41 protein-coding genes, 1 tRNA gene and 1 riboswitch are annotated in these 46666 nt (G+C 66.4%); of the genes, 29 read left to right on the top strand and 13 right to left on the bottom strand.

Going from position 1 to position 46666, the window contains the following annotated elements:
- A partial coding sequence (locus tag G0Q01_RS15175; RefSeq protein ID WP_164213603.1) for a DEAD/DEAH box helicase occupies nt 1-1194 on the bottom strand: 1194 nt, incomplete at its 3' end.
- A gap of 435 nt (nt 1195-1629) precedes the next feature.
- Here G0Q01_RS15175 and G0Q01_RS15170 point away from each other — a divergent pair.
- Nucleotides 1630-1836 carry a cold-shock protein gene (locus G0Q01_RS15170; RefSeq protein ID WP_095884218.1) on the top strand — a complete coding sequence of 69 codons (207 nt, stop codon included), beginning with the start codon at nt 1630-1632 and terminating at the stop codon, nt 1834-1836.
- Nucleotides 1837-1967: 131 nt separating this feature from the next.
- Here G0Q01_RS15170 and G0Q01_RS15165 read toward each other — a convergent pair whose 3' ends face one another.
- Both G0Q01_RS15165 and G0Q01_RS15160 read right to left on the bottom strand, forming a co-directional pair.
- A complete protein-coding gene (locus tag G0Q01_RS15165; RefSeq protein ID WP_370457289.1) occupies nt 1968-4766 on the bottom strand; it encodes a [protein-PII] uridylyltransferase in 2799 nt (932 codons plus the stop codon).
- Nucleotides 4726-5916 carry a penicillin-binding protein activator gene (locus tag G0Q01_RS15160; protein ID WP_164196600.1) on the bottom strand — a complete coding sequence of 397 codons (1191 nt, stop codon included), beginning with the start codon at nt 5914-5916 and terminating at the stop codon, nt 4726-4728. Before G0Q01_RS15160 ends, G0Q01_RS15165 begins: the two co-directional genes overlap by 41 nt.
- 90 nt (nt 5917-6006) lie before the next feature.
- Here G0Q01_RS15160 and rsmI point away from each other — a divergent pair, with 90 nt between their 5' ends.
- From rsmI to G0Q01_RS15140, 4 genes are all read left to right on the top strand, one after another.
- Complete coding sequence (gene rsmI, locus G0Q01_RS15155) at nt 6007-6870, top strand: 16S rRNA (cytidine(1402)-2'-O)-methyltransferase (protein ID WP_164196601.1); 864 nt, start codon at nt 6007-6009, stop codon at nt 6868-6870.
- A 71-nt stretch (nt 6871-6941) separates the two neighbouring features.
- On the top strand, nt 6942-7466 hold the full coding sequence (locus G0Q01_RS15150) for a YraN family protein (protein ID WP_370526755.1): 525 nt from the start codon (nt 6942-6944) through the stop codon (nt 7464-7466).
- An 81-nt stretch (nt 7467-7547) separates the two neighbouring features.
- Complete coding sequence (gshB, locus tag G0Q01_RS15145) at nt 7548-8483, top strand: glutathione synthase (protein ID WP_164213602.1); 936 nt, start codon at nt 7548-7550, stop codon at nt 8481-8483.
- Nucleotides 8484-8504: 21 nt separating this feature from the next.
- The gene (locus tag G0Q01_RS15140; RefSeq protein WP_164196604.1) at nt 8505-9404 is read left to right on the top strand and encodes an alpha/beta hydrolase; all 900 of its coding nucleotides are present in this window, start codon (nt 8505-8507) and stop codon (nt 9402-9404) included.
- Here the strand turns inward: G0Q01_RS15140 and G0Q01_RS15135 are convergent.
- Entirely contained in the window at nt 9374-10888 is a 1515-nt protein-coding gene (locus G0Q01_RS15135) for a YifB family Mg chelatase-like AAA ATPase (RefSeq protein ID WP_164196605.1), read from the bottom strand. The two genes, G0Q01_RS15140 and G0Q01_RS15135, sit on opposite strands and share 31 nt — an antisense overlap.
- A gap of 398 nt (nt 10889-11286) precedes the next feature.
- Between G0Q01_RS15135 and G0Q01_RS15130 the strand changes: the two genes are divergently transcribed.
- The 8 genes from G0Q01_RS15130 to G0Q01_RS15095 all read left to right on the top strand — a co-directional run bounded on the left by G0Q01_RS15130 (nt 11287) and on the right by G0Q01_RS15095 (nt 19799).
- Nucleotides 11287-12168 (top strand): RNA polymerase factor sigma-32, encoded by an 882-nt coding sequence (locus G0Q01_RS15130; RefSeq protein ID WP_108967022.1) that lies wholly within the window; start codon nt 11287-11289, stop codon nt 12166-12168.
- Nucleotides 12165-12995: a ChaN family lipoprotein gene (locus tag G0Q01_RS15125; RefSeq protein ID WP_164213601.1), complete on the top strand. Its 831-nt coding sequence runs from the start codon at nt 12165-12167 to the stop codon at nt 12993-12995. Before G0Q01_RS15130 ends, G0Q01_RS15125 begins: the two co-directional genes overlap by 4 nt.
- Before the next feature lie 109 nt (nt 12996-13104).
- Nucleotides 13105-14301, top strand: a complete 1197-nt coding sequence (gene coaBC / locus G0Q01_RS15120) for a bifunctional phosphopantothenoylcysteine decarboxylase/phosphopantothenate--cysteine ligase CoaBC (RefSeq protein ID WP_164196624.1) — start codon at nt 13105-13107, stop codon at nt 14299-14301.
- Nucleotides 14302-14425: 124 nt separating this feature from the next.
- Nucleotides 14426-14863, top strand: a complete 438-nt coding sequence (gene dut, locus G0Q01_RS15115; protein WP_164196625.1) for a dUTP diphosphatase — start codon at nt 14426-14428, stop codon at nt 14861-14863.
- Nucleotides 14863-15918 (top strand): molybdopterin-synthase adenylyltransferase MoeB, encoded by a 1056-nt coding sequence (locus G0Q01_RS15110; protein WP_164196607.1) that lies wholly within the window; start codon nt 14863-14865, stop codon nt 15916-15918. Before dut ends, G0Q01_RS15110 begins: the two co-directional genes overlap by 1 nt.
- An 88-nt stretch (nt 15919-16006) precedes the next feature.
- Nucleotides 16007-16801, top strand: a complete 795-nt coding sequence (locus tag G0Q01_RS15105) for a transporter substrate-binding domain-containing protein (protein WP_164196608.1) — start codon at nt 16007-16009, stop codon at nt 16799-16801.
- Nucleotides 16802-16829: 28 nt separating this feature from the next.
- Complete coding sequence (locus tag G0Q01_RS15100; protein WP_164196609.1) at nt 16830-17615, top strand: amino acid ABC transporter permease; 786 nt, start codon at nt 16830-16832, stop codon at nt 17613-17615.
- Nucleotides 17616-17777: 162 nt separating this feature from the next.
- Nucleotides 17778-19799 (top strand): M3 family metallopeptidase, encoded by a 2022-nt coding sequence (locus G0Q01_RS15095; RefSeq protein WP_164213600.1) that lies wholly within the window; start codon nt 17778-17780, stop codon nt 19797-19799.
- Between the two features lie 17 nt (nt 19800-19816).
- On the opposite strand, the gene G0Q01_RS15090 is transcribed toward G0Q01_RS15095, so the two are convergent.
- The gene (locus G0Q01_RS15090; protein WP_164196611.1) at nt 19817-20806 is read right to left on the bottom strand and encodes a TraB/GumN family protein; all 990 of its coding nucleotides are present in this window, start codon (nt 20804-20806) and stop codon (nt 19817-19819) included.
- Nucleotides 20807-20891: 85 nt separating this feature from the next.
- On the opposite strand from G0Q01_RS15090, the gene G0Q01_RS15085 reads away from it, so the two are divergent.
- Nucleotides 20892-21566 (top strand): DUF2161 domain-containing phosphodiesterase, encoded by a 675-nt coding sequence (locus tag G0Q01_RS15085; RefSeq protein ID WP_164196626.1) that lies wholly within the window; start codon nt 20892-20894, stop codon nt 21564-21566.
- A gap of 16 nt (nt 21567-21582) precedes the next feature.
- Here the strand turns inward: G0Q01_RS15085 and G0Q01_RS15080 are convergent, their stop codons facing one another.
- Nucleotides 21583-22545 carry a DMT family transporter gene (locus tag G0Q01_RS15080; protein WP_235940170.1) on the bottom strand — a complete coding sequence of 321 codons (963 nt, stop codon included), beginning with the start codon at nt 22543-22545 and terminating at the stop codon, nt 21583-21585.
- A gap of 301 nt (nt 22546-22846) precedes the next feature.
- Between G0Q01_RS15080 and G0Q01_RS15075 the strand changes: the two genes are divergently transcribed.
- From G0Q01_RS15075 to G0Q01_RS15050, 6 genes are all read left to right on the top strand, one after another.
- Nucleotides 22847-23140, top strand: a complete 294-nt coding sequence (locus G0Q01_RS15075; protein ID WP_108967009.1) for a co-chaperone GroES — start codon at nt 22847-22849, stop codon at nt 23138-23140.
- A gap of 71 nt (nt 23141-23211) precedes the next feature.
- Complete coding sequence (gene groL, locus G0Q01_RS15070) at nt 23212-24858, top strand: chaperonin GroEL (protein ID WP_108967007.1); 1647 nt, start codon at nt 23212-23214, stop codon at nt 24856-24858.
- A gap of 172 nt (nt 24859-25030) precedes the next feature.
- Complete coding sequence (locus tag G0Q01_RS15065; protein ID WP_164196612.1) at nt 25031-25636, top strand: glutathione S-transferase; 606 nt, start codon at nt 25031-25033, stop codon at nt 25634-25636.
- A gap of 99 nt (nt 25637-25735) precedes the next feature.
- Nucleotides 25736-26422 carry a phosphatidylserine decarboxylase gene (locus tag G0Q01_RS15060; RefSeq protein ID WP_164196613.1) on the top strand — a complete coding sequence of 229 codons (687 nt, stop codon included), beginning with the start codon at nt 25736-25738 and terminating at the stop codon, nt 26420-26422.
- Entirely contained in the window at nt 26415-27173 is a 759-nt protein-coding gene (pssA, locus tag G0Q01_RS15055; protein ID WP_108967002.1) for a CDP-diacylglycerol--serine O-phosphatidyltransferase, read from the top strand. The genes G0Q01_RS15060 and pssA overlap by 8 nt, the downstream gene beginning before the upstream one ends.
- A gap of 11 nt (nt 27174-27184) precedes the next feature.
- On the top strand, nt 27185-27475 hold the full coding sequence (locus G0Q01_RS15050) for an alkylphosphonate utilization protein (protein ID WP_108967000.1): 291 nt from the start codon (nt 27185-27187) through the stop codon (nt 27473-27475).
- A 72-nt stretch (nt 27476-27547) separates the two neighbouring features.
- Here G0Q01_RS15050 and G0Q01_RS15045 read toward each other — a convergent pair whose 3' ends face one another.
- Nucleotides 27548-28210: an outer membrane protein gene (locus G0Q01_RS15045; RefSeq protein WP_108966998.1), complete on the bottom strand. Its 663-nt coding sequence runs from the start codon at nt 28208-28210 to the stop codon at nt 27548-27550.
- Nucleotides 28211-28451: 241 nt separating this feature from the next.
- Here G0Q01_RS15045 and petA point away from each other — a divergent pair, with 241 nt between their 5' ends.
- The 3 genes from petA to G0Q01_RS15030 are packed head-to-tail and all read left to right on the top strand — an operon-like array spanning nt 28452 to nt 31189.
- Nucleotides 28452-29027 carry a ubiquinol-cytochrome c reductase iron-sulfur subunit gene (gene petA / locus G0Q01_RS15040; RefSeq protein WP_108966996.1) on the top strand — a complete coding sequence of 192 codons (576 nt, stop codon included), beginning with the start codon at nt 28452-28454 and terminating at the stop codon, nt 29025-29027.
- A gap of 12 nt (nt 29028-29039) precedes the next feature.
- Entirely contained in the window at nt 29040-30383 is a 1344-nt protein-coding gene (gene petB, locus G0Q01_RS15035) for a cytochrome b (RefSeq protein ID WP_108966994.1), read from the top strand.
- Between the two features lie 17 nt (nt 30384-30400).
- Complete coding sequence (locus G0Q01_RS15030; protein ID WP_164196614.1) at nt 30401-31189, top strand: cytochrome c1; 789 nt, start codon at nt 30401-30403, stop codon at nt 31187-31189.
- 88 nt (nt 31190-31277) lie between these two features.
- Here G0Q01_RS15030 and G0Q01_RS15025 read toward each other — a convergent pair whose 3' ends face one another.
- Genes G0Q01_RS15025 through G0Q01_RS15015 form a run of 3 tightly spaced genes read right to left on the bottom strand, consistent with a single transcriptional unit; the run spans nt 31278 to nt 34448 of the window.
- Entirely contained in the window at nt 31278-31976 is a 699-nt protein-coding gene (locus G0Q01_RS15025; RefSeq protein WP_164196615.1) for an ATP-binding cassette domain-containing protein, read from the bottom strand.
- Nucleotides 31963-33492, bottom strand: coding sequence for a thiamine/thiamine pyrophosphate ABC transporter permease ThiP (locus G0Q01_RS15020; RefSeq protein ID WP_164213599.1), 1530 nt, complete (start codon nt 33490-33492; stop codon nt 31963-31965). The genes G0Q01_RS15025 and G0Q01_RS15020 overlap by 14 nt, the downstream gene beginning before the upstream one ends.
- Nucleotides 33468-34448: a thiamine ABC transporter substrate binding subunit gene (locus G0Q01_RS15015; protein ID WP_164196617.1), complete on the bottom strand. Its 981-nt coding sequence runs from the start codon at nt 34446-34448 to the stop codon at nt 33468-33470. Before G0Q01_RS15015 ends, G0Q01_RS15020 begins: the two co-directional genes overlap by 25 nt.
- A 51-nt stretch (nt 34449-34499) precedes the next feature.
- Nucleotides 34500-34608, bottom strand: a riboswitch (TPP riboswitch).
- A 193-nt stretch (nt 34609-34801) separates the two neighbouring features.
- Between G0Q01_RS15015 and aroC the strand changes: the two genes are divergently transcribed.
- On the top strand, nt 34802-35902 hold the full coding sequence (gene aroC / locus G0Q01_RS15010) for a chorismate synthase (RefSeq protein ID WP_164196618.1): 1101 nt from the start codon (nt 34802-34804) through the stop codon (nt 35900-35902).
- 147 nt (nt 35903-36049) lie between these two features.
- Here aroC and G0Q01_RS15005 read toward each other — a convergent pair whose 3' ends face one another.
- Nucleotides 36050-37927 (bottom strand): methyl-accepting chemotaxis protein, encoded by a 1878-nt coding sequence (locus tag G0Q01_RS15005; protein WP_164196619.1) that lies wholly within the window; start codon nt 37925-37927, stop codon nt 36050-36052.
- Between the two features lie 207 nt (nt 37928-38134).
- Nucleotides 38135-41563 carry a bifunctional proline dehydrogenase/L-glutamate gamma-semialdehyde dehydrogenase PutA gene (putA, locus tag G0Q01_RS15000; protein ID WP_164196620.1) on the bottom strand — a complete coding sequence of 1143 codons (3429 nt, stop codon included), beginning with the start codon at nt 41561-41563 and terminating at the stop codon, nt 38135-38137.
- Nucleotides 41564-41668: 105 nt separating this feature from the next.
- Here putA and G0Q01_RS14995 point away from each other — a divergent pair, with 105 nt between their 5' ends.
- From G0Q01_RS14995 to G0Q01_RS14975, 5 genes are all read left to right on the top strand, one after another.
- Nucleotides 41669-42148, top strand: a complete 480-nt coding sequence (locus tag G0Q01_RS14995) for an Lrp/AsnC family transcriptional regulator (RefSeq protein ID WP_108967785.1) — start codon at nt 41669-41671, stop codon at nt 42146-42148.
- A gap of 53 nt (nt 42149-42201) precedes the next feature.
- Entirely contained in the window at nt 42202-42846 is a 645-nt protein-coding gene (locus G0Q01_RS14990; RefSeq protein WP_164196621.1) for an META domain-containing protein, read from the top strand.
- A gap of 47 nt (nt 42847-42893) precedes the next feature.
- A tRNA-Leu gene (locus tag G0Q01_RS14985) sits at nt 42894-42977 on the top strand.
- Between the two features lie 62 nt (nt 42978-43039).
- The gene (locus G0Q01_RS14980) at nt 43040-44215 is read left to right on the top strand and encodes a DUF6538 domain-containing protein (protein WP_164196622.1); all 1176 of its coding nucleotides are present in this window, start codon (nt 43040-43042) and stop codon (nt 44213-44215) included.
- Nucleotides 44216-44303: 88 nt separating this feature from the next.
- Nucleotides 44304-45422 (top strand): NUMOD3 domain-containing DNA-binding protein, encoded by a 1119-nt coding sequence (locus G0Q01_RS14975; protein ID WP_164213598.1) that lies wholly within the window; start codon nt 44304-44306, stop codon nt 45420-45422.
- Between the two features lie 653 nt (nt 45423-46075).
- Here G0Q01_RS14975 and G0Q01_RS14970 read toward each other — a convergent pair.
- Nucleotides 46076-46666: hypothetical protein (locus G0Q01_RS14970; protein WP_164191198.1), on the bottom strand; the 591-nt coding region annotated here is incomplete at its 5' end.

Here is a 46666-nt window from a genome sequence, read left to right as displayed (position 1 = left end):
CCCGGGCTTGCCGCCCCCGGGGCGGCCACGACCGCCGCCGCCGCCGCGCTGGGCGCGGGCGGGCTCGGCCGGGCGTTCGCCGTAGAGCGTTTCGATCTGCTGGCCGATCAGCTTTTCGATGCCACGCAGGTCGGCCATCTCCTCGACCCCGCAGAAGCTGACGGCGCGGCCGTCACGCCCGGCACGGGCGGTGCGGCCGATGCGGTGGACGTAGTTGTCCGCCACGTTCGGCAGGTCGAAGTTGTAGACGTGGCGCACGTCGGGAATGTCGATGCCGCGCGCGGCGACGTCGGTGGCCACCAGCACGCGCATCTCGCCCTTGCGGAACGCATCGAGCGCGCGGTTGCGCTGGCCCTGGCTCTTGTTGCCGTGGATCGCGCCGACGGCGAAACCGGCCTGGTCGAGCTTGCGCGACAGCTTCTCGGCGCCGTGCTTGGTGCGGCAGAAGACCAGCGCCAGCTCGTCGCGGTGATCGTCAAGAAGACCGGTCAGGGTCTCGATCCGCTTTGGCGTTTCGACGAAGACCACCGATTGCTCGATCTTGTCGGCGGTCTTGCCCGGAGGCGCGACCTGGATGCGCACCGGATCGTTCAGGTAGGCGCTGGCGATCTCGTTCATCTGCTTGGGCATGGTGGCTGAGAAGAGCAGCGTCTGGCGCTTGGCCGGCAGGTCACGGGCGATGCGGCGCAGCGCGTGGATGAAGCCGAGGTCGAGCATCTGGTCGGCCTCGTCGAGGACGAAATGCGTCACCTGGTCGAGCTTCAGCGCGCCGCGATCCATCAGGTCGATGAGACGGCCGGGGGTGGCGATCAGCAGGTGCGTGCCCTTTTCGAGCTTGCGCGACTGCACGTTGATCGAGTTGCCGCCGACCACCAGCGTCAGGCGCAAGTGCGCGCCGGTGAGCACCGACGAGAGCGTGTCGTGGATCTGCGCGGCGAGCTCGCGGGTCGGGGCGAGAATCAGCGCCTGCGCCGATTTCGGCGCGCAGCGGGTCTGGCTGGCGAGCAGCGCATCGGCGATCGGCAGGCCGAAGGCAAAGGTCTTGCCGGTGCCGGTCTGCGCAAGGCCCATCACGTCGCGACCGGCGAGGGCCTCGGGGATGGCCTGGGTCTGGATGGGGGTCGGCTGAGTGAGATTCTGCTCGGCAAGGCGAGCCAGAAGGGTGGGGCGGAGCCCCAGCGTGTCGAATGTCATGAAAATCCTTTCGGGGAGGGCCAAGAGGGCCGTCGCCGGATGTGCGCCTTCGCGCGGGAGGAGATGTGCAGCGGGCTGCGATTGGCGCGCGGGCCGGATTGCCCGAATGCCGTAATCGCAAGAACTCCTTCGCGAGGCCGGACCCATGGAAGGGTGCCAACGGCGGGAAATCTGGCATCGCAGGCGCGGGGCGGTTGGCCCCGGGCTGGTAAGGAACCGGCGATCACGCGGGGTAAATGGGGGAAAATGGCCGGAAAGTCAATGCAGGGCGTGTGAAATGGCCTGACACAGGATCATCGCTTGTAATTCCGGGTTGGAGGGGGCATTTAGGTCGGGCTACTGAATTTCGATTCTGATTCCTCCACGGCTCAGCTTTCGACTTTGAGCCGCCAGGTCGCTGCGCTTTGTGGGCGACACAGATAGAGGAATACAATCATGGCAACTGGTACCGTCAAGTGGTTCAACACCACCAAAGGTTTCGGCTTCATCGCACCCGATGGTGGCTCGAAAGACGTTTTCGTGCACATCTCGGCTGTTGAGCGTTCGGGCCTGACCGGCCTCGCCGACAACCAGAAAGTGTCGTTCGACATCGAAGCAGGCCGTGACGGCCGCGAGTCGGCGATCAACCTGGAACTGGTGTAAGCCAATCCGGATGGGGCCAAGGCCCCGCCAAGAGATACGGAAGAGCGGACCCTCGGGTCCGCTTTTTTCGTTTTCAGAGGTCTGTCCGCCCGGCGGTCTGTCGGCCCGGCGACGTCGCTCCGGGCCGAGCCTCACACCCCCGCCCGCTGCGCCCCTGCCGCGATGGCCTCGCGCAGCTTGCGTTCCAGCATCTTCTGCTTGGAAGGGGTGAAGTACTTCAGCCCGAACATGTCCTTCACGTAGAAGGTGTCGACCACCTGCTCGCCGTAGGTCGCGATGACCGCAGAGACGATGTAGACATGGCTTTCCGACAGGGTGCGCGTCAGGTCGTAGAGCAGCCCCGGACGGTCGCGCGTATCAACCTCGATGATCGTGTAGATGTCCGAGCCCTCGTTGTCGAAGCTGATCGACGTGGGCACCTTGAAGGCCTGTTCGCGCTTTTTCAGCTTGCCGCGCTGCTCCATGGCCTCGCGCGGGCGGACTTCTCCCATCAGCGTCTTGCGGATCATCTCGCGCAGGCGGGGCAGGCGGGCCTCTTCGTAGGGCGAGCCGTCGGCATCCTGGATCCAGAAGGCGGCGGTGGCATAACCGTCCTTGGAGGTGAAGGTGCGCGCGTCCACCACGTTGGCGCCGACCAGCGAGAGCGCCCCGGCGAGCCGGGCGAAGATTCCCGGGTGATCCTGCAGCGCAAAGCAGGCGCGGGTGGCATCCCGGTCCTCGTCGGGGTGGATGTCGATCTTGATCTCGTCATCCTTGATCTCGCGCAGCAGCTTGGCGAAGACCTCGTGGGCGGTGACGTGCAGCCCCTGCCAGTAGGATTCGTAGTGCCGCCCGGTCTCGGTGCGCAGCGCCTTGGCGTCCCAGTCCGAGAGGGCCTCTCGCAGGGCTTTCTTGGCCTCGTTGCCACGGTTCTCGCGGTTGAGCGCCTCCATCCCGTCCTCGAGGCCGCGGCGGGTCTGTCGGTAGAGCGCACGCAGCAGCGCCGCCTTCCAGTTGTTCCACACGTCCGGGCCGACGCCGCGGATGTCGCAGACGGTGAGTACGGTGAGCAGGTCGAGCCGCTCGCGGGTCTGCACCGCCTTGGCAAAATCGCGCACGGTGCGCGGATCGGCGATGTCGCGCTTCTGCGCCATGTCGGACATCAGCAGGTGGTAGCGCACCAGCCATTCGACCGTCGCGCTCTCCTGCTTGCTGAGGCCGAGGCGGGGCGCCACCTTGCGGGCGATCTGAGCGCCGAGCACGGCGTGGTCCTCGTCGCGGCCCTTGCCGATGTCATGCAGCAGGAGCGCGGTGTAGAGCACCTTTCGGTTCACCCCCTCGCGCAGGATTTCCGAGGCGACGGGCAGGTCCTCGGTCAGGTCGCCATGCTCGATCTGCGACAGGTTGCCGATGCACTGGATGGTGTGCTCGTCCACCGTGTAGCTGTGGTACATGTTGAACTGCATCATCGCCACGATCGGCTCGAACTCGGGGATGAAGGCGGCGAGCACGCCAAGCTCGTTCATCCGGCGCAGCGAGCGCTCGGGATTGCCGTGCTTGAGCAGCAGGTCCATGAAGATGCGCTGCGCCTCGCGGTCATTGCGCATATCCTCGTCGATCAGGTGCAGGTTGGCCTTCACCAGCCGCATTGCGTCGGGGTGCAGCAGCAGGCCGGTGCGCAGCCCTTCCTCGAAGAAGCGCAGCAGGTTGATCTTGTCGGACAGGAAGGCGATCGGATCGACGATGGCGAGGCGGTTGTGCACCACCTCGTATCCGTCTTTCACGTTCGGCCCGCGCTTGAACATGCGCAGCAGCAGCGGCGCGTCCTTCTGCTGCTCGGCCTCGAGCGAGGTGAGGAAGATGCGGGTGAGATCGCCCGTCGAGGTGGCGTGGCGGAAGTAGTCCTGCATGAACCATTCCACCGCCCGCCGGCCGCCGCGGTCGCTGTAGCCCATGCGGTCGGCCACCTCGACCTGCATGTCGAAGGTCAGCTGCTCGACCGCGCGTCCTGCGGCGAGATGCATGTGACAGCGGGTGGCCCAGAGGAATTCCTCGGCGCGGTAGAAGGTGCGGTATTCCTCGGGGCGGAACACTCCGAGCCGCACCAGGTCTTCTGTGTCGTCGGTGTGATGAACGTACTTCGTGATCCAGTAGAGCGATTGCAGGTCGCGCAGCCCGCCCTTGCCCTCCTTGACGTTGGGTTCGACCACGTAGCGCAGCCCGTGCTTGCGGTGCCGGTCCGAGCGTTCCTCGAGCTTGGCCGCGACGAAGGCCCGCTCGGTGCCCTTGAAGAGGTCGTTCCAGAGCTTGTCCTCGAGCTCGTCCGCGAGCGGCTTGTGGCCGGTGAGGTAGCGGTGCTCGAGCATGGCGGTGCGGATGGTGAAATCCTCGGCGCCGAGCCGCAGGCAGTCCTTAACCGTGCGCGAGGCGTGGCCGACCTTCAGCTTCAGATCCCAGAGCATGTAGAGCATCGACTCGATGACGCTCTCCGCCCAGGCGGTGATCTTGTGCGGGGTCAGGAACAGCAGGTCGACATCGGAGAAGGGCGCCATCTCGCCGCGCCCGTAGCCTCCCACCGCGAGCACCGAAAGCCGCTCTCCCTTGGTCGGAGTGGGATTGCGGTGCAGGTGCCGCGTGGCGACGTCGAAACAGATGCGCACCAGCCCGTCGGTCACCCAGGTGTAGGCGTGGGTGACCGGAAAGGCGTTGTGGGGCTGGCGGGCGAATTCCCGGGCGATGGTCTCGCGGCTCTGCCTCGCTGCCTCCGAGAGGATTTTGACCACCGTGGAGCGGACAGCGCTTTCGCCGCCCTCCTCGGGGAGAGCGGCGAAAACCTGGGTGCGCAGACCCGCGATGTCGAAGATTTCAAGCGCCGGGGCGATCAGGTCGTCCGGCAGGAACTCGGACGTCTCAGAAACCGGCACCTGAGAAACTGGAGGGGGCAGGGTCAAGGATCGTTACCTGGTTATTCTGAATGGTGGCGACGGCCAGACCACGCTCGTTGGTGCCGTCCGACTTCAGCCTGAATACACCGCCGGTGCCTTGGAAACCAGCAGCTTGCGTCAGTGCGCGGCCCGTGAGGGCATCACTGCGGCCCTGCGCGACCAGGGCGCCGATGGCGGCAACCCCGTCGAAGGCGAGACCGGCCAGCGGGTGCGGCTCGGCCCCGTAAGACCCCCTGTAGCGGGCGTTGAAGTTCCGCTGCATCGCCTGGTCGGGCATGGTGAACCATGCCCCCTGCGCGCCGGGATAGGAGAAGAGCTGCGGCGCCACGTCCCAACGGGTCAGGCCGATGTACTGGGTCACCGCCGGGTTCACGCCGTTCTCGGGCATGAGCTGCAGCAGCAGGGGCATGGCGGCATTGGTGGCGTCGGAGGTGATGAAGACCGACTGCGCGCCGCTGCTGCCGACGATGTTGCCCATCGACTGCGCGGTGCGGGTCACCCCCTCGACGCTGAGCTCGTAGGGCTGCTCTGCGACCACCGAGACGCCGTTGCGCGCGGCGGCTTGGCTGATCGCGGTGCGGCCGAATTCGCCCGGCACGTCCTGCGAGTAGAGCACGGCAACCGAAGTGATGCCGCGGCGGGTGCCGAAGCCCATCAGGCGGTCGGCGGTGTTGTTGAACGTCGGGCCGAGGATGAAGAGATTGCCCCCGGCGATCGAGGCATTGTTGGAGAAGGCGAGCACGTTGACGCCCTCATCGGCCACGACCTTGGAGGCCTCGACCGCTTCCTCGCCGCGCAGCGGACCGAGGATGATCCGTGCGCCCTCGTCGACGGCGCGCTGGGCCTGGGCCGCGGCCTGGGCGGGCTGGCCGGCGGTGTCATAGACCGCGAGGTCGATCTGCGCGTTTCCGAGATCGGCGATCGCGAGCCGCGCGGCATTCTCCAGATCGCGCGCCACGGCGGCGGCCGACGGATCGGACTGCGGCACCAGCAGCGCCACGCGGACGGTCTGGCCGGGATCGATGCTCGGACCGCCGCTGCCGGCGGAGCCGAGATCGGTCATGGTCGAGACATCGCAGGCGGCAAGCAGGGCGGCGGTGGCAAACATGGCGACCGGGCGCAGCGCCTTGCGGGCGCGGGCGAAAAGGGCGAACATTGGTGGCGGGCTCCCTCGTTGACGCCCAAGCGGTTCTTCCGCACGAGCATTTGGGAGCAATCATAGTACAGCGGGGGATCGGGTCCAGTGATGAATCCCGAAAGAAGCGGTTTGGTGCCAGGGCTCTACCTGGTATCCACGCCTATCGGAAACGCGCGCGACATCACGCTGCGGGCGATCGACGTGCTGCGCGGCGCCGACGTGCTGGCGGCGGAAGACACGCGCAGTCTCAAGCGGTTGATGGAAATCCTCGGCATCCCGCTCGGCGAGCGTCCTTGCCTCGCCTACCACGATCACAACGGTGCCAAGATGCGGCCGCGGCTGATGGCGCTCCTGGCGGAGGGCAAATCCGTCGCCTATGCCTCGGAAGCCGGCACGCCGATGATCTCGGATCCGGGCTTCGATCTTGCCCGGGCGGCGCGCGAGGAGGGGCACGCGGTGACCGCGGCGCCCGGCGTCTCGGCGGTGATCACCGCGCTGACCCTGGCCGGGCTGCCGACCGACCGTTTCCTCTTTGCGGGCTTTCTGCCCAACGCCAAGGGGGCACGCCGCACCGCGCTGTCGGCGCTGAGGCAGGAGGCGGCGACCCTGGCCTTCTACGAGTCGCCCAAGCGGCTGGGCGCAATGCTGGCCGATGCGGCGACCACGCTCGGCGGAGAGCGCCGCGCGGCGGTCTGCCGGGAATTGACCAAACGTTTCGAGGAAGTGCGCGAAGGCACGTTGGACGAGCTGGCCTCGATATACGCCGAGACGCCGCCGAAGGGCGAGATCGTGGTGCTGATCGGCAAGGGACATTCGGAGAAAATTAGCGACTCTGAGCTAGAAGAGGACGTGTTGGCGGCACTGGGCGAGATGTCGGTTCGAGACGCTGCCGACTACGTGGCGCAGGCCAATGGGATTGCCCGGCGCCCGGTTTACCAGCTCGCGCTCAAGCTCGCGAAAGAGCGCGGCTGAACGGGAAAGGCCGCCGCGTTGCCGGGGGCTCAAGCTTGCTCCCGCGGGCTGCAGGTGATGCGCAGCGAAGCGTGGAACGGGGGCTGGCAACGGCGTCTGGGAATGGCGCTTGGGAACGGCGTCTGGAAAGGGACAGCATGTCGGTACATCCGTCGCAGATGGCGTTTGACTTTGACCGCTCGGCCCCCGTGGCGGCACCCCCGCCGCGGCGACCTGCGGTGGAGGACCGGTTCAGGCGGCGGTCGCGCGGCGAAATGAGCTACTTTGCCGGTCTCGCCGCCGAGGAGGCAATTGCACGCGATTACGAGCGGCGCGGTTACCCGCTTTTGCGCCGTCGCTGGCGGGGGAGATCGGGCGAGATCGACCTGATCTTCCGGGATGGGACTGGCTTTGTCTTCGTCGAGGTGAAGGCCAGCAGGAGTTTCGACCAGGCCCTGGAGCATCTGCATTGCCGGCAGATCCGCAGGCTTCAGAAGAGCGCGGAGGAATTTGTCGGCACACAGCCGCTCGGCGCGCTCAGCGAGATGCGCTTCGACGTGGCCCTGATGGATCGCCACGGGATGATCCGGGTGATCGAGATGGCTTTCGGCCCATAGGCTTCGCGCGGGGCCAGCCCTGCCATTGCGCCTCGCGCGCCGCTGCGCCATGTATGGCGAAAGCCAAGCGCGGAGACCGACATGAAGATCGCCTTTCAGATGGACCCGATCGGGTCCGTGAACATCGACGCCGACAGCACTTTCCGCCTTGCCGAGGAAGCGCAGGCACGAGGGCACGAGCTGTTCTACTACGGGCCCGATGATCTAGCCTATGAGGAGGGGCGGGTGACCGCGCGCGGTCACTGGATGTCCGTGCAGCGGGTGGCGGAACAGCCGGCTGTGCTTGGGCCGCGCACGGTCGTGGACCTGGCCGAGATCGACGTGGTCTGGCTGCGGCAGGATCCGCCCTTCGACATGCATTATATCACCACCACCCATCTTCTTGACCGGATCGCGCCGGGCACGCTGGTGGTCAACGACCCCTTCTGGGTGCGCAACTCGCCCGAAAAACTGCTGGTGCTGAACTTCCCCGAGCTGACGCCGCCGACGACCATCGCGCGCGATCTCGAGACGATCAAGGCGTTCAAGGCCAAGCATGGCGACGTGATCCTCAAGCCGCTCTACGGCAACGGTGGTGCGGGGGTGTTCCGGCTGGACCAGAACGACCGCAACCTCAGCTCGCTGCACGAGCTTTTCACCGGCTTCTCGCGCGAGCCGCTGATCGTGCAGAAGTACCTGCCCGCGGTGAGCAAGGGCGACAAGCGGGTGATCCTTGTTAACGGCGAGCCGGTGGGCGCGATCAACCGCGTGCCGGCCGCGGGGGAGGTGCGCTCGAACATGCATGTCGGCGGTCGTCCGGAAAAGGTTGCGCTGACCGAGCGCGACCGCGAGATCTGCGCCACCATCGGTCCTGTGCTGAAAGAGAAGGGGCAGATTTTCGTCGGCATCGACGTGATCGGCGACTGGCTGACCGAGATCAACGTGACCTCGCCGACCGGCATCCAAGAGCTGGAGCGTTTCGACGGGGTCAACGTTGCGGCGCAAATCTGGAAGGCGATCGAGGCCAAGCGGGCCTGAGCCCGGTCCGGGCGGCGCGGGATGAGCTGGCAGCTGACCGCGCTCAATGCCGGGCTGCGGCTGCTGGCCAAGCCGCGGCTCGCGCGCACGCCCGGGCCCGAGGAAGCGGCGCGCGATCTCGACCAGCACGCGCCGCTCTTCATGCGCCAGCCGCGCCATCTTCTGCACTTGCGGCGGCCCGGCGGGCTGCACTGGATCAGTGCCGGGCCCTGCACGCCGCGGCAGGCGATTTTCTACCTGCACGGAGGCGGCTATATCTCGGGCAGCCCGCGCACCCACCAGGGGGTGATGGCGCGGCTCTCGCGCCTGTCGGGGGTCGAGGTTTGCGCGCCGGACTACCCCTTGGCGCAGGAGGCGCCCTTTCCGGCCGCCATCGAGGCTGCGGGGGCCGCCTGGGAGCGGCTCTGCGGGCTCGGCTATGCGCCGGGGCAGGTGGTGCTTGCCGGCGATTCGGCCGGCGGCGGGCTGGCGCTGTCTCTGCTGGCGCAGCTCTGTGCGCGCGGCGAGGCGCCGGCGGGGGCGGTGGTCTTCTCGCCCTGGACCGACCTTGCCATGCGCGGCGAGAGCCTGCGCCGCAACGCGCGCGCCGACCCCTTTTTGCCGGTGGGACGCATCCGGGAGCTTGTGGAGATCGTGGCAGGCGGCGCGTGCCGCGATGACCCGCGCCTCTCGCCGTTCTATGCCGACTTCCCGGGCTGTCCGCCTGTCCGCCTGTGCTGGGGAGAGAGCGAGATACTCTGCGACGACGGCCTGCGCATGGCGGCGCGCCTGCGGGAGGCGGGGGCCCGGGTGGAGGTCGAGACACACCCACTGGCGCCGCACGCCTGGCCGGTCTTCGATGGCTGGATCCCCGAGGCGCGGGCGACGCTGCGCCGGGCCGCGCGCTTCATTCAGGAGGTTCTGGGCGACACCAGCCGGTAGCTCAGGGCCTCGGCCACCTGCGGGCGGCGCACCTCCTCCTCTCCGGCGAGATCGGCGAGGGTGCGGGCCACCCGCAACACCCGGTGATAGCCGCGCATCGACAGGCCGAAGCGGTCGGCGGCGCGCAGCAGCAAGGCGCGGCTCTCGGCATCCGGCGCGGCGATCTCGTCCAGCCGCCGCCCGTCGACATCGGCGTTGGTGCGCAGGCCCGGGTGGCCCGCGTAGCGCGCCGCCTGCCGCGCCCGCGCGGCGGCAACCCGAAGCGCGACCGAGGCGCTGTCCTCGCCCGAGGGCTGCAGCGACATCTCCTCGAGCGGCACGGGCGGCACTTCGAGGCGCAGGTCGAAGCGGTCCATGAGCGGGCCGGAGATGCGCCCGAGGTAGTCCTCGGCGCAGGTGGGGGCGCGCGAGCAGGCGCGCGCGGGATCCCCGGCCATGCCGCACTTGCAAGGGTTCGCTGCGGCGACCAGCAGGAAGCGGCAGGGGTAGGTGACATGGGCGTTGGCGCGGCTGACAGTGATCTCGCCACTTTCGAGCGGTTGGCGCAGGCTGTCGAGCACGTTGCGGGGAAACTCCGGCAGCTCGTCCATGAAGAGGATGCCGTTGTGCGCGAGGCTGATCTGCCCGGGCCGAGCGCTGCGCCCGCCGCCGGTGAGCGCCGCCATCGAGGCAGTGTGATGCGGCTGCTGGAACGGGCGGGCCATCGACAGCCGCCCCTCGGCCAGCTCGCCGGCCAGAGAGCGGATCATCGCCGTCTCCAGCGCCTCGGACGCCCCGAGCGGCGGCATGAGGCTGGGCAGGCGGCGGGCGAGCATCGACTTGCCGGTGCCGGGCGGGCCGGTGAAGAGCAGGTGGTGCCGCCCCGCCGCGGCGATTTCCAGCGCGCGCTTTGCGCGTTCCTGCCCGGTGACGTCGCAGAGATCCGGCCCCTGCGGTGCGCGCTCCGCCGGGCCGGGCCGGGCAGGCTCGAGCGGTCCGGCGCCGGTGAAGTGGCGGATCGTCTCGGTGAGGTTGCGGGCGGCGAGGACACGGCAGGCCGCGACCCAGGCGGCCTCGGGGCCGCAGTCCGCGGGACAGAGCAGGCTGCGCGACTCGGCGGCCGCGGTGAGTGCGGCGGGCAGGGCTCCGGGGACGGCGACCAATGCGCCTTCGAGCGTCAATTCGCCGAGCGCGACGGTTTCGGCCACGGCATCCGCCGGGATCACCTCGAGCGCGGCCAGAAGGCCGAGCGCGATGGGCAGGTCGAAATGCGACCCCTCCTTGGGCAGGTCGGCCGGCGAGAGATTCACCGTGATGCGTTTCGAAGGCAGGGCGATGGCCAGCGCCTGCAGCGCTGCCCGGATGCGCTCGCGCGCCTCCGAGACCGCCTTGTCCGGCAGGCCGACCACGGCGAAGCCGGGTACGCCGGGAGTGACGGCGCATTGCACCTCGACAAGGCGCGCGTCGACTCCGTCAAAAGCGACCGTATAGGCGCAGGCCCCCATCCTCCGCGATCCCTTTCCAGACGGTGTACGCCAGGATGGCGGCAAGGAGCTTGATGAACGGTTAACCGCTGAGTGGGATACTGCCGATACATAGAAATTTTTTCGTGGCCCCCTAAATCAAGATCAAGGTGCCGGCGACGTCGCGAAAGAGCGCTGCGGACAATTTCTGATGTGCAATTGAAAACAGCGACTTGAGGTACATAAATGCGCGGGTGTGTTGCTCGTGTTTCGCGGTGGAGCCTCGTTGAGGAGGGTTCATTCGGTCGCCCGGACCGCCTTTGTTGGGGCGCGGATCTCCGCTTGCGCAAATTTCTCGGAAACCAAATTGCGTGACGCGTCGTTACTATATCAAAGAGTAACGAGGCCGGCGCGCCCGGCCCAGGCAACGGGGGCCTTGCATGGCTTTGGATTCAACTTTCAATGATCAGACCCTCTCGCGCCGGGCGATGAAGGCGGAACTGCTCGATGCTGAGACCGAGTTGCGTTTGGCCTATGCCTGGCGTGACCAGCGCGACGAGCAGGCCCTGCACCGGCTCATCACGGCTTACATGCGGCTGGCAATTTCCATGGCCGCCAAGTTCAAGCGCTATGGAGCGCCGATGAACGATCTCGTTCAGGAGGCGGGTCTTGGCCTGATGAAGGCGGCGGACAAGTTCGACCCCGACAGGGGCGTGCGCTTTTCGACCTACGCGGTGTGGTGGATCAAGGCCTCGATCCAGGATTACGTTATGCGCAACTGGTCGATGGTGCGCACCGGCTCTACCTCTTCCCAGAAATCGCTGTTCTTCAACATGCGCCGCGTGCAGGCCCGGCTCGAGCGCGAAGCCTCGTCCCGGGGCGAGGTGCTGAACCGCAACACGCTCCGCGAGATGATTGCCACCGAGATCGGTGTTCCCCTGCATGACGTAGAGATGATGGAAGGCCGGCTCTCGGGATCGGACTACTCGCTCAATGCCACGCAGAGCGCCGACGAGGACGGCCGCGAGTGGATTGACACGCTGGAGGACGAGGGCGAGCAGAGCTCGATGCTCGTGGAAGGCAAGCTCGACAATGCCCAGCTGCGCGAATGGCTGGTCAACGCGATGACCTCGCTCAATGATCGCGAAAGGTTCATCGTCCGCGAGCGCAAGCTGCGCGACGAGACCCGGACGCTGGAAAGCCTCGGTCAGGAGCTGGGTCTGTCCAAGGAGCGCGTGCGTCAGCTCGAGGCGGCGGCCTTTGCCAAAATGCGCAAGTCGCTTGAAGCGCAGTCTACCGAGGTGCAACACTTCCTCGCATGATGCGAGCCCTTGCACTGACCCTGATCTCTCTGGCTGCGCCCTCTCTCGCGCAGCAAAATCCTGTCTCTCCGCAGGATGGCACATCCGCCCTCATGGGGGCGGATGTGGTGTTTCTTGGCGAGATCCATGACAACCCCGCCCACCACGCGCGGCAGGCCCAGTTGGTGGCCCAAATAAAGCCCGTGGCCCTGGTCTTCGAGATGCTCTCGCCCGAGCAGGCGGCTCTGGTGACGCCCGAGCTGGTCAGCGACGAGGCGGCGCTCGAGGCGACGCTCGGCTGGAACGACAGTGGTTGGCCGGATTTCTCGATGTACTACCCGATCTTCGCGGCGGCGTCCGAGGCCATGGTCTTCGGCGCAGAACTGCCGCGAGATGAGGCGCGGGCGCTCGGAGAGGGCGATCTGGGCAAGGTCTTCGGCCCCAGCGCCGGTTTTTACGGGCTCGACGAGCCGCTGGATCGCGAAGAGGACGCCGCGCGCCAGCAGCTGCAGATGTCGGCGCATTGCAATGCTCTGCCGCTTGAGATGCTGCCGACCATGGTGGGCATCCAGCGCCTGCGCGACGCGCGACTCGCCGAGACCGCGCTCGAGGCCTATGCCGATCTGGGCGGGCCGGTGGTGGTGATTACCGGAAACGGCCACGCGCGCAGGGACTGGGGTGCCCCGGCGCTGCTCGCACGGGCGGCGGGCGAGGTCTCGGTGGCCGCGCTCGGGCAGGGCGAGACCGGGCAGGGGGCGCCCGAGGGCAGCTTCGATCTGGTCGAGCACAGCGCTCCTGCCGAACGCGACGATCCCTGCGAAGACTTCCAGATGCCCCAGAGCAACTGACCCGCCTTGCCACGACGTGGCGGGGCGGATTGAGTTTTCCCGGCGCGGCCTCTAACACTTGGGGCCGAAGGCGGGGCAGGCGGCCCCGATGGGCGAAGGGCGTGGCACCATGCTTTCCGGCAAACGGATACTTCTGATCATCGGCGGCGGCATCGCGGCCTACAAGTCGCTGGAGCTGATCCGGCGCCTGCGCGAACGCGGCGCCGCAGTGACGCCGGTGATGACCCGCGCGGCCGAGGAGTTCGTCACCCCGCTCTCGGTCTCGGCACTGGCGGGCGAGGAGGTCCACCGCGATCTTTTCGACCTGACGAAAGAGGCCGAGATGGGCCACATCCAGCTCAGCCGTGTCGCCGATCTGGTGGTGGTCTCCCCGGCGACGGCGGACCTCATGGCGAAGATGGCGCAGGGGTTTGCGGGGGATCTCGCTTCGACGCTGCTTCTGGCCACCGACACGCCGGTGCTGATCGCCCCCGCGATGAACGTGCGCATGTGGCAGCACCCTGCCACGCAGCGGAACCTAGCGACCTTGCAAGACGACGGTGTGCGCGTGGTCGGCCCGAACGACGGCGACATGGCCTGCGGCGAGTTCGGCCCGGGGCGACTGGCCGAACCGATGGAAATCCTCGCGGCGATCGAGGCGGCGCTGGCGGAGGGGCACTTGAAAGGGCGGCGGGTGCTGGTCACCTCGGGCCCGACGCATGAGCCGATCGACCCGGTGCGCTACATCGCCAACCGCTCCTCGGGCGCTCAGGGCACGGCGATCGCCGAGGCGCTGCGCGATCTCGGGGCGGAGGTGGTCTTTGTCACCGGCCCCGCCGAGGCGCCGCGCCCCACCGGGGTCGAGGTGATCGAGGTCGAGACCGCCCGCGAGATGCGCGCCGCGGTGCTTGCTGCCCTGCCTGTGGAGGCGGCGGTCTTCGCCGCGGCGGTCGCCGACTGGCGGATGGCCGCGGAGAATGGCTCGAAAATCAAGAAACAGGCCGGCAAGCTGCCGGTTCTGGAATTTGCCGAGAACCCCGACATCCTCGCCGAGGTCTCGCGGATGGCCGAGGGGCGGCCCGGCCTCGTCGTGGGCTTTGCCGCCGAGACCGACGACGTGCTCGCCAATGCGACCGCCAAGCGGGCGCGCAAGGGCTGCGACTGGATCGTCGCCAACGATGTGTCCCCGGCGACCGGCATCATGGGCGGCAGCGAGAACGCGGTGGTGCTGATCTCGGAGGGCGGGTCTGAAGAGTGGCCTCGCATGGGCAAACGGGCGGTCGCCGCGCAGCTGGCAGAGCGGATCGCCGCGGCACTTGGCAGCTGAACCGGGCGCGGCACCGCAAGCGCGGGCCGGACAAGAGTTTTTGTAGAATGACGAAAGGGGCGGGGCCGCGTAGGGCCGCCGCGCTGCGACAAGGAAAGGACGAGCCGTGGTTTCTGTGGCGATGATGTGGGACGAAGGGGCGGACCGGGAGCTGGGGCTGCCGCATTACGCGAGCGCCGGGGCGGCGGGGGCGGACCTGCGGGCGAATTTCCCCGACCGGGGCTCGGTCGAGTTGGCGCCGGGCGCGCGGGCGCTGATCCCCACCGGGCTGCGCATGGCGATCCCCGAGGGGTACGAGGTGCAGATCCGGCCGCGCTCGGGGCTGGCGCTCAAGCACGGCATCACCCTGCCGAACACGCCCGGCACCATCGATTCCGACTACCGCGGCCCGCTCGGGGTGATCGTGATGAACGCCGGGCAGGAGAGCTTTACCGTCGCCCATGGCGAGCGCATCGCGCAGATGATCGTCGCCCCGGTCGTGCAGAGCGCCTTCGAGCTGGTGGAGAGCCTGCCCGAGACGGTGCGCGGCGCGGGGGGCTTTGGTTCGACGGGCACGCGCTGATGCTGCTGGTTCTGGGTCTCGGCGCGGCGATCTGGGGGCTCGGGCATTTGCTCGGCGCGTCCAAGACAGCGCGGCTTTACATGCTGGGGCTGCTCTACGTGATCGTGCTGATGATCCAGGTGGCGCTGCCTGAAGGGCACGGGCTGCGGCAGGTCACCGGCGGCAGCCCGGCGCTGTGGCTGATCCTCGGCGGCTTCGTGGCGCTGGGGCTGGTCTATGCGCTGGTGCTGCGCCGGGTGAAGGCGCGGGCGCAGGCGGGTGAGGCGGCGCGGGCCGCCGAGGTGCCCTCGGGGCCCGGCCGCATGTCCGACAGTGAGCTCGAGCGCTATGCCCGGCACATTGTCCTGCGCGAGCTGGGCGGGCCGGGGCAGAAGAAGCTGCGGGGCGCAAAGGTGCTGGTGGTCGGCGCGGGCGGACTTGGCGCGCCGGCGCTGCAGTATCTCGCGGCGGCGGGGGTCGGGACCCTCGGGGTGATCGACGACGACGTGGTCGAGAACGCCAACCTGCAGCGGCAGGTGATCCACACCGACGCCCGCATCGGCATGGCCAAGGTGTTTTCGGCGCAGGCCGCCATGGAGGCGCAGAACCCCTATGTGACGGTCAAACCCTATCACCGCCGCATGGCGCCCGAGATCGCCGAAGAGCTCATCGCAGAGTATGACGTGATCCTCGACGGCACTGACGACACCGACACCCGCTACCTCGTCAACCGCGTGGCAGTGGCGCAGGGCAAGCCGCTGGTCTCGGGCGCGCTGAGCCAGTGGGAGGGGCAGGTCTCGGTCTTCGATCCGGCGCGGGGCACGCCCTGCTACCAATGCCTCTTTCCCGTGGCCGCCGCGCCGGGCATGGCCCCGAGCTGCGCACAGGCGGGGGTGCTTGGCCCGTTGCCCGGCGTCGTCGGCGCGATGATGGCGGTGGAGGCGGTGAAGGTGATCGCCGGGGCCGGCCAGCCGCTGCTCGGCGAGATGCTGATCTACGACGCGCTCTGGGGCGAGACCCGCAAGATCACCCTCAAGCGCAAGGAAGACTGTCCGGTCTGCGGCGCTGCCGCCTGACCCAGCGGCGCGCCGCGAGTCGCGATCTTGCCAAGTCACCGCTGCTCGCCATACTGGCGCCACAACAAGATTCCGGAGAGGTTCCCTGATGTTCAAGCCCCTAGCTGCCCCGGCGGTTGCCGCCGCGCTGCTCGCCGCCACCCCGCTTCTGGCGCAGGATCTGCCCGATCTGCAGGGGCGTGAGGTGGTGGTCGCCACCGAGAACGCCTACCCGCCGCTGCAGTTCGTCGATCCCAAGAGCGGCGAGGCGATCGGCTGGGAGTATGACGCCATGGCCGAGATTGCCGAGCGCCTGAACATGACCGTCTCCTACGAGAACATCTCCTGGGACGCGATGATCCCGGCGGTGAGCGAGGGGCAGTTCGACTTGGGCATGACCGGCATCACGATCCGCGAGGACCGCGCCGAGGTCGTCGATTTTTCCGAACCCTACATGCGCTCGGAAATGGTCATGCTGGTGCGCGGCGACGAGGAGCGTTTCGACGATGCCGCCTCTTTCGCCGCCGACGAAGACCTTCTGATGGGCGCCCAGCCGGGCACCACGCCCTTTTACGTGGGCGTTTACGACGTGCTGGATGGCAACGAGCAGACCCCGCGCATCACCCTTTTCGAGACCTTCGGAGCCAGCGTGCAGGCGCTGCGCACGGGAGACGTCGACCTCGTGCTGACCGATGGCACCGCGGGTGAGGGCTACGTGGCCTCCTCGGAGGGCGCGCTGAAGATCGTCGGCGAGAAGCTGGGCTCGGAAGACTTCGGTTTCATCTTCCCCAAGGGCTCGGACCTCGTGGCGCCGATCAACGCGGCGATCGCGGCAATGTCCGCGGACGGCACGCTGGACGCGCTGAACAAGACATGGTTCCTCGACTACAAGATGGGCGAATGAGCCTTCCGAAACCTTCTGCCGGGACCGCATGAAACCGCAGAGCAAGAAAGACTTCCCCTGGTGGCTCGTTGCCACCGGGGTGCTCGGGCTCATGGCCTATGGCGCGGTGCTCACCGACGAGGTGCAGGCGCAGGTGCTGCGCACGCTGCTCAAGGGCGTGCAGATCACCGTCTTCGTGACGCTGGTGGGTTTCGTGCTGGCCTCGGTGATCGGCATGGGTGTGGCGCTCATGTCGCTCTCGCGCAGCCTGATCCTGCGGCAGATCGCGCGGTTCTATACCGAGATCCTGCGCGGCATCCCGATCCTCGTGCTGCTGCTCTACGTCGCCTTCGTGCTGGCGCCGGGCATGGTAGCTGGCTGGAACTGGCTGGCCGGGTACCTCGGGATCGACCCCTTGCGGGTGCGGGACTTTTCGCTGCTCTGGCGTGCGATCCTGGCGCTGACCATCGGTTACTCGGCCTTCATCGCCGAGGTCTTCCGTGCCGGGCTGCTGTCGGTCGATGAGGGGCAGATCGAGGCGGCCGAGGCGCTGGGGCTCAGCCGCTCGCAGGTGTTCCGGCTGGTTGTCCTGCCGCAGGCGATCCGCACCATCCTGCCGCCGCTCGGCAACGACTTCGTCGCCATGGTGAAGGACAGCTCGCTGGTCTCGGTGCTCGGCGTGCTCGATGTCACCCAGCTCGGCAAGGTCACAGCGGCAGGGAACTTCCGCTACTTCGAGACCTACAACGTCGTGGCGCTCATATATCTGACGATGACAATCACCCTCTCGCTGCTCTTGCGGCGGCTCGAAGCGCGGCTTCGCGACAAGCCCTGACAGCGGCCCGGATGGCCGGGGTTGGGGACTCCGCGGAAGACATTTGGGCCTGGGAAGGTGGCCGGGCGCGGCGCGGCTTGCGCGGGGGCCCGAAGAAGCGCTGCCGGTGGGATTGCGGGCGCCGCGGGGGCGACCTACCTTGCCTGCAAAAGGAGTCCGCATATGACCAACCCGCTTCTCGCCGATTGGGATACCCCCTTCGGCCTCGCGCCGTTCGACCGCATTTCCGACGCTGATTTCGCCCCAGCCTTCGCGCAGGCGTTGGCGGCGCATCTTGCCGAGATCGAGGCGATTGCAGACAATCCCGAAGCGCCGAGCTTTGCCAATACCGTCGAGGCGATGGAGGGCGCGGGCGAGGCGCTCGACAAGGTTCTCTCGGTGTTCTTCTCGGTGGCGGGCGCGGACAGCAACGAGGCGCGGCAGGCCCTGCAGCGCGAGTTTTCGCCCAAGCTCGCGGCGCACAGTTCGGCGATCTACTCCAACGAGACGCTGTTTGCCCGGGTGCGCGATCTCTGGGAACGGCGCGATGCGCTTGGTCTCTCGGACGAGGAGGCGCGCGTGTTGATGCTGACCCACCGCGGCTTCGTGCGGGCCGGTGCCGCGCTGACCGGCGAAGAGGCCGAGCGCATGAAGGCGGTGAAATCGCGGCTGGCGGTGCTCGGGACGCAGTTCACCCAGAACCTGCTGAAGGACGAGGCTGACTGGGTCATGCCGCTCGCCGAGGCGGACCTCGAGGGGCTGCCCGACTTTGTCGTCGACGGCGCCCGCTCGGCGGGAGAGGCCGGAGGCCACGATGGTCCGGTGATCACCCTTTCGCGTTCGCTGATCGTGCCCTTCCTGCAGTTCTCGCCCCGGCGCGACCTGCGAGAGAAAGCCTGGCGCGCCTGGACGGCGCGCGGCGAGAACGGCGGCGAGACCGACAACCGCGGCATCGCGGCGGAAATTCTCGGGCTGCGCGAAGAGCGGGCCGCGCTGCTCGGCTACCCGGATTTCGCCAGCTACAAGCTCGAGACCGAGATGGCCGGCACGCCAGAACGGGTGCGCGAGCTGCTGATGCAGGTCTGGGCGCCGGCCCGTGCCGCTGCCATGGCCGACCAGGCTCAGATGGAGGAGATGCTGCGCGCGGACGGGATCAACGACGATTTCCGCGCGTGGGATTGGCGCTACTACGCCGAGAAGCGGCGCAAGGCGCTGCACGATCTCGATGAGGCCGAGCTGAAGCCCTACCTGCAGCTGGAGCGGATGATCGAGGCGGCCTTCGCCTGCTCCCACCGGCTTTTCGGCCTTGAGTTCCGCGAGTTGGATCAACCGCTCTATCACCCCGATTGCCGTGCCTGGGAGGTGACGCGGGGCGGCAAGCACGTGGCAGTCTTCATCGGTGACTACTTTGCCCGCGCGTCCAAGCGCTCCGGCGCCTGGTGCTCGGCGATGCAATCGCAGGCCAAGCGCCCCGTCGCAAAGGCTCCCATCGTGATCAACGTCTGCAACTTCGCCAAGCCGCCCAAGGGCAAACCGGCGCTGCTGTCCTACGACGACGCGCGCACGCTCTTCCACGAGTTCGGCCACGCGCTGCACCAGATGCTTTCGGATGTGGAGTTCGGCTCGGTCTCGGGCACTTCGGTGGCACGCGACTTCGTGGAACTGCCGAGCCAGCTCTACGAGCATTGGCTCGAGGTGCCCGAGGTGCTGGCCGAGTTCGCCACCCATGCGGAGACCGGCGCGGCGATGCCGAAGGATCTGCTGGACAAGGTGCTTGCGGCGGCAACCTTCGACATGGGCTTCCAGACGGTGGAATACGTGGCCTCGGCGCTGGTCGATCTGGAGTTCCACAGCGGCCTGTCCAGCGACGATCCCATGGCGAAACAGGCCGAGGTGCTGGCCGAGATCGGCATGCCCTCGGCGATCCCCATGCGCCACGCCACGCCGCATTTCGCCCATGTGTTCGCGGGGGACGGCTATTCCTCGGGGTACTACAGCTACATGTGGTCCGAGGTGATGGATGCCGACGCCTTCGCCGCCTTCGAGGAGGCGGGCGGGGCCTTCGATCCGGCCACCGCGTCAAGGCTCGAGGAATTCATCCTCTCGAAAGGCGGCTCGGTCGAGGCCGAGGAGCTCTACACCGGCTTCCGGGGTCGCATGCCGGGCGTCGAGGCGCTGCTGAAGGGGCGCGGGCTGGCGGCCTGACCGCTCGGCCCGACCGCTTAAAACGTTTCGCGGGTGAGGGTGTACCCCTCGTCCGCGAGCAGTTTCAGGATACCATCGGTGCCACTCAGATGGGCGGCGCCGAAGGCGGCGACCACGGGGGCCTCGGTTTCTGCCGAGGCCTGCATCAGCACCGGGATCCACGCCTTGTTGCGGGCGGTGAGGAGCTGCGCCTCGGTTTCTTCCATCATCGCGTCGACCTCCGCGGGTGCCTCGGGCAGCGCGCGCCGGGCGATCAGCCGCGAGATCACCCAGGTGTCGGCATGGGCTTCTTCGAAATAGGCGTCGAAGAGCGTGGCGAACTGGTCCTCGGCGGTATCGGTGTCGAGCACCCCGGTGCGCAGCATCTCGAGTTGGTCCTCGATCGGCTCGGCGTTGAACAGGCGGAAGACCGTATCGAAGGGCTCGAGCGCGCGGGTCGGCACCTCCGCGTCGTCGGCGATATCCTGCAGCTTCATGTCGAGCCCGCTCTTGCCCTTGAGTTGCGCCATGGCGCAGGGCGGGGTGGCGAGCATCATCGATAGGTACCAGGGCTGGAACTTGGCGGCCATGACGGCGGGAATGCCCCGGTCCCGCGCCGCGCTCGCCAGCGCCTGCCAGGCGGCCTCGGGCAGCAGTTCGGGCAGGGTGGGCCCCGAGAGGGTGAGCATCGTCGGGTCCTCGGCAAGCGCCTTCTGCAGGTGCTTTTCCTCGGCGCGGGTCATCTCGAGCAACAGCAGGCCGGCGTTTTCCACCAGCGGTGTCAGCCGGGCGACGGGTCCATCCAGCCGCGCGTCGCCGAGATGCATGGTGCCGACGATGTGGAGGACCTTGCCATCCTTCTCGGCGCGCCAGCGGTTGCCCTCGGGGTAGGGGATCCCGGCCAGCATCCGGCTCCGCTCGGCCTGTTCCGCCGGGGTGAGCGCGGGGCGCAGGTCGCTGCCTTCGCAGGCGGCGTGCAGCGCGGCGGGCAGGAGCAGGAAAAGCGATACGAGGAACGGGCGGACCATGAAGACAACCTGACTGGGAGGAGTATTCGCCTCAGGCTAGGGCAGTGGCTTGCCAGCGACAAGCCGCGGGGCGATGGTGGCGGCCATGTTGCGGGAAAGTGAACTCTATGCGCCGGTCAAGGCGCTTCTTCAGGCGCAGTGCTACGAGGTGAAGGGCGAGGTGGGCGCGGCCGACCTCGTGGCGGTGCGCGGTCAGGAAGAGCCGGTCATCGTCGAGCTGAAGTTGAAGATTTCGCTGGCGCTCTTCCACCAGGCGCTGGCGCGGTTGCGGGTCTCGGATCTTGTCTACATCGCCGTGCCGAAACCCGCCGGACGCATGGCGCGGCGGGCGCTGAAGGACAACCTGGTCATGTGCCGGCGCCTGGGACTCGGATTCATCACCGTCAAGGACGGGCGGGCCGAGGTGCAGTGCGATCCCGGCCCCTATGCGCCGCGCAAGAGCAAGCCGGGGCAGGCCAAGCTGCTGCGTGAATTCCGGCGGATCACCGGCGATCCGAACGATGGCGGCGCGACCCGGCATGGCATCGTCACCGGCTATCGGCAGGATGCCCTGCGCTGCGCCGCTTTCCTCGCGGAGGCGGGCGAGAGCAGGGGGCGCGACGTGGCGGCGGCCACCGGGGTGAAGGTGGCAACGCGGCTCATGGCGGACAACCACTACGGCTGGTTCGCCCGCGTCCGCGTGGGGGTCTATGCGCTGACCGATGCAGGGCGCGCGGGGTTGGTACACTGGGCCGGCAGCTGGGAGGAGCAGGCGGCCTAGTCGTGCCGGGCGCTCTTCAAGCCTGCCGAGGCGCCGCCTTGACCTCGGCCTGCGCTGTCGCCCGTCGGGCGCGCTTTGCCGCGACCCGCTCGCGGTAGAGCGTGTAGAACCCCGAGGCGATGATGATCCCACAGCCCACGAAGGTCCAGACATCGGGCAGGTCCGAGAACACGAGAAAGCCGTAGAGCGTGCTCCAGATGATCATCGTGTACTGCACCGGGGCCATGACCACGGCCTGTCCCACGTCGAGCCCGCGGATGATCAGGAATTCGCCCATGCCCGCCGCCGCCGCGATGGCAAGGCACATGGCCATGACCTCGAGGCTGGGCGGCGTCTCCCAGACGAAGATCAGCGGCACCGAGCACAGCAGGAACGAGGTCAGCGAGGTATAGGTCACCGTGGTGGCGATGCTGTCGGCGCCGCTCAGGTAGCGCGACAGCAGCTGACGCGCGGCGAAGCACAGCGCCGCGACGAAGGCGAAGGCGATGGCGGGGTGGAAGACCCCCATCCCCGGCCGGATCACCACCAGCATCCCGATGAAACCGCACAGGACCGCGGCCCAGCGGCGCGGGCCCACCGGCTCTTTCAGCAAGAGCGCGCCGAAGACGGTCACGAGGAACGGCGCTGTGAAGGTGACCGCCGTCGCATCCGCGAGCCCGACGTAGCGCAGCGACATGACGAAGCAGCCCGCCGAGGCGAGCGCGATGACGCCGCGGCTTATCTGCAGCAGAGGATGCGGCGTGCGCAGAACATGGCCGCCGCGCAGTGCCAGCAGGACCAGCACCCCGATGAACAGCCCCGACTGGCGGAACCAGATCACCTGGATCAGCGGCAGGTGCTCGGTCAGCAGCTTGGCCAGCATGTCGGTGATGCCGAAGCCGAAGAAGCCGAGCGCCATGAAAAGAAAGCCGCGCGTATTGTCATGCGTCGGCGTCTGCCGCGCGGAAGGCGCCGAAAGCGGCGCGTAGGGGATGGCCATGGGTATTTCCGAGTCTGTGATCTCAGGCACGTCACCACATTCGGCGGAGAGATGCCATGCTTCTCTGGGTCGGGGTTGTATCCGCCGGGTGCACTGCACATCTGGCGGGCACAGGTCTGCGGTCCTTGCCGGGATGTCATGAAATTTTCTCGGAGAGGACTGTTGACTCAAAACACGGGCCTGCCTAGCTATGCGTCGTTAGCACTCCACAAGGGTGAGTGCTAACGGCCCTCGATCCCGACGGAGTTCGGGTATCAGCGGGGGCCTACAGGGACAACCTTTGAGCTATGGAGACTCGAAGATGGCATTCAAACCGCTTCACGACCGCGTCCTCGTTCGTCGCGTTGAGAGCGACGAAAAGACCAAGGGCGGTCTGATCATCCCCGACAGCGCGAAAGAAAAGCCCGCCGAGGGCCAGATCGTTGCCTGCGGCGAAGGCGCCCGCAAGGACAGCGGCGAGCTGATCGCAATGGCCGTCAAGGCCGGCGACCGCGTTCTGTTCGGCAAATGGTCGGGCACCGAAGTGACGATCGACGGCGAAGAGCTGCTGATCATGAAGGAATCGGACATCCTCGGCATCACCGAGGCGGCCTGATCTTCTGATCGCCCGGGGGCCTCGGGCCCCGCTACGCCAGACATTCATTCAAATTTCAGGAGTACTTGCAGATGGCTGCCAAGGACGTGAAATTCAACACCGATGCCCGCACCCGCATGCTCAAGGGCGTCAACATCCTCGCCGACGCGGTGAAGGTGACCCTCGGCCCGAAAGGCCGCAACGTCGTGCTCGACAAGTCGTTCGGCGCGCCGCGCATCACCAAGGACGGTGTCTCTGTCGCCAAGGAAATCGAACTGGAAGACAAGTTCGAGAACATGGGCGCGCAGATGGTGAAGGAAGTCGCTTCCCGCACCAACGACGAAGCCGGTGACGGCACCACCACCGCGACCGTTCTCGCTCAGGCGATCGTCAAAGAGGGCATGAAGGCCGTTGCGGCCGGCATGAACCCGATGGACCTGAAGCGCGGCATCGACATGGCAACCGCCAAGGTCGTCGAAGCGATCAAGGCAGCTGCACGCCCGGTCAACGACAGCAACGAAGTTGCTCAGGTCGGCACCATCTCGGCCAACGGCGAAGCCGAAATCGGCCGTCAGATCGCGGACGCGATGCAGAAGGTCGGCAACGAGGGTGTCATCACCGTCGAAGAGAACAAGGGCCTCGAGACCGAGACCACCGTCGTCGAAGGCATGCAGTTCGACCGTGGCTACCTGTCGCCCTACTTCGTGACCAACGCCGACAAGATGATTGCAGAGCTCGACGACTGCATGGTCTTGCTGCACGAGAAGAAGCTCTCGTCGCTGCAGCCGCTGGTCCCGCTGCTCGAGCAGGTCATCCAGTCGCAGAAGCCGCTGCTGATCATCGCTGAAGACGTCGAAGGCGAAGCACTGGCGACCCTCGTGGTCAACAAGCTGCGCGGCGGCCTGAAGATCGCAGCCGTGAAGGCACCGGGCTTCGGCGATCGCCGCAAGGCCATGCTGCAGGACATCGCGATCCTGACCGGCGGCCAGGTGATCTCGGAAGATCTGGGCATGAAGCTCGAGAATGTCACCATGGACATGCTCGGCACCGCCAAGACCATCAACATCACCAAGGACGAGACCACCATCGTCGACGGTCACGGCGACAAGGCCGAGATCGAGGCACGCGTGGCCCAGATCCGTACGCAGATCGAGGAAACCACCTCGGACTACGACCGCGAGAAGCTGCAGGAACGTGTTGCCAAGCTGGCAGGCGGCGTTGCCGTCATCCGCGTCGGCGGCATGACCGAGGTTGAAGTGAAAGAGCGCAAGGACCGTGTGGACGACGCTCTGAACGCAACCCGCGCAGCCGTGCAGGAAGGCATCGTCGTCGGCGGCGGCACCGCTCTGGTGCAGGGCGCAAAGACCCTCGAGGGTCTGACCGGCGCGAACTCCGACCAGAACGCCGGCATCGCCATCGTGCGCAAGGCTCTGGAAGCTCCGCTTCGCCAGATCGCCGAGAACGCAGGCGTGGACGGCTCGGTCGTCGCAGGCAAGGTGCGTGAATCGGATGACCTGAAGTTCGGCTACAACGCGCAGACCGACGAATATGGCGACATGTTCAAGTTCGGCGTGATCGACCCCGCAAAGGTCGTGCGTACCGCACTGGAAGACGCAGCTTCGGTTGCAGGCCTGCTGATCACCACCGAAGCGATGGTGGCCGACAAGCCGCAGAAAGACGCGCCGGCCGGCGGCATGCCCGACATGGGCGGCATGGGCGGCATGGGCGGCATGATGTAATCTGCCGGTCCATACGGACGTCTGCCTTCGGGCAGCAGGCGGGGGGCTTCGGCCCCCCGTTTTGCGTTTGCGCGGTGCATGTGCCGGTAAGGCTGCCGTGACCGCGCGTCTGTTTTCCTTCGCCGCTCCGCGCGCTAGGCTCTGCTGCGACAACCGTGCAAGGAGCCACGTGATGAAACTGCTGCAGGCCGGACCCTCCCCCTTTGTCCGCAAGGTGCTTGTCACCCTGCACGAGACGGGCCAGTTCGATCAGGTCGAACAGGTGATGGTCGAAGCCTCGCCCGTCACCCCCGATCCGGCGCTGATCGCCGCGAACCCGGTGGGCAAGATCCCGGCGCTCGTGCGTCCGGACGGGCCGACGCTCTACGACAGCCGGGTGATCTGCCGCTTCCTCGACGCGCGCGCCGGCGGCGGGCTCTATCCCGAGAGCCGCATCTGGGACACGCTGGTGCTCGAGGCCACGGCCGACGGGATCATGGATGCCGCCGTGCTGATCGTCTACGAAGAGCGCTTCCGCGCCCGCGAGATGGTCTCGATGGAGTGGATCGAGGGCCAATGGGGCAAGGTCGCGCGCGCGCTCGACGCGCTCGAGACGCGCTGGATGAGCCACCTCGCCGGGCGCATGGACATCGGGCATATCGCCGTGGCCTGCGCGCTTGGATACCTCGACTTCCGCCATGACGCGCGCAAGTGGCGGGTTGGACGCCCGGCGCTCACCGCGTGGTACGACGGTTTTGCCAAGCGCGAGTCGATGGTGGCCACCGACCCCACGTCCTGAGCGGCTTTGCCCCGGCGCGGCCGCAAAACCCTTGCACGCAGGGCCGCTTCGGCTTAGCTGCCTGCACCCGAGAATTCCAAGCCCAGAAGGAACTTCCCCATGCGGATGCGCGACACCTTCATCAAGCCGATGCACCCCGAGGGGCGCAAGTTCGTCGGCATCTTCGCCGCGATCACCCTGGTGCTGTTCCTGATCTGGGATCCCCTGGGCTGGATCGGTGTCGGCCTGACCGTCTGGTGCTACTACTTCTTCCGCGACCCCGAGCGCGTGGTGCCGCAGCGCCCCGGCCTGCTGGTCTCGCCCGCCGACGGCGTGGTCTCGCTGATCGAGCCCGCCGTGCCGCCCGCCGAGCTGGGGATGCCGGACGTCCCGATGACCCGCGTGTCGGTCTTCATGTCGGTGTTCAACTGCCACGTGAACCGCACCCCGGTGACCGGCGAGATCGTTTCGGTCGCCTATCGCCCCGGCAAGTTCTTCAACGCCTCGCTCGACAAGGCCTCGGTGGACAACGAGCGCAACGCGCTGCGCATCCGCCTCGAGGACGGGCGCGAGATCGCCGTGGTGCAGATCGCGGGCCTCGTGGCGCGCCGCATCATGTGGTGGGTCAAGGAGGGCGACTGGCTCAACCGCGGCGATCGCTTCGGCCTGATCCGCTTCGGGTCGCGTCTCGATGTCTACCTGCCTGAGGGGGTGGAGCCTCTGGTTGCCATCGGCCAGACCATGGTCGCGGGCGAGAGCATCATTGCCAACCTGACGCCTGATCTCGGGAGCCCGCTGAATGAATGACGAGCAGCCGATCGAGGATCCGAAGGCCCGCGCCGCCGAGAAGGTGACGCTGATCCAGCTCCTGCCCAACGTGCTGACCGTTGTGGCCATCTGCGCCGGACTGACAGCGATCCGCTTCGGACTGCAGGGCTCCTACGAGCTGGCGGTGCAGCTGATCCTGCTGGCGGCGGTGCTCGACGGGCTCGACGGCCGCCTTGCCCGCGCGCTGAAGTCCGAGAGCGGCATGGGCGCCGAGCTCGACAGCCTCGCGGACTTCCTGAACTTCGGCGTCGCCCCGGGACTGCTGATCTACAACTGGGCGCTCGAGGACAGCCGCAACTTTGGCTGGATCGCGGTGCTGGTCTTCGCCGTCTGCGCGGTGGTGCGTCTGGCTCGCTTCAACGTCATGCGCAAGTCCGAGGACAAGGCGCATGACAACGCCTATTTCACCGGCGTGCCGTCGCCTGCGGGCGCTCTGCTGGCGATGCTGCCGATGTACCTCAGCTTCGGGCTCGGGGCCGGGCCGCTGTTCCCGGACCTCGTGCTGGCCGCCTGGCTGGTGCTGTCGGGGCTCGCGATGATCAGCCGCATCCCGACATGGTCGTTCAAGACCACCCGCATCTCGCGGCAGAACGTGAAATACGTGCTGGTCGGGGTCGCCTTTGTCGGCGCCGCCGTACTGACCTACGCCTGGATCAGCCTTGCGCTGGTCTGCGTCGCCTATGTGGCGGCGGTGATCATCATGCTGCCGCGCAAGCGGCGCACGAGTTGAGGAGAGCCGCTATGTCGGACGAGGAATGGGTTTACGACGAGGCAAGCGGCGAGTGGAAGCCCGCCTCGGACGTCGCCGCAGAGGCCGTGATCGAGGTGCGCGACGCGGCAGGGACCCTGCTCGCCGACGGTGACCAGGTCGTGCTGGTCAAGGACCTCAAGGTGAAGGGCGCAGGGCAGACGCTGAAGCAGGGCACGGTGATCCGCTCGATCCGGCTGACCGACAACCCCGAGGAGATCGATTGCCGGCATGACACCATCAAGGGTCTCGTGCTGCGCACCGAGTTCGTCAAGAAGCGCTGACGCCCGAGCGGTGGTGGCAAAAGAAAAGCGCTCCCCGAGGGGAGCGCTTTGTCGTTCCGGACGGTCCGCGGCTCAGAATTTCATCGAGACGCCGACGTTCAGCGCGTTGGTCTTGATGTCGGTTTCCAGCGTGCCGCCCTCGTCGAGATCGGCCTCGTTCCACGAGTAGGTGAACTGGTATTCGCCGTAGACCGACCAGGTGTCGTTGATCGGGTAGCTCACGCCGGCCAGAAGCCGCGCCGCCGGGCCGGTGTACTGGTACTCGAAGGTGTCATCGGAGCCATCGGTGGTGGCCACCTCGACGTGCGGCACCGCGATGCCGAGACCGGCGCCGACGAATGGCGTCAGCTTGCCCCAATGCTCGGGCCAGCGCTGCATGGCGTTCACGGTCAGGATGTTGATCCCGTCGGTGAATTCCAGCGTCTCGAAACCGGCATCGTCGCGATCGTCCTCGTTGGCGTAGACCTTGGCGTGGGTGAACTCGAGCGCCCAGCCGAAGGTGGCGCTCTGCCACCATGTGCCGCGGATACCCCAGTAGGGCGGCATCTCGAAGGACTTGCCTTCCCAGCCGATGAGCTCGTCAAAGCTGTCGCCGGTGCCGGGCATGTCGCCCGAGATGCGGCTGTGCGGGGCGGTCTGCCAGCCGGTGTAGACCGATGCTTCGAAATCCTGCGCGAAGGCGGGGGCGGCAAGCCCGGTGGCAATCAGCGCGGTTGGCAGAATCAGGGCTCTCATGGCCGTGGCTCCCTCGGGTAAAGTTCGTTAAAGGATTTGCGTCTTAACTGCCTAATATCTTCCGTCTGCACCGCGTTTCAACCGCGACACATCGGCACTCCCTTCAATGTAGCTGTTATGTTTGCTTTACGGACGTAGGGTGGGTCGGTAATACAACGAACGGAAATGCTGCGTTCCTGCGCGGCTTTATCTGCGTGTCGGCCGGCCGCGAACCCGGCCAATGAGGAATGGAGAAGACCCCGTGTCACAAGCAGAAGATCACGAAGGCACCCGAAGAGATTTTCTCTTCTACGCCACCGGCGGTGCCGGCGTAGTCGCCACTGGCGCGGCCGTCTGGCCGCTGGTCAACCAGATGAACCCGTCGGCCGACGTCCGGGCCCTGAGCACCATTCGAGTTGACGTGTCCGGAGTGGAGACCGGCACCCAGCTCACGGTGAAATGGCTGGGCAAGCCGGTGTTCATTCGCCGCCGGACCGAAGCGGAAATCGAGGAAGCCCGCGCGGTCACCATGGACCAGCTCGTCGATACCGAGGCCCGGAACGAAAATGTCGCGGCAGGTGCCGACGCCACCGACCAGAACCGCACCCTCGACGAGGCCGGCGAATGGCTGGTGATGATGGGCGTTTGTACGCATCTGGGCTGCGTGCCTCTGGGCAATGCCGGTGACTTCACTGCGGGCGGCGTGGGGGGCTGGTTCTGCCCCTGTCACGGGTCGCACTACGACACCGCAGGCCGCATCCGCAAGGGTCCGGCGCCGCAGAACCTTCACGTTCCCGTGGCTTCCTTCGTGGAAGAAACCACGGTCCTGCTGGGATAAGGGGAGGCGTCCATGGCTGGTATTCCGCACGACCACTACGAACCGAAGACAGGCGGCGAGCGCTGGGTGCACAAGCGCCTGCCGATCGTCGGTCTTCTCTATGACACCATCATGATCCCCACGCCCAAGAACCTGAATTGGATGTGGATCTGGGGGATCGTTCTGACCTTCTGCCTCGCGCTGCAGATCATCACCGGCATCGTCCTGGTGATGCACTACACGCCGCATGTCGACCTGGCCTTCGCCTCGGTCGAGCACATCATGCGCGACGTGAACGGCGGCTTCATGCTGCGCTACCTGCACGCCAACGGCGCCTCGCTGTTCTTCGTGGCAGTCTACGCGCATATCTTCCGCGGGCTCTACTACGGCTCGTACAAGGCCCCGCGCGAGATCACCTGGATCATCGGCATGCTGATCTACCTCGCGATGATGGGCACCGCCTTCATGGGCTACGTGCTTCCCTGGGGGCAGATGTCCTTCTGGGGTGCGACGGTGATCACCGGCCTGTTCGGCGCGATTCCCTTCATCGGCGAGCCGATCCAGACCTGGCTCCTCGGCGGGCCGGCGGTGGACAATGCCACGCTGAACCGCTTCTTCTCGCTGCACTACCTGCTGCCCTTCGTGATCGCGGCCCTCGTCGCCGTGCACATCTGGGCCTTCCACACCACGGGCAACAACAACCCCACCGGTGTTGAAGTGCGCCGCACCTCGAAGGCCGACGCCGAGAAGGATACCGTTCCGTTCTGGCCCTACTACGTGATCAAGGATCTCTTCGCCCTGGCGGTGATCCTGGCCGTGTTCTTCGCCATCGTCGGCTTCATGCCGAACTACCTCGGCCACCCCGACAACTACATCGAGGCGAACCCGCTGGCGACGCCGGCGCACATCGTGCCCGAATGGTACTTCCTGCCGTTCTACGCGATCCTGCGCGCCTTTACCTCGGAAGTCTGGGTGGTGCAGATTGCATCCTTCCTGACCGGCGGCATCGTCGACGCGAAGTTCTTCGGCGTGCTGGCGATGTTCGGCGCGATCATCGCCATGGCGCTGGCGCCCTGGCTCGACACCTCCTCGGTGCGCTCGGGCAAGTACCGTCCGCAGTTCAAGTGGTGGTTCTGGCTGCTGGTGATCGACTTTATCGCGCTGATGTGGCTCGGTGCCATGCCGGCCGAAGAACCCTACGCCAGCTTCTCGCTGATCGGCGCGGCCTACTGGTTCGGCTACTTCTTCGTCATCCTGCCGCTGCTCGGCGTGATCGAGAAGCCGCTGCCGACCCCCGCGACCATCGAGGAAGACTTCGAGGCGCATTACGGCACGTCCTCGGACAAGGGCGCGACCGCGTCGCACCCGGCCGAGTAAGAAAGGACTTGAGGACCATGTTCAAGAAACTCACCCTTTCCGCCGTCGCGGCCCTGGGTCTCTTCACCGGCGGCGCCTTCGCTGCCGGCGAGGGGGGCCATGTCGAAGACTATGACTTCTCCTTCGAGGGTCCCTTCGGGGCCTACGACCAGGCGCAGCTTCAGCGCGGCCTGCAGATCTTCACCGAGGTCTGCTCGGCCTGCCACGGCCTGAAGTTCGTGCCGCTGCGCACCCTTGGTGACGAAGGCGGCCCCGGCCTGCCCGAGGACCAGGTGCGCGCCTATGCGGCGCAGAACTTCGAGGTCTACGACGACGAGCTCGAGGATTTCCGGCCGGCGATCCCGACCGACCACTTCCCCGAGAACACCGGCGTCGGCGCGCCCGACCTGTCGCTGATGGCCAAGGCGCGTGCGGGCTTCCATGGCCCCTACGGCACCGGCCTGTCGCAGCTTTTCAACGGTATGGGCGGCGCGGAGTACATCGCCTCGATCCTCACCGGCTACACCGGCGAGACCAAGGTCGAAGCGGGCACCACCTTCTATGAAAACCATGCCTTCTCGACCGGCTGGATCGCCATGGCCCCGCCGCTCGCGGGCGAGGACGTGGAATTCGCCGACGGGCACTCGAACGAGCTGCACCACGAGGCACAGGATGTGGCGGCCTTCCTTATGTGGACCGCCGAGCCGAAGATGATGGCGCGCAAGCACGCGGGCTTCGTCGGGGTTCTGTTCCTGACGCTGCTGTCGGTGCTGCTGTACCTGACCAACAAGCGCATCTGGCGCCCGATCAAGCACAAGCCGGAGTGAGCCTCGGCTGACGCGAAACAGAAGGCCCCGCCGTTTGGCGGGGCCTTTTGATTCGGAATCGCTGCCAAGCCACCCGGCTCGGGCTGCACTACTGGCCCAGATAGGCCCGCAGCGCCTCCGGAGGGGCGTCGAACAGCGCCTGCGTCTCGACCGGGGGATGGGCGACACCCTCGGCGACCAGCACCGTTTCCTCGGCAAAGCGCCGGGCGTCCTGCGGGTCGTGGCTGACCAGCAGCACCAGCGCGCCGAGTTCGCCGGCCACCTCCTGCACCAGATCGAGCATCTGCACCTTCAGCGCCGGTCCCAGCGCGGCAAAGGGCTCGTCGAGGGCGAGGATGGGCCGGGCCTGCAACAGAACCCGCGCCAGCGCGGCCCGGCTCTGCTGCCCGCCCGAGAGCGCGCCCGGCTTGCGTTCCGAGAGGCCGCCGAGGCCCACGCGCTCCAGCGCCGACTCGAGCTTGCGCGCCTCCTCCGTCGTCAGCCGCCCGCCGCCGGGGCGCAGGGCCAGGCCAAGGTTCCGGGCAAGGTTCAGGTGCGGGAAGAGGTTGTTCTCCTGAAAAAGCATCGCCACGGGGCGCCGGTCGGGCGGGGTGGCGGTGATGTCCTGCCCCCGCCAGAGCAGGCGACCGTACTTTGTCGCAAGGAACCCTGCGATCAGGTCGAGCAAAGTCGATTTGCCCGCGCCAGAGGGGCCGATGATCGCCACCCGGCGCCCGGGCGCGAGAGAGAAGTTCGCCGAGAGGCTGTAGTCGCCCTCGGTGAAGCGCAGATTTTCAAGCGTCAGCATTGGCGCGGCCTCCCCGGTCGCAGAGCCAGAAGGCCCCGAAGCTGAAGATCAGCAGGAGCAGCGCCGCCCCCGCCGCTGCCTCCATCTGGTAGGAGCCCATCAGCCGGTAGACCTGCAGGGGCAGGGTCGCCCGCTCGGGGTCGGCAAAAAGCGCGATGACGCCGAGATCGCCGATCGACAGCGCTGCAGTCAGACCCGCGGCAAAGCCCAGCGGGCGGCGCAGGCGGGGCAGCAGCACCAGCCGGATCCAGGCCAGCGGCGTCAGCCCGAGCGCCTGCGCGAGCCGCGCATAGTCGGCGCGCACCGCCTCGGCCTCGGGGCGCAGGATGCGCAGGGCGAAGGGCAGGGCGACGAGCGCGTTGACCAGCGTGGTGACCGGCAGCGCCAGCGACAGCGGGTTGACGAAGGGGCGCACGATGAGGAAGAGCCCGGTGCCCAGCACCAGCGGCGAGACCGCGAGACCGACGAGCCCCATCCATTCGCCCCAGCGGGTCGAGAGGGGCAGCGCCCAGGCCAAACAGAGCAGCGTCGAGACCAGCGCCACGGCAAGCGAGTTCCACGCGGCCTCCCACGAGCCCGTGCCAAGCTGCGCCAGCCCGGGCAGGCCGCGCGCGACAACCATCCCGAGCGGCGCCAGTAGGAAAAGCGCGGCGAGGGCGATCCATACGGCATCCATGACGCGGGACAGGCCCGTGCGCCCGTCCCAGCGGGTGACCATCCGGTCGAGCCCCGCCCCGAAGCCGCCGCCGGTGCCGAGCCTCAGGGCCACCAGCCCGGCCGCCAGCGCGAGGCCGAGCTGGATCACCGAGAGCAGCGCCGCCCGGCCGAGGTCGAAGTCGAAGCGCGCCGCCTGGTAGATTGCCAGTTCCACCGTCGTGGCGCGCGGCCCGCCGCCCAGCGTCAGCGCCACGGCAAAGCTCGACAGGCAGATGACGAAGATCACCGCGAAGGCCCCGGGCGCGATGCGTAGCAGCATGGGGGCTTCCAGCGTGCGGAACATGGCCCGGGGCGAGAGGCCCAGCGAAGCGGCAAGCCGGAAGCGCTCGGCGGGGATCGCCAGCCAGCCCTGCAGCAGCAGCCGGGTCGCGAGCGGCAGGTTGAAGAAGACATGCGCCAGCAGCACACCGTGCAGCCCGTAGATGCTGAAGCCCTTCAGGCCGAGCGCCCGCAGGGTGCCGTTGATCAGGCCGTTCTGGCCGAAGACCGCGATCAGCCCCAGCACCGCGACGATGGTCGGCAGGATAAAGGGCGCACCCAGCAGCGAGATCAGCAGCCCGCGCCCCGGGAAGCGCCGCCGGGCCAGCGCGCGGGCGACCGGGATCGCCAGCGCCACCGAGAAGGCAGCCGAGAGCAGCGATTGCCAGAGCGTGAAGCGCAGCGCCTGCCAGTCGCCGGGGCCGAGCGTGCCCCAGCCTCCGGCGCGGGCCAGCACCGCGGCGACCGGGCCGAGCACCAGGGCCAGCACCAGCCCTGCCGCGATCAGCGCGGCGCTTATTGCGAGAGGCCGCGACGCCATGCCTCGATGGCCTCGTCGCGCAGCGCGGCGGCCTCGTCCTCGGAGTAGAACAGCACCTTGCTCGGCAGCTCGAGCTCCTTGAACCCCTCGGGCCACTCATCATGCGGCAGGGCCGCGGGGAAGGACCAGTTGCCGGTGGCGATCATCTGCTGGAAATCGGGGGTCAGGAGGAATTCCATGAACTCTTGCGCCAGCTCGGGTTGGTCGCTGGTGGCCACTTTCGCGGCCAGCTCGACCATGAAGTAGTTGCCCTCGGGGAAGATCAGCGCCTTCTTGCTGTGATCGTCCTCGGCGATGATGTGATAGGCGGGCGAGGTGGTGTAGCTCAGCACCATGTCGGCCTCGCCGTCGGTGAAGAGCCCGTAGCTTTCCGACCATCCCTTGGTGACGGTCAGGATCTTCGGGGCGAACTTGCGCCAGGCGTCCTCGGCCCTATCGCCGTAGATGGATTGCACCCAGAGCGCCATGGCAAGGCCCGAGATCGAGCTGCGCGGGTCCTGAATGACGATCTTCAGATCGTTTGGCGCGTCAAGCAGCGCGTCGAAGCTCTGCGGCGGCTCAGGCAAACGGCTGCTGTCGTAGACGAAGGCCGTCTCGCCGTAGTTGTACGGAAGGAAGGTGTCGTCGGTCCAGTCGATCGGCAGGGTCAGCGGCGAGAGGTCCACGCCATGCGGCGCGAAGAGGCCGCTCTCGCGCGCCCTCTTGGTCACGTCGGTGTTGAGGCCGAAGACCACGTCGGCCTCGGTCCGCTCCCCCTCGAGCAGCAGGCGCGGCAGCAGGTCGCCGGGCTTGAACTGCAGGTCGCAGCCGCAGCGCGCCTCGAACATCTCCTCGATCTTCGGGCCGGGACCCCACTCCGAGACGACGTAGTCGCCGGCGTAGACGGTCAGAACGGGCTCCTGCGCCAGCGCCGTGCTGGCAAAGAGACATCCCGCTGCAAAACTGATGGCCTTCATGGCATCCTCCAAATTTGCGGCGAGAGGGCAAGATGGGCCGAGGGGCGCTGCGCCCGGGGCCGTGACCTTCCCTCCGCCGGTGTTAACCGGGTCAGGTTCAACGGGTTCGCGATTTGCATCTCAGCCGGCGCTTGCGCGGGCGGCACCCCGAGGTAGCGCAAGACCTAGCCGGGGTGGGGGCGTCTGGCAAGGTCATTCGCCTCGGGCCCGGCCATGCGCGACCTCGGGGTGCGGCGAGACAATTCCCTTGAGGCATGGGCCGCTCTGGCCTAACAGACTGGCCTGAACGGCGAGCCCGCGGCGCGGGCTTTCGCAAGCTTGCACCCGGACGGCACGACACAGGAGACCCGACCATGAGCCTCAACACCTTCGGCCATCTCTTCCGCGTGACCACCTGGGGCGAGAGCCACGGACCGGCACTTGGTGCCACGGTGGACGGCTGCCCGCCGGGCGTGCCGATCGACGAGGCGGCGCTGCAGAATTGGCTCGACCTGCGCAAGCCGGGGCAGAACAAGTACACCACCCAGCGGCGCGAGCCCGACGCGGTGAAGATTCTTTCGGGCGTGTTCGAAGGGCAGACCACCGGCACGCCGGTGCAGCTGATGATCGAGAACACCGACCAGCGTTCAAAGGACTATTCCGAGATCGCGGCGAAGTTCCGACCGGGCCATGCCGACATCACCTACTTCCAGAAATACGGCATCCGCGACTATCGCGGCGGCGGCCGCTCCTCGGCGCGCGAGACCGCGGCGCGGGTGGCGGCGGGCGGTCTGGCGCGCGCGGCGCTGGCCGAACTGGCACCGGGGCTGCAGATCACCGGCTACATGGTGCAGATGGGCCCGCAAGCCATCGACCGGTCGCGCTTCGACTGGGAGGAGATCGCCCGCAACCCGTTCTGGTGCCCGGATGCCGAGGCGGCCGAGGGCTGGGCGGACTACCTCGACGGGCTGCGTAAATCCGGGGACAGCGTCGGTGCGGTGATCGAGGTGACGGCGCGCGGCGTGCCGGCCGGGCTGGGTGCGCCGATCTACGGCAAGCTCGACACCGATCTCGCGGCGGCGATGATGTCGATCAACGCGGTGAAGGCGGTGGAAATCGGCGAAGGCATGGCGGCGGCCACGCTGACCGGCACCCTGAACGCCGACGAGATCACCATGGGGCCGGACGGGCCGGTTTACAGCTCGAACCACGCGGGCGGCATTCTTGGCGGGATTTCCACGGGTCAGGACGTGGTGGTGCGCTTCGCGGTGAAGCCGACCTCGTCGATCCTGACCCCGCGCAAGACGGTGACAGAGAGCGGCGAGGAGACGGAGATCGTCACCAAGGGGCGGCATGACCCGTGCGTCGGTATCCGCGCGGTGCCGGTGGGCGAGGCAATGATGGCCTGCGTGATCCTTGATCACCTGTTGCTGCATCGCGGCCAGATCGGCGCGAACCGCGGGCATATCGGCTGAGCCCAGGCGACGACGATCTGGCTTTGTATCCCTGCGGGCGTGACTGCCGCCCCAGCGATGTGACGCAGCCTGGCGAAGGTGCGCCATCACCCCCGCGTCAGCTGCGGCCATTCTGAGGAGCGGCGCCGTGGGCCGGCGCGCGGCACCTCAGAACTCTTCCCAGCTCACGTCATCCCCGGCCCCCGCCCTCGCAGGCGCGGGCGTGGCCGGGCCCACGCTCGGCGGCGCGGGCTCGAAGTTCTCGATCGGCACCGCCAGCGGGGTGACTTCGGAGCTGTCGGAGAGTTCCGCGCCCGAGAAGCGGTTGAGTTGCGACAGCAGACGGTCGGCTTCGCTGTTGAGCTGGTCGCTGGCGGTGCTCGTCTCGCCGACCATGGCGGCGTTCTGCTGGGTGACCTTGTCGAGTTCCGCCACGCCGACGTTGATCTCTTGCAGGCCGGCGGCCTGTTCCTTGGCGGCGGTGGCGATCTCGGCGACAAGTTCGGAGACCTCGCTCACATTGCGCACGATGTCAGAGAGCGCCGTGCCCGTCTGTTCCACGAGTTGACCGCCATCCTTGACCTGTTGCGAGCTATTTGACACCAGCGCCTTGATTTCCCGTGCGGATTCCGACGCGCGTTGTGCCAGGGACCGGACCTCGGAGGCGACCACGGAAAAGCCCTTGCCCGACTCGCCGGCGCGGGCTGCCTCGACCCCGGCGTTGAGCGCCAGGAGGTTGGTTTGGAAGGCAATATCGTCGATGACGCCGATGATCTGGGTGATCTGGTCGGAGGAGGCGGCGATGGAGCCCATGGCCGCGAGTGCCTTCTCCATGACCGCGCCGCCCTCTTCGGCGCGGCGGCGGCCCTCTCCGACGCGGCGGTCGGCGTCCTCGGCGCGGTCGGCGGCGGCGCGGACGCTGGAGGAGAGCTGCTCCAGCGCGGCGGCGGATTCCTCGAGCGTGGCGGCTTGCACCTCGGAGCGGCGCGACATGTCGCGGGACATGTTGGACAGTTCCTTGGAGTTGCGCTGCACCGTATCAGCGGAGGCCCGCAGCGAGCTGACCAAAGTGCCGATTCCCTCGGAGAGCGCGTTGAAATCTTCGCAGAGCTGAACCGCGCTGTGATCGAGGCTGCGCCACTCTTCGGCGTCGAGCCGGTGGCTGGCATCCCCGCGCGAGAGGTTTCCCATAGCGGTGCCGAGGGCCTGGAACAAGCCGAGGCGGCGGTCGTTGGCCGCGCGTTCCTGGGCGCTGCTCTCGTCGGCCTGGAGCAGGCGGCCGCGCAACTCTTCGAGGTTGCGGGCGATAGAGCCGGCCTCGTCGCCGCGCGTCTGACCCTCGATCTCGGCCGCGTAGTCGCCCTGGGCGATGCGCTGGACCGCGCCGGCGGCGGTCTGGAACGGGCGGGCGAGCAGCTTGCCGAAGCCGATGATGCACACGAGCGACAGGGCCACTGCCACAGCATTGGCGCCGACCAGCATGAAGAGCCCGGTGTCCACCGCCTCGGTGGCCTGCTCCTCGGCGCGTTTGGCGAGGAGGTGAAGCTCGGTGCGCATGGCGGAAACTTCCTGCCGCGCCTTGTCGATGGTGGGCAGCAGGACCGAGCTGATGTGGGTGTCGCGTTCGAAGATGGTGAACCCGGGGATCGTCAGCGTGTCGATCTGCGGAACCAGCCCCTTCGCCAAGGAGGCGACCGCCTGGAGCCGGGTCTGGAAATCCGGGCGCCGGGCCTCGGGGGAGGCGGGGTTCATGAAGGCGTCGGCATTATCATCCACCAATGTCTGTATCGACAGAAGGTTGGCGCGGAGCTGGTCGAGCGGTTCGGTGCCGCCATGTTCGTAGTGCAGGATCGCCAGGCCGGAGTGATCGATCTGCGACTGCACGGTGTTCAGAACGGCGTTCTGGCGCCGAAGATCACTGCCGAAATCGAGGCTGTTTGACATGCGCATCTGGATAAAGCCCGAGGCCAGGGCGAGCGCCAGCGTCAGCAGCATGAAGACCGATCCTAGGATCAGCAATTGTACGCGGATGGTGAACCTGCTCATGACCCATTCCTGCTTGAGACATGGCGCTCGGCGCGCCGGACATGTCTTCGCTAGCAGCGCGGGGTAAACAAACCCTTCGTACTGCCGCAGATTGCAGCGAATTCGATCCGTTTCCCGCAGGAGCCCGTCGGAAGTGCAGGCGCCCCCGCAGGGGTCTGCGGAGGCGCCGAGGGTGGCCGGAGCTTGGCAAGCCTGCCGGGGCAGCCCTTACATGTTGCCGCCGAGCAGGGCCGCGTTGCCGCCGGAGGCGGTGGTGTCGATGCAGACGTGGCGTTCGGCGCGGGCATGCCCCTTGTCCGGCGCGCCGGTGATCAGCGTCAGGATCGGCCCCTCGCGCCCGGCCAGCGCCTGACGATAGGCCGCGGCTTCGCTGGCTCCCCCCCACCAAAGCGCCGCCGAGATGCCCTTGAGCGTGGCCAGCACCTGCGGCGCGATCTTGCCATGGGCAGTGACCGCCACGCCGCCGAGGGCGCGGATCGCCTCGGCCTGCGCCGCGGCAGCCTCCGGCCCCGGACCCATGCAGAGCACGGGCTCGCGTGCCAGCGTCATGTATTGGTTGGCCTCGCCGGTTGGACCGGGCAGGTCCTTGCGCTCGGGCTGCGGCGCGCAGCCGGCACTGCGCAGCGCCTCTTCGAGGCGCGCCGGGATCTCGTCGGTGCCCCAGTTCGTGCCCGCCTGCGGCGCCGGGTGGGCGCGGAAGCGGTCGACGTAAAGCGGACCGCCCGCCTTGGGCCCGGTGCCCGAGAGCCCCTCGCCGCCGAAGGGCTGGCTGCCGACGATGGCGCCGATCTGGTTGCGGTTGACGTAGATGTTGCCGGCGTGGACGCGCTCGGTGACGTGCTGCACGCGGTCATCGATGCGGGTCTGCAGGCCGAATGTCAGCCCATAGCCGCGGTCGTTGATCGCGTCGATCACCGCGTCCAGCTCGAACGCCCGGAAGGTGGCGAGGTGCAGGACCGGGCCAAAGATCTCGCGCTCCAGTTCGTCGATGCCGCCGACCTTGATCAGCGTGGGCGCAACGAAATGGCCCTCGGAGGGGACGGCGATCTCGTGCAGGAGGCGGCCTTCGCTCCGGGCGGTCTCGACATGGGCGAGGATGCCCTGCTTGGCCTCTGCGTCGATCACCGGGCCGAGGTCGGTCGAAAGATGCCACGGCGCGCCGGGCTTCAGCACGTCCATCGCGCCCATCAGCATCTCGGTGAAATGCGGGGCGATGTCCTCCTGCACATAGAGGCAACGCAGGGCCGAGCAGCGCTGGCCTGCCGACTGGAACGCCGATTCGACGATGGCGCGCACGGCTTGCTCGGGCAGGGCGGTGCTGTCGACGATCATCGCGTTGAGACCGCCGGTCTCGGCGATGAAGGGGGTGCCGGGAGCAAGGTGCCTGGCGATCGACTTGTGGATGATCTGCGCGGTTTCGGTCGAGCCGGTGAAGGCGACGCCCTTCACCGCCGGGTTCGAGGTCAGCGCGGCGCCGACCTCTCCGGCACCCGGCAGCAGCTGCAGGGCGGAGGCGGGCACGCCGGCCTCATGCAGCAGCTGCACGGCGCGGTGCGCGATCAGCGAGGTTTGCTCGGCGGGCTTGGCGAGCACGGCGTTGCCAGCCGCCAGCGCGGCGGAGAGCTGGCCGGTGAAGATCGCCAGCGGGAAGTTCCACGGGCTGATGCAGGCGAAGACGCCCTGCGGCGCGGCCCCCTCCGCGCGGGCGGCGTAGTAGCGCAGGAAGTCCACCGCCTCGCGCAGCTCGGCGACGGCGTCGAGCTGGGTCTTGCCGGCCTCGCGGGCGAGCAGGGCGAAGAACTCGCCGAAGTGCTGCTCATAGAGGTCCGCGGCCTTGTTCAAGATCGCGGCGCGCTCTTGCGGCGCGGCGCTCCACGGCTGGGCGGCGGCGGCGGCGGCGGCCACGGTCTCGGCGCTGGACCAGGTGATCTCGCCAGTCTTGGTGAGGCTTGCGGGGTTCAGCACGTCCTCGGTCGCGCCCATGGGGGCAGGGGCGGCGAGCAGCGGGCCGGCCTTCCAGATCGTCGCCTCGAAGGGCGCACGGGCGGCCTCGACGCGGGCGATCGTCGGACGGTCCGTCAGATCGAAGCCCTCGGAGTTGGCGCGCTCGGGCTGGAACAGCTCGGGGCCGCGGGCGAGGGTGCGGGAGTCCTCGGCGGTGAAGGGGTCGGCGGCGACCTCCTCGGGCGGCACGCTCTCGTCGACGATCTGGTTGACGAAGGAGCTGTTGGCACCGTTCTCCAGCAGGCGGCGGACGAGATAGGCCAGAAGGTCGCGGTGCGCACCGACAGGCGCATAGATGCGGCAGCGGGTCTTTTCCTGCTCGTGGACGATCTCGTGCAGGCGCTCGCCCATGCCGTGCAGGCGCTGAAACTCGAAGCTGTCGCGGTCATCGCCGGCCATCTCGAGGATCGCGGCCACCGTGTGGGCGTTGTGCCCGGCAAACTGCGGGTAGATGCGGTCGGTCATGCCCAGCAACTTGCGGGCGTTGGCGATGTAGGAAATGTCGGTGTTGTGCTTGGCGGTGAAGACCGGGAAGTCGGTCAGGCCCATGACCTGCGCACGCTTGATCTCGCTGTCCCAATAGGCGCCCTTCACCAGCCGCACCATGATCTTGCGGTCGAGCCGCTTGGCGGTCTCGTAGAGCCAGTCGAGGGTCTGGCTCGCGCGCTTGCCATAGGCTTGCACCACCACGCCGAAGCCGTCCCAGCCGGCCAGAGAGGGGGAGGCCAGCGCCGCCTCGATCACGTCGAGCGAGATGGCGAGGCGGTCGGCCTCCTCGGCGTCGATATTGAGGCCGATCTTCGCCTTGGCGGCCATTTCGCAGAGCTCGACGAGGCGCGGCACGAGCACTCGCATGACGTCGTCATGTTGGCCTTCCTCGTAGCGCGCGTAGAGCGCCGAGAGCTTGACCGAGATGCCGGGGTTGTCGCGCAGGTCGTCGGTTTCGGCCGCCGTGCCGATGGCTCGGATTGCGTCGGCATAGGCCTTGAAGTAGCGCAATGCGTCGGGTTCGGTGCGGGCGGCTTCTCCCAGCATGTCGTAGCTGTAGGTGTAGCCCTTCGCTTCCATCTGCGCGCCGCGCTTCATGGCGCTCTGGATGGTCTCGCCCAGCACGAACTGCGCGCCCATTTCCTTCATCGCGCGGCTGACCGCCTTGCGGATCACCGGCTCGCCCAGACGGCGCACGGCCGAGCGCAGGTGGCCGACCGGGCCGGGGCGCTGGTTCGGGTCGAGCACCTTGCCGGTCAGCAGCAGGGCCCAGGTCGAGGCGTTGACCAGCGGCGAGGTCGAGCGACCCATGTGCTTGCCCCAGTCCGAGGGAGCGATCTTGTCCTCGATCAGCGCGTCGATGGTTTCGGCATCCGGCACCCGCAGCAGCGCCTCGGCGAGGCACATCAGCGCGATGCCCTCGTCGGTCGAGAGGCCGTATTCGGCGAGGAAGACCTCCATCAGCCCGGGCTTGGCGCTGGCGCGGATGGCGCGGACCAGATCGGCGCCGCGCGCGTTGATCTTCGCACGGTCCCCTTCGGTCAGCGCGGCGAGATTGCGCAGCCGCGCGATGGTCCGGGCCTCATCGGCGTAGGTCGCGGCATCCATCTCGGCGCGCAGGTCGGGCAGGGGGTCGTAGGGCATGGTGATCTCCAGACGTTTGCCCTATGATACTGCAGGTTCGAAAGTCGATTTTCCTGAAGATGGTATTTCTGAAAGGCAGGTTCTCCGAAGATGATGGAAGTCACGATGCAAAACGTCACGGATGACTTTGACCGGTTCGATCGTGCGATTCTCACCACCCTCGCCGAGGAGGGGCGGCTGTCGATCACCGAACTCGCCAAGCGCATTGGCCTGTCCAAAAGCCCGACCCAAGCGCGTTTGCGGCGGCTCGAGGATCTTGGCGTGATCCGCGGCTACCGGGCCATCCTTGACCCGATCCAGCTCGGGCTCGACCACGTCGCCTTCGTCGAGGTGCGCATGTCCGACACCCGGGAAACCTCGCTCGAGGCCTTCAACAAGGCGGTTACGGCGATCCCCGAGATTGAGCAAGTGCATTTGATTGCCGGGAGTTTCGACTATCTTCTCAAGGTGCGGACCTCGGACATGCGCAGCTACCGGCGGGTTCTGGCCGAAAAGCTCTCGACCCTGCCGCATGTCTCGACCACGTCGACCTATGTCGCCATGCAGGCCGTCAAAGAGGACGGGCTGGCGGAGATCGCCGACTGACGCAGGTCGCGCCGCCTCGGACCCTGGCGCGCCGAGAGGAGGAGGAGTTTGGTATGATGATACGTTGGATGGTCGCGGCGCTGGTGGTCGTGTCCGGCGCCCCGGTCTTGGCGCAGTCCTCCGTGGACAGCTTGCCGGTGCACGTCGGCCTCGATTGCGGAGGCGCGGCGCTGGCGATGGTTCTCGAGGGGGACAGCGGCCGGCTCTTCTACAGCGGCGCCGAGATGCCCATGGCCCGGTCCCGCAGCGCGTCGGGGGTCAAATTCGACTCCGTCGACGACCCCGAGACCTATGTCTGGACCAAGGGCGACGAGGCGACGGTGCGGATCGCCGGCGCGGTTCTCGAGGCCTGCCGCGTGGATCGCGTATCGCGCGTCACAGGCGGCCCGTGGCAGGTCGCGCTGCTGGATGACGAGCCCCTCGAGGGCGGGCCGGTCGAGCTGAGCTTCGGCGCGGATGGCGCACTGTCGGGGGCCCTCGGCTGCGGCCATCTCGCGGGCAACTGGAGCGCCGGAGACGATGGCGTGGTCCGCATGGAGGTCACGGCGGAAGGCGGGGAGAGCTGCGCGCCCGAGGAGGCGGCCCGGCGGGATTCCATGATCGCGGCGCTGCGCGCGGTGACCGGGGTCGGGTTCACCTCGGACGGGGCGCTGGAGCTGCGCGCAGGTGACGTGGCGCGCCTCGTCGCAAGGCCCTGACAAGAGGGTCTGGTCAACCGCGGCTCGATGCGGCAGACAGGACGCGGGCCCGCGTGGTGGAATGGTAGACACAGGGGACTTAAAATCCCTAGCCGCATGGCGTGCCGGTTCGAGTCCGGCCGCGGGTACCAAAAATCTTCCCAAAGCATTGTTTTGCATCGGCTTTTGTCCATAGGCAGCCGAGGCGTAGTACATGTTGGAGTACAAATCCGCACCGTTTACCTTCCGCAAGGATGGCATCTTCTACTTCGCTCGCAGGGTTCCTTACGATCTCCTGCACCACTATTCGTCCGACAAGATTTCCTACTCTTTGCGGACGAGGTCTTCGTCAGTCGCAGCCGCGAGAGCAACGCAGGCCGCATGCAAGCTTGATGAATACTGGTTTCATCTCCGGTCGCAGGAAGCTGAGCTTCCCGGACGGCACCTTCTGCGTACTGGATTGGCCCGACCCAAGAAGCGTGCTGAGACGGATGCCGTCACCTCCGACGCATTGACCCTCTCCGAGGCTGTGGTGACGTACCTGCGGCAAAAGGGGCAGGGGAAGTCCAAGACTTTCCACAGGGCTGCGGAGCGGTCCTGTGGCTACGTTATCGATGCCTGCGGAGACAAGCCGTTGGCAGATTATAGCAAGAAGGATGCCAACTCCTTTCGAGACGCTTTGATCAAAAAAGGGCTGACTGGATCGAGCATTACTCGTGTTTTCGGGACCGTTCGCTCCGTGTTCAACTTCGCGGCGAGTGAAGAGGGCCTCTCGATCATCAATCCGTTCACCAACGTCTACTACGATCGGGAAGCTGGGGTGACTGGGCGGCTTCCGATCCCATTAGACGACATCCGAAAGGTGCAGCAGAAGTGCCAAGAGTTGGATGATGAGCTGCGCTGGTTGGTGGCCATAGTTTCGGACACCGGCATGAGGCTTGCTGAGGCGGCGGGTCTACTTCGCGATGACATCCAAGAGAGTGAAGATGGAATTCTTTTCGTTCGGATTGCCCCTCATCCGTGGAGACGTCTGAAGACAAAAGGCAGTGAACGTTCAGTTCCGCTGGTGGGGGTTGCGGAATGGGCCGCTCGACGCTTGATGGCTACTAGAGCGTCGGGAGAATTTGCCTTTCCGAGGTATAATAAGTGTGGATCGACAAATGCGAACTCGGCCAGTGCTGCCTTGAATAAGTGGATCAAGCTATTAGTGCATGAAAGTGTGAGCATGCATAGCTTTAGGCACTCGATGCGAGATCGCCTCCGGTTAGTTGAGTGTCCTTCTGATATTGCGGATCAAATAGGTGGTTGGCAGCCGGATAGTATTGGTCAGAGTTATGGTCGTGGATATCCTCTTTCCGTTTTGGAGAAGTGGATGAAGTTAACTGCGTAGATTATTGCAATTAGTTTGGAAATCTGGTATAATCTGAAGGGAAATTGTTAAAAAATGCATAGCTGAAATGGAGAAAGGTGGTTGTGGAATGGGTTCTGATGCTGAGCCGCCCACGGTGTTTTCGCTCTATTGGGCTAGACTTCCCAGTCATATCGATCCATATGCGGAGGGGTATATCGGAATAACTTCGGTCGGGTTAAAGGAGAGAAAGAAGGCACACTTCAAGAGCAAGAAGCGCCACCACTTCAAGAACGCGTTGAACAAGTATAAGTCCAAAGTCATTTGGGAGCTGCTCCACGAAGGTCTTTCGCAAGCAGAAGCCCTTCGCCTTGAAGGCGAATATCGCCCTCGGAATAATATTGGTTGGAATTCGATTCAGGGTGGTCTCTTGGGCGTCAGTGCAGACTGGTATGGCGACGACGCCAATAGCGAAGTTCATAGGTTGAGGACCGCTGAAGCTACCAAGATCGCAATCGCACAAAAAGACACTCCAGAGGCTCGTTCCCGCCGAGCAAAGGACATCTGGGATAGGCCTAAATATCGCGAAAAACGTGAAGGAATGTTCGCGGGGGAGAATAACCCACAGTTCGGAAAGTACGGCGCTGAACATCCTGCATGGGGACATCGCAAAACTGAGGAAGTCAGGCGAGCGATCTCGGAAGCAAACCGTGGCAAATCATTGTCTCCAGAGACCCGCGCGAAGCTTTCCAAAGCAAGAGTCGAGAAGTACGCCGATCAAAAAGCGGCGCGGTTGGCTCGTCTCGAGAAGGAGCGAGAGCAGAAAAAAATTCACCGCAAGGAGCTGAAGCGTTCTGGTAAGCTAATGGGCGAGGTGGCGGGGCCTTCAAAAGTGTCGGATGATGATCGTCGTAAAATTTGTACTCGGCGGAGGAACGGCGAAACTTATTTGGCTATTTCTAAGGACTACCCAATTGGACTGACCGGAATCCGTGCAATTTGTGAAGCTTGGGGTCCCCGTAATGGCATCCCTTTTGAACGGAAGATTGGGGCGTCAGAGCTTAAGAAAGTAACTCCCGATGAGATCAAACGAGAAATATGCAATAAGTATGCCGAAGGCCAAACCGCCATTTCGTTGGCTGAAGAGTACAACTTGTCGGTCTCAATGATTTACCGGTACATAGCGGAATGGGGGCCAGACAACGGCATACCTTACGTTAGGCAGGGACGACGGGCGGCAGGAGTGTGAACATCACGCGAAATGTACTACGCCTCGGCTGCCTATGGACAAAAGCCGATGCAAAACAATGCTTTGGGAAGATTTTTGGTACCCGCGGCCGGAGTTGGCTCCGCAGATTTGCGGTTCTACTCCCGTTACAGGCACTTCCGCGATCGTAAGCATCAGCAAAATAAGGGTTATCAGCACCGAGAGTCACAGGTCAACAGGAACGATCTGTACTACGGAATGTACTACGGTTCTGTTCGGTCCTCTGGAGGCGATACGGCAGCTTCTCTTTGGTCGTGTGCAACTTTTGGCTTCCGTACCTGAAAGCACAGAGTGGCTCGTAGAGTTGCGATACTCCTGTCTGCTAGGAGAGTTCATGCGCTGCCTTGGCGCTACCGCTTAGACCAGCTTGTCGGGCATGAAGGTGGGGGCGAGTGCCACCCCGGGGGGTATCCGGTCTCGTATATAGGTGCGATCACGGAAGAGGTCCCGTGTTCGTCAAGTTAGCCCCCGCTCAGAGTGGTGCCTTCTGAGGTCTAATGTGATTGTGAAAGCTGTGACGTGACGAAAGCTGCTTCCAAGGGTGGGAGGCAGTTGATGCACCTAAGTCCTATTAGTATGGGGAAGGGCGGCCCCCAAGGCCGCTCCTGACCCTCTACCCTGATCTAATACCTGCTTCACACGAGGTTTCTAACGTGGTCACAAACTCCCAGAGCCGAGATACCGTACGGGAAGACCGCTACAAGCGCTTCTACCAGATCGTCGACGATATCGCCGGTGAACTCCAAGCCCATGTCTGGCACGGAAGCGGCAAGCCAAAGCGGAAGCTTCGTGGTGACCAGCTTCGGAAGTTGAGGTCTTCTCTCGAGACCCTGATCCGAGACAGCGTTGCTGTGGTCTACCAGCGCAAGAGGAAGGGTGAAGCTTCCATCCAACTCAACGCGAACTGGTATGCTGGCCCCGCCTCTCCTGCGGACCTCAGCTACAACATCCATGTTGAGCGGGCTTATCAGGGGATGCTGGAGCTTGGCTATCTCGAGCAGACCCGAAAGGGAGTCTATGACCGACAGGTTGCCAAGACTGGCCCCAGCCGTAGCAGGCTCACACGGTACAGTGCGACTGATCACCTGATCGACAAGTTTACGGAACGGGAGCAGGAAGTCCTCCCGGTGATCGTACCTCCCGCCCGCGATGACGCTCCCATCCGAGTACGTCTGAAGCACGCCGACAAACCTGATGAACTGTTCCCGGCGGATGATGGCGACGAA

Origin of the sequence: Salipiger sp. PrR007 (genome assembly GCF_010499845.1) — a bacterium.
Lineage (GTDB): Bacteria > Pseudomonadota > Alphaproteobacteria > Rhodobacterales > Rhodobacteraceae > Salipiger > Salipiger pacificus_A.
Note: the sequence above shows the minus strand (reverse complement) of the source record. Positions and strands in the feature narration are given on the sequence as shown.

Coding starts and splice junctions, on each gene's coding strand:
- G0Q01_RS15075 (WP_108967009.1), top strand. CDS start 22,847: ATGGCATTCAAACCGCTTCACGACCGCGTCCTCGTTCGTCGCGTTGAG.
- coaBC (WP_164196624.1), top strand. CDS start 13,105: ATGCTTTCCGGCAAACGGATACTTCTGATCATCGGCGGCGGCATCGCG.
- G0Q01_RS15060 (WP_164196613.1), top strand. CDS start 25,736: ATGCGGATGCGCGACACCTTCATCAAGCCGATGCACCCCGAGGGGCGC.
- G0Q01_RS15045 (WP_108966998.1), bottom strand. CDS start 28,210: ATGAGAGCCCTGATTCTGCCAACCGCGCTGATTGCCACCGGGCTTGCC.
- rsmI (WP_164196601.1), top strand. CDS start 6,007: ATGAATCCCGAAAGAAGCGGTTTGGTGCCAGGGCTCTACCTGGTATCC.
- putA (WP_164196620.1), bottom strand. CDS start 41,563: ATGCCCTACGACCCCCTGCCCGACCTGCGCGCCGAGATGGATGCCGCG.
- G0Q01_RS15095 (WP_164213600.1), top strand. CDS start 17,778: ATGACCAACCCGCTTCTCGCCGATTGGGATACCCCCTTCGGCCTCGCG.
- G0Q01_RS14995 (WP_108967785.1), top strand. CDS start 41,669: ATGCAAAACGTCACGGATGACTTTGACCGGTTCGATCGTGCGATTCTC.
- dut (WP_164196625.1), top strand. CDS start 14,426: ATGTGGGACGAAGGGGCGGACCGGGAGCTGGGGCTGCCGCATTACGCG.
- G0Q01_RS15135 (WP_164196605.1), bottom strand. CDS start 10,888: ATGGGGGCCTGCGCCTATACGGTCGCTTTTGACGGAGTCGACGCGCGC.
- G0Q01_RS14980 (WP_164196622.1), top strand. CDS start 43,040: ATGTTGGAGTACAAATCCGCACCGTTTACCTTCCGCAAGGATGGCATC.
- G0Q01_RS15090 (WP_164196611.1), bottom strand. CDS start 20,806: ATGGTCCGCCCGTTCCTCGTATCGCTTTTCCTGCTCCTGCCCGCCGCG.
- G0Q01_RS15130 (WP_108967022.1), top strand. CDS start 11,287: ATGGCTTTGGATTCAACTTTCAATGATCAGACCCTCTCGCGCCGGGCG.
- G0Q01_RS15085 (WP_164196626.1), top strand. CDS start 20,892: ATGTTGCGGGAAAGTGAACTCTATGCGCCGGTCAAGGCGCTTCTTCAG.
- groL (WP_108967007.1), top strand. CDS start 23,212: ATGGCTGCCAAGGACGTGAAATTCAACACCGATGCCCGCACCCGCATG.
- G0Q01_RS15100 (WP_164196609.1), top strand. CDS start 16,830: ATGAAACCGCAGAGCAAGAAAGACTTCCCCTGGTGGCTCGTTGCCACC.
- G0Q01_RS15140 (WP_164196604.1), top strand. CDS start 8,505: ATGAGCTGGCAGCTGACCGCGCTCAATGCCGGGCTGCGGCTGCTGGCC.
- aroC (WP_164196618.1), top strand. CDS start 34,802: ATGAGCCTCAACACCTTCGGCCATCTCTTCCGCGTGACCACCTGGGGC.
- G0Q01_RS15110 (WP_164196607.1), top strand. CDS start 14,863: ATGCTGCTGGTTCTGGGTCTCGGCGCGGCGATCTGGGGGCTCGGGCAT.
- G0Q01_RS15005 (WP_164196619.1), bottom strand. CDS start 37,927: ATGAGCAGGTTCACCATCCGCGTACAATTGCTGATCCTAGGATCGGTC.
- G0Q01_RS15160 (WP_164196600.1), bottom strand. CDS start 5,916: ATGTTCGCCCTTTTCGCCCGCGCCCGCAAGGCGCTGCGCCCGGTCGCC.
- G0Q01_RS15105 (WP_164196608.1), top strand. CDS start 16,007: ATGTTCAAGCCCCTAGCTGCCCCGGCGGTTGCCGCCGCGCTGCTCGCC.
- G0Q01_RS15065 (WP_164196612.1), top strand. CDS start 25,031: ATGAAACTGCTGCAGGCCGGACCCTCCCCCTTTGTCCGCAAGGTGCTT.
- G0Q01_RS15050 (WP_108967000.1), top strand. CDS start 27,185: ATGTCGGACGAGGAATGGGTTTACGACGAGGCAAGCGGCGAGTGGAAG.
- G0Q01_RS15170 (WP_095884218.1), top strand. CDS start 1,630: ATGGCAACTGGTACCGTCAAGTGGTTCAACACCACCAAAGGTTTCGGC.
- G0Q01_RS15015 (WP_164196617.1), bottom strand. CDS start 34,448: ATGAAGGCCATCAGTTTTGCAGCGGGATGTCTCTTTGCCAGCACGGCG.
- G0Q01_RS15030 (WP_164196614.1), top strand. CDS start 30,401: ATGTTCAAGAAACTCACCCTTTCCGCCGTCGCGGCCCTGGGTCTCTTC.
- pssA (WP_108967002.1), top strand. CDS start 26,415: ATGAATGACGAGCAGCCGATCGAGGATCCGAAGGCCCGCGCCGCCGAG.
- G0Q01_RS14990 (WP_164196621.1), top strand. CDS start 42,202: ATGATGATACGTTGGATGGTCGCGGCGCTGGTGGTCGTGTCCGGCGCC.
- G0Q01_RS15125 (WP_164213601.1), top strand. CDS start 12,165: ATGATGCGAGCCCTTGCACTGACCCTGATCTCTCTGGCTGCGCCCTCT.
- G0Q01_RS14975 (WP_164213598.1), top strand. CDS start 44,304: ATGGGTTCTGATGCTGAGCCGCCCACGGTGTTTTCGCTCTATTGGGCT.
- gshB (WP_164213602.1), top strand. CDS start 7,548: ATGAAGATCGCCTTTCAGATGGACCCGATCGGGTCCGTGAACATCGAC.
- G0Q01_RS15025 (WP_164196615.1), bottom strand. CDS start 31,976: ATGCTGACGCTTGAAAATCTGCGCTTCACCGAGGGCGACTACAGCCTC.
- G0Q01_RS15020 (WP_164213599.1), bottom strand. CDS start 33,492: ATGGCGTCGCGGCCTCTCGCAATAAGCGCCGCGCTGATCGCGGCAGGG.
- G0Q01_RS15080 (WP_235940170.1), bottom strand. CDS start 22,545: ATGGCCATCCCCTACGCGCCGCTTTCGGCGCCTTCCGCGCGGCAGACG.
- petB (WP_108966994.1), top strand. CDS start 29,040: ATGGCTGGTATTCCGCACGACCACTACGAACCGAAGACAGGCGGCGAG.